Annotated in this window: 60 protein-coding genes (2 of these 60 running past the window's edge); 30 read left to right on the plus strand and 30 right to left on the minus strand. The window is 33.6% G+C overall.

The window, feature by feature from the left end; translation table 11 throughout:
• From ES674_RS12240 to ES674_RS12260, 5 genes are all read left to right on the plus strand, one after another.
• Nucleotides 1–1,040, plus strand: partial view of a TonB-dependent receptor gene (locus ES674_RS12240; protein ID WP_148404376.1) — the 3' portion only. The gene continues 418 nt to the left of window position 1, outside the view; the window shows 1,040 of its 1,458 coding nt (coding positions 419–1,458); the start codon falls outside the window, past its left edge; its stop codon occupies nt 1,038–1,040.
• Nucleotides 1,041–1,054: 14 nt separating this feature from the next.
• On the plus strand, nt 1,055–1,618 hold the full coding sequence (locus ES674_RS12245; protein ID WP_148404378.1) for a thioredoxin domain-containing protein: 564 nt from the start codon (nt 1,055–1,057) through the stop codon (nt 1,616–1,618).
• A 65-nt stretch (nt 1,619–1,683) separates the two neighbouring features.
• Nucleotides 1,684–2,385: a hypothetical protein gene (locus ES674_RS12250; RefSeq protein ID WP_148404380.1), complete on the plus strand. Its 702-nt coding sequence runs from the start codon at nt 1,684–1,686 to the stop codon at nt 2,383–2,385.
• Nucleotides 2,386–3,068: 683 nt separating this feature from the next.
• Nucleotides 3,069–3,515 carry a hypothetical protein gene (locus tag ES674_RS12255; RefSeq protein ID WP_148404382.1) on the plus strand — a complete coding sequence of 149 codons (447 nt, stop codon included), beginning with the start codon at nt 3,069–3,071 and terminating at the stop codon, nt 3,513–3,515.
• Between the two features lie 21 nt (nt 3,516–3,536).
• Complete coding sequence (locus ES674_RS12260) at nt 3,537–3,800, plus strand: hypothetical protein (protein WP_148404384.1); 264 nt, start codon at nt 3,537–3,539, stop codon at nt 3,798–3,800.
• Nucleotides 3,801–3,849: 49 nt separating this feature from the next.
• Here the strand turns inward: ES674_RS12260 and bcp are convergent, their stop codons facing one another.
• A complete protein-coding gene (gene bcp, locus ES674_RS12265; protein ID WP_148404386.1) occupies nt 3,850–4,302 on the minus strand; it encodes a thioredoxin-dependent thiol peroxidase in 453 nt (150 codons plus the stop codon).
• A 40-nt stretch (nt 4,303–4,342) separates the two neighbouring features.
• Here bcp and ES674_RS12270 point away from each other — a divergent pair, with 40 nt between their 5' ends.
• Nucleotides 4,343–5,002, plus strand: coding sequence for an endonuclease III domain-containing protein (locus ES674_RS12270; protein ID WP_148404387.1), 660 nt, complete (start codon nt 4,343–4,345; stop codon nt 5,000–5,002).
• Between the two features lie 450 nt (nt 5,003–5,452).
• On the opposite strand, the gene ES674_RS12275 is transcribed toward ES674_RS12270, so the two are convergent.
• Nucleotides 5,453–6,037, minus strand: a complete 585-nt coding sequence (locus ES674_RS12275) for an RNA polymerase sigma factor (RefSeq protein WP_148404388.1) — start codon at nt 6,035–6,037, stop codon at nt 5,453–5,455.
• A gap of 237 nt (nt 6,038–6,274) precedes the next feature.
• Here ES674_RS12275 and uvrA point away from each other — a divergent pair, with 237 nt between their 5' ends.
• Nucleotides 6,275–9,061 carry an excinuclease ABC subunit UvrA gene (gene uvrA, locus ES674_RS12280; protein ID WP_148404390.1) on the plus strand — a complete coding sequence of 929 codons (2,787 nt, stop codon included), beginning with the start codon at nt 6,275–6,277 and terminating at the stop codon, nt 9,059–9,061.
• 83 nt (nt 9,062–9,144) lie between these two features.
• Here uvrA and ES674_RS15620 read toward each other — a convergent pair whose 3' ends face one another.
• The gene (locus tag ES674_RS15620) at nt 9,145–9,819 is read right to left on the minus strand and encodes a hypothetical protein (protein ID WP_246126038.1); all 675 of its coding nucleotides are present in this window, start codon (nt 9,817–9,819) and stop codon (nt 9,145–9,147) included.
• 33 nt (nt 9,820–9,852) lie between these two features.
• Complete coding sequence (locus ES674_RS15625) at nt 9,853–10,152, minus strand: DUF3667 domain-containing protein (protein WP_246126039.1); 300 nt, start codon at nt 10,150–10,152, stop codon at nt 9,853–9,855.
• A gap of 165 nt (nt 10,153–10,317) precedes the next feature.
• Here ES674_RS15625 and ES674_RS12290 point away from each other — a divergent pair, with 165 nt between their 5' ends.
• Both ES674_RS12290 and ES674_RS12295 read left to right on the plus strand, forming a co-directional pair.
• Nucleotides 10,318–11,031 carry a hypothetical protein gene (locus ES674_RS12290; RefSeq protein ID WP_148404392.1) on the plus strand — a complete coding sequence of 238 codons (714 nt, stop codon included), beginning with the start codon at nt 10,318–10,320 and terminating at the stop codon, nt 11,029–11,031.
• A gap of 179 nt (nt 11,032–11,210) precedes the next feature.
• Nucleotides 11,211–12,305, plus strand: coding sequence for a hypothetical protein (locus ES674_RS12295; protein WP_148404394.1), 1,095 nt, complete (start codon nt 11,211–11,213; stop codon nt 12,303–12,305).
• 69 nt (nt 12,306–12,374) lie between these two features.
• On the opposite strand, the gene ES674_RS12300 is transcribed toward ES674_RS12295, so the two are convergent.
• Genes ES674_RS12300 through ES674_RS12315 form a run of 4 tightly spaced genes read right to left on the minus strand, consistent with a single transcriptional unit; the run spans nt 12,375 to nt 17,849 of the window.
• The gene (locus ES674_RS12300) at nt 12,375–13,835 is read right to left on the minus strand and encodes a lipopolysaccharide biosynthesis protein (protein WP_148404396.1); all 1,461 of its coding nucleotides are present in this window, start codon (nt 13,833–13,835) and stop codon (nt 12,375–12,377) included.
• A complete protein-coding gene (locus ES674_RS12305; protein WP_148404398.1) occupies nt 13,836–15,113 on the minus strand; it encodes a glycosyltransferase family 4 protein in 1,278 nt (425 codons plus the stop codon).
• Nucleotide 15,114: 1 nt separating this feature from the next.
• On the minus strand, nt 15,115–17,526 hold the full coding sequence (locus tag ES674_RS12310; RefSeq protein WP_148404400.1) for a YfhO family protein: 2,412 nt from the start codon (nt 17,524–17,526) through the stop codon (nt 15,115–15,117).
• A gap of 29 nt (nt 17,527–17,555) precedes the next feature.
• Complete coding sequence (locus ES674_RS12315; RefSeq protein WP_148404402.1) at nt 17,556–17,849, minus strand: DUF4834 family protein; 294 nt, start codon at nt 17,847–17,849, stop codon at nt 17,556–17,558.
• A gap of 103 nt (nt 17,850–17,952) precedes the next feature.
• On the opposite strand from ES674_RS12315, the gene ES674_RS12320 reads away from it, so the two are divergent.
• Together ES674_RS12320 and ES674_RS12325 are read left to right on the plus strand one after the other, a co-directional pair.
• On the plus strand, nt 17,953–18,933 hold the full coding sequence (locus tag ES674_RS12320) for a transporter (protein WP_148404404.1): 981 nt from the start codon (nt 17,953–17,955) through the stop codon (nt 18,931–18,933).
• A 23-nt stretch (nt 18,934–18,956) separates the two neighbouring features.
• Nucleotides 18,957–20,075 (plus strand): GTP cyclohydrolase, encoded by a 1,119-nt coding sequence (locus ES674_RS12325; protein WP_148404406.1) that lies wholly within the window; start codon nt 18,957–18,959, stop codon nt 20,073–20,075.
• Nucleotides 20,076–20,133: 58 nt separating this feature from the next.
• On the opposite strand, the gene ES674_RS12330 is transcribed toward ES674_RS12325, so the two are convergent.
• The 3 genes from ES674_RS12330 to ES674_RS12340 form a co-directional block, all read right to left on the minus strand.
• Nucleotides 20,134–21,393 (minus strand): aminotransferase class I/II-fold pyridoxal phosphate-dependent enzyme, encoded by a 1,260-nt coding sequence (locus ES674_RS12330; protein ID WP_148404408.1) that lies wholly within the window; start codon nt 21,391–21,393, stop codon nt 20,134–20,136.
• Between the two features lie 145 nt (nt 21,394–21,538).
• Nucleotides 21,539–22,576: a PLP-dependent cysteine synthase family protein gene (locus ES674_RS12335; protein ID WP_148404410.1), complete on the minus strand. Its 1,038-nt coding sequence runs from the start codon at nt 22,574–22,576 to the stop codon at nt 21,539–21,541.
• Nucleotides 22,577–22,652: 76 nt separating this feature from the next.
• Nucleotides 22,653–24,698: a S9 family peptidase gene (locus ES674_RS12340; RefSeq protein WP_148404628.1), complete on the minus strand. Its 2,046-nt coding sequence runs from the start codon at nt 24,696–24,698 to the stop codon at nt 22,653–22,655.
• Nucleotides 24,699–24,785: 87 nt separating this feature from the next.
• Here ES674_RS12340 and ES674_RS12345 point away from each other — a divergent pair, with 87 nt between their 5' ends.
• Nucleotides 24,786–25,106, plus strand: a complete 321-nt coding sequence (locus ES674_RS12345; RefSeq protein WP_148404413.1) for a YbaB/EbfC family nucleoid-associated protein — start codon at nt 24,786–24,788, stop codon at nt 25,104–25,106.
• Between the two features lie 107 nt (nt 25,107–25,213).
• A complete protein-coding gene (locus ES674_RS12350) occupies nt 25,214–25,528 on the plus strand; it encodes a hypothetical protein (RefSeq protein ID WP_148404414.1) in 315 nt (104 codons plus the stop codon).
• Nucleotides 25,529–25,601: 73 nt separating this feature from the next.
• On the opposite strand, the gene ES674_RS12355 is transcribed toward ES674_RS12350, so the two are convergent.
• Nucleotides 25,602–26,627 (minus strand): threonine aldolase family protein, encoded by a 1,026-nt coding sequence (locus ES674_RS12355; protein WP_148404416.1) that lies wholly within the window; start codon nt 26,625–26,627, stop codon nt 25,602–25,604.
• 89 nt (nt 26,628–26,716) lie between these two features.
• On the opposite strand from ES674_RS12355, the gene prfB reads away from it, so the two are divergent.
• The 3 genes from prfB (at nt 26,717) to ES674_RS12370 (ending at nt 30,760) form a co-directional block, all read left to right on the plus strand.
• A protein-coding gene (gene prfB, locus ES674_RS12360; RefSeq protein WP_148404418.1) for a peptide chain release factor 2 occupies nt 26,717–27,827 on the plus strand; the annotation gives its coding sequence in 2 pieces (ribosomal slippage) (nt 26,717–26,779 and nt 26,781–27,827; 1,110 coding nt in all).
• A gap of 19 nt (nt 27,828–27,846) precedes the next feature.
• On the plus strand, nt 27,847–28,188 hold the full coding sequence (gene arsC / locus ES674_RS12365; RefSeq protein WP_148404420.1) for an arsenate reductase (glutaredoxin): 342 nt from the start codon (nt 27,847–27,849) through the stop codon (nt 28,186–28,188).
• 109 nt (nt 28,189–28,297) lie between these two features.
• On the plus strand, nt 28,298–30,760 hold the full coding sequence (locus tag ES674_RS12370; RefSeq protein ID WP_148404422.1) for an outer membrane beta-barrel family protein: 2,463 nt from the start codon (nt 28,298–28,300) through the stop codon (nt 30,758–30,760).
• Nucleotides 30,761–30,941: 181 nt separating this feature from the next.
• Here the strand turns inward: ES674_RS12370 and ES674_RS12375 are convergent, their stop codons facing one another.
• On the minus strand, nt 30,942–31,121 hold the full coding sequence (locus ES674_RS12375; RefSeq protein WP_148404424.1) for a hypothetical protein: 180 nt from the start codon (nt 31,119–31,121) through the stop codon (nt 30,942–30,944).
• A gap of 73 nt (nt 31,122–31,194) precedes the next feature.
• Complete coding sequence (locus ES674_RS12380; RefSeq protein WP_246126040.1) at nt 31,195–32,508, minus strand: APC family permease; 1,314 nt, start codon at nt 32,506–32,508, stop codon at nt 31,195–31,197.
• A 147-nt stretch (nt 32,509–32,655) separates the two neighbouring features.
• Between ES674_RS12380 and fumC the strand changes: the two genes are divergently transcribed.
• The 4 genes from fumC to ES674_RS12400 all read left to right on the plus strand — a co-directional run bounded on the left by fumC (nt 32,656) and on the right by ES674_RS12400 (nt 35,839).
• Nucleotides 32,656–34,056, plus strand: a complete 1,401-nt coding sequence (gene fumC, locus ES674_RS12385; protein WP_148404426.1) for a class II fumarate hydratase — start codon at nt 32,656–32,658, stop codon at nt 34,054–34,056.
• Between the two features lie 93 nt (nt 34,057–34,149).
• Nucleotides 34,150–35,385: an imidazolonepropionase gene (gene hutI / locus ES674_RS12390; RefSeq protein WP_148404428.1), complete on the plus strand. Its 1,236-nt coding sequence runs from the start codon at nt 34,150–34,152 to the stop codon at nt 35,383–35,385.
• A complete protein-coding gene (locus tag ES674_RS12395) occupies nt 35,369–35,623 on the plus strand; it encodes a hypothetical protein (protein WP_148404430.1) in 255 nt (84 codons plus the stop codon). The genes hutI and ES674_RS12395 overlap by 17 nt, the downstream gene beginning before the upstream one ends.
• Before the next feature lie 3 nt (nt 35,624–35,626).
• Entirely contained in the window at nt 35,627–35,839 is a 213-nt protein-coding gene (locus tag ES674_RS12400) for a hypothetical protein (RefSeq protein WP_148404432.1), read from the plus strand.
• 69 nt (nt 35,840–35,908) lie between these two features.
• On the opposite strand, the gene ES674_RS12405 is transcribed toward ES674_RS12400, so the two are convergent.
• Nucleotides 35,909–36,790 carry a chromosome partitioning protein ParA gene (locus ES674_RS12405; protein ID WP_148404434.1) on the minus strand — a complete coding sequence of 294 codons (882 nt, stop codon included), beginning with the start codon at nt 36,788–36,790 and terminating at the stop codon, nt 35,909–35,911.
• A 117-nt stretch (nt 36,791–36,907) separates the two neighbouring features.
• Between ES674_RS12405 and ES674_RS12410 the strand changes: the two genes are divergently transcribed.
• From ES674_RS12410 to ES674_RS12425, 4 genes are all read left to right on the plus strand, one after another.
• Complete coding sequence (locus ES674_RS12410; RefSeq protein WP_148404436.1) at nt 36,908–37,930, plus strand: formimidoylglutamase; 1,023 nt, start codon at nt 36,908–36,910, stop codon at nt 37,928–37,930.
• A complete protein-coding gene (locus tag ES674_RS12415) occupies nt 37,923–38,387 on the plus strand; it encodes a GNAT family N-acetyltransferase (RefSeq protein WP_148404438.1) in 465 nt (154 codons plus the stop codon). The genes ES674_RS12410 and ES674_RS12415 overlap by 8 nt, the downstream gene beginning before the upstream one ends.
• Before the next feature lie 43 nt (nt 38,388–38,430).
• Entirely contained in the window at nt 38,431–39,258 is an 828-nt protein-coding gene (locus ES674_RS12420; RefSeq protein WP_148404440.1) for an MBL fold metallo-hydrolase, read from the plus strand.
• Between the two features lie 123 nt (nt 39,259–39,381).
• Entirely contained in the window at nt 39,382–39,582 is a 201-nt protein-coding gene (locus tag ES674_RS12425) for a hypothetical protein (RefSeq protein WP_246126041.1), read from the plus strand.
• A gap of 261 nt (nt 39,583–39,843) precedes the next feature.
• On the opposite strand, the gene ettA is transcribed toward ES674_RS12425, so the two are convergent.
• The 8 genes from ettA to ES674_RS12460 form a co-directional block, all read right to left on the minus strand.
• The gene (ettA, locus tag ES674_RS12430; RefSeq protein WP_148404444.1) at nt 39,844–41,535 is read right to left on the minus strand and encodes an energy-dependent translational throttle protein EttA; all 1,692 of its coding nucleotides are present in this window, start codon (nt 41,533–41,535) and stop codon (nt 39,844–39,846) included.
• A 98-nt stretch (nt 41,536–41,633) separates the two neighbouring features.
• Entirely contained in the window at nt 41,634–41,816 is a 183-nt protein-coding gene (locus ES674_RS12435) for a CAL67264 family membrane protein (RefSeq protein WP_148404446.1), read from the minus strand.
• A gap of 100 nt (nt 41,817–41,916) precedes the next feature.
• Nucleotides 41,917–42,180 (minus strand): pirin family protein, encoded by a 264-nt coding sequence (locus tag ES674_RS15630; protein ID WP_317132055.1) that lies wholly within the window; start codon nt 42,178–42,180, stop codon nt 41,917–41,919.
• 8 nt (nt 42,181–42,188) lie between these two features.
• Nucleotides 42,189–42,635, minus strand: coding sequence for a pirin family protein (locus ES674_RS15635; RefSeq protein ID WP_246126042.1), 447 nt, complete (start codon nt 42,633–42,635; stop codon nt 42,189–42,191).
• 65 nt (nt 42,636–42,700) lie between these two features.
• A complete protein-coding gene (locus ES674_RS12445; RefSeq protein WP_148404447.1) occupies nt 42,701–43,138 on the minus strand; it encodes a MarR family winged helix-turn-helix transcriptional regulator in 438 nt (145 codons plus the stop codon).
• 17 nt (nt 43,139–43,155) lie between these two features.
• Complete coding sequence (gene uraH, locus ES674_RS12450; protein ID WP_148404448.1) at nt 43,156–43,569, minus strand: hydroxyisourate hydrolase; 414 nt, start codon at nt 43,567–43,569, stop codon at nt 43,156–43,158.
• A 10-nt stretch (nt 43,570–43,579) separates the two neighbouring features.
• Nucleotides 43,580–43,867, minus strand: coding sequence for a GNAT family N-acetyltransferase (locus tag ES674_RS12455; RefSeq protein WP_148404450.1), 288 nt, complete (start codon nt 43,865–43,867; stop codon nt 43,580–43,582).
• On the minus strand, nt 43,857–44,405 hold the full coding sequence (locus ES674_RS12460) for an NADPH-dependent FMN reductase (RefSeq protein ID WP_148404452.1): 549 nt from the start codon (nt 44,403–44,405) through the stop codon (nt 43,857–43,859). The genes ES674_RS12455 and ES674_RS12460 overlap by 11 nt, the downstream gene beginning before the upstream one ends.
• A 133-nt stretch (nt 44,406–44,538) precedes the next feature.
• On the opposite strand from ES674_RS12460, the gene ES674_RS12465 reads away from it, so the two are divergent.
• The 3 genes from ES674_RS12465 to ES674_RS12475 are packed head-to-tail and all read left to right on the plus strand — an operon-like array spanning nt 44,539 to nt 47,912.
• Nucleotides 44,539–46,167 carry an acyl-CoA carboxylase subunit beta gene (locus tag ES674_RS12465; protein ID WP_148404630.1) on the plus strand — a complete coding sequence of 543 codons (1,629 nt, stop codon included), beginning with the start codon at nt 44,539–44,541 and terminating at the stop codon, nt 46,165–46,167.
• Nucleotides 46,168–46,173: 6 nt separating this feature from the next.
• On the plus strand, nt 46,174–47,031 hold the full coding sequence (locus tag ES674_RS12470) for a hypothetical protein (RefSeq protein WP_148404454.1): 858 nt from the start codon (nt 46,174–46,176) through the stop codon (nt 47,029–47,031).
• Nucleotides 47,031–47,912, plus strand: coding sequence for a hypothetical protein (locus ES674_RS12475; protein ID WP_148404456.1), 882 nt, complete (start codon nt 47,031–47,033; stop codon nt 47,910–47,912). Before ES674_RS12470 ends, ES674_RS12475 begins: the two co-directional genes overlap by 1 nt.
• A 102-nt stretch (nt 47,913–48,014) precedes the next feature.
• Here ES674_RS12475 and ES674_RS12480 read toward each other — a convergent pair whose 3' ends face one another.
• The 4 genes from ES674_RS12480 to ES674_RS12495 all read right to left on the minus strand — a co-directional run bounded on the left by ES674_RS12480 (nt 48,015) and on the right by ES674_RS12495 (nt 52,655).
• Nucleotides 48,015–49,487, minus strand: coding sequence for a carboxypeptidase-like regulatory domain-containing protein (locus ES674_RS12480; RefSeq protein ID WP_148404458.1), 1,473 nt, complete (start codon nt 49,485–49,487; stop codon nt 48,015–48,017).
• 73 nt (nt 49,488–49,560) lie between these two features.
• Entirely contained in the window at nt 49,561–50,628 is a 1,068-nt protein-coding gene (locus tag ES674_RS12485; RefSeq protein ID WP_148404460.1) for an AMP-binding protein, read from the minus strand.
• A 5-nt stretch (nt 50,629–50,633) separates the two neighbouring features.
• Nucleotides 50,634–51,593: a CPBP family intramembrane glutamic endopeptidase gene (locus ES674_RS12490; RefSeq protein ID WP_148404462.1), complete on the minus strand. Its 960-nt coding sequence runs from the start codon at nt 51,591–51,593 to the stop codon at nt 50,634–50,636.
• A 27-nt stretch (nt 51,594–51,620) separates the two neighbouring features.
• Nucleotides 51,621–52,655 (minus strand): o-succinylbenzoate synthase, encoded by a 1,035-nt coding sequence (locus tag ES674_RS12495; protein ID WP_148404464.1) that lies wholly within the window; start codon nt 52,653–52,655, stop codon nt 51,621–51,623.
• 58 nt (nt 52,656–52,713) lie between these two features.
• Between ES674_RS12495 and ES674_RS12500 the strand changes: the two genes are divergently transcribed.
• A complete protein-coding gene (locus tag ES674_RS12500; RefSeq protein ID WP_148404466.1) occupies nt 52,714–53,658 on the plus strand; it encodes a sterol desaturase family protein in 945 nt (314 codons plus the stop codon).
• Nucleotides 53,659–53,686: 28 nt separating this feature from the next.
• Nucleotides 53,687–54,478 carry an SDR family oxidoreductase gene (locus tag ES674_RS12505; protein WP_148404468.1) on the plus strand — a complete coding sequence of 264 codons (792 nt, stop codon included), beginning with the start codon at nt 53,687–53,689 and terminating at the stop codon, nt 54,476–54,478.
• 3 nt (nt 54,479–54,481) lie between these two features.
• Here the strand turns inward: ES674_RS12505 and ES674_RS12510 are convergent, their stop codons facing one another.
• The 3 genes from ES674_RS12510 to ES674_RS12520 all read right to left on the minus strand — a co-directional run bounded on the left by ES674_RS12510 (nt 54,482) and on the right by ES674_RS12520 (nt 56,988).
• Nucleotides 54,482–55,159: a metal-dependent hydrolase gene (locus tag ES674_RS12510; RefSeq protein ID WP_148404469.1), complete on the minus strand. Its 678-nt coding sequence runs from the start codon at nt 55,157–55,159 to the stop codon at nt 54,482–54,484.
• Between the two features lie 77 nt (nt 55,160–55,236).
• The gene (gene menA, locus ES674_RS12515) at nt 55,237–56,139 is read right to left on the minus strand and encodes a 1,4-dihydroxy-2-naphthoate octaprenyltransferase (RefSeq protein ID WP_148404471.1); all 903 of its coding nucleotides are present in this window, start codon (nt 56,137–56,139) and stop codon (nt 55,237–55,239) included.
• Between the two features lie 9 nt (nt 56,140–56,148).
• Complete coding sequence (locus ES674_RS12520; protein ID WP_148404473.1) at nt 56,149–56,988, minus strand: 1,4-dihydroxy-2-naphthoyl-CoA synthase; 840 nt, start codon at nt 56,986–56,988, stop codon at nt 56,149–56,151.
• A gap of 51 nt (nt 56,989–57,039) precedes the next feature.
• Between ES674_RS12520 and ES674_RS12525 the strand changes: the two genes are divergently transcribed.
• A protein-coding gene (locus ES674_RS12525; RefSeq protein WP_148404475.1) for a C1 family peptidase crosses the window boundary here: on the plus strand, nt 57,040–57,671 show its 5' portion. It continues 487 nt past the right edge of the window; only the first 632 of its 1,119 coding nucleotides appear in the window; it begins with the start codon at nt 57,040–57,042; the stop codon falls past the right edge of the window.

Genomic DNA, 57,671 nt, shown 5'->3' on the forward strand with positions numbered 1-57,671 from the left:
TTGAAGCCGATCAGCCTTATAATGAGATTTCTTTACACTTACGTTTTAAAGAAAATGATGCCCGTTTGCAGCAGGAAACTTTAGGCGTTTTAGGTACTAACTTAATTTACGGTGCTTTTTATAAATATAATGAGCCTAAAAAATTACTCCGTTACTTATACGACCATTTGGATAAAGATCAATTAGAAATTGATACCATTAACTTCTCAGGCCCCGCTTTTAAGGATGTAGATAACCGGCTAATGAGTTTACAATTAGTGAAAAATGGCATGACAGATGCCGTTATGTTTGCACCAGATGGTAATAACGTGCTTCCAGCTAAAGTGCTTTATAAAAAGAATATTTTAGCCTTAAGAGGTAGTTTTAGACCAGTAACGAAGGTAAATATAGATATGTTTGAAAAATCATATGATATGTTTATTAAGGAAAATAAGGTCGATAAAGATAGAACCCAAGTTGTTTTTGAAATTACCTTATCCAATTTACGAGCTGAGGGTGAAATTGATGAACAAGATTTTATGGATCGGGCGAAATTGCTCTGTTCTTTAGGGCATACTGTTTTAATTTCCAATTTTCAAGAATATTATAGGTTGGTGGAATACTTCTCACAATACACCAAAAATCGCATGGGTCTCGCCATGGGCGTTAATAATTTAGTGGATATTTTTGATGAAAAATATTACCGTCATTTAAGTGGTGGTATTTTAGAGGCTTTTGGAAAATTATTTTTCAAAGATTTAAGGGTGTACCTCTACCCTATGCAGGATGAAAATGGTGAAGTAACTACCAGTGAAAATTTAAAAGTTCACCCACGTATGAAAGAACTTTATAAATTCTTTAAATATAATGGCAAGGTGGTTGATATTACAGATTATGACAACACCATCTTAACGGTGTTTTCAAGAAATGTGCTTAAGAAAATTGCAGATGGCGATGAAACTTGGGAAACTATGTTACCCGAAGGTGTTTCAAAACTCATTAAAGAAAAGAGTCTGTTTGGCTATGAAGCAGAAGAAATGTTTCGATCCAAAAACCACTAGAACATCAAAAACTTATGAATTTTAAATTTATTTTTTCTGCATTATTATGCTTTTCTGCTTTGTTTTCTTGCAAAACAGCAGATGCCCAATCAATTAAAGAAGTTACTGATAACCAAGTTGCTGAATGCACTTCTTGTGATTTAATTGGTGAAATTTCCCGAGCACAATTAGTTGATAACCCCATTTTTAATGAATGGTTTTCAGAAAGTTATGAAAATTATGAATTACATAGTGACGCAATGAAAACATTGAACGATGTTTCAACTGAAAACTTAAGCTTTAAAATTATTTTGGGTACCTGGTGCAGTGATAGTCATCGTGATGTGCCACGCTTTGTGAAAATTTTAGATTTTTTAAATATTGATGACAAGTCTATTGAATATTACGCATTAGATGCCGAGAAAATGTCACCAGAGAAAATTGAAGAAACCTATAGCGTCATTCAAGTTCCAACGTTTATAGTGTATAAAAAGGACGTAGAATTGAATAGAATTGTTGAAATGTCTATCCGTACTTTAGAAGAAGATTTAGCTATTATTCTTACAACCAATGACTACAAAAATGTTTACGCCGATTAATAATTGCGTTTACTTGTTTTAATAATTATCTTAAAGTCCACTTTAAATTTTAATTTTCTGAAGAAATGATACGAACTCTCTATAGGTCTTTTATAGTTTTATCTGCCATGCTATTATTTAATTGCAAGGAAAAGAATGAATCAACTTCCAATCTAGAGATCAATGAAACTGCTAAAAAGGAAAAAGTGATTGACACCGTTTTCAATCATATTTATACTGAAATAGATGATAAGAAATATGACTTTAGTTATAATGTCGATACTTTAGATGTTTTTCTAACAACCAACTACGGTAAAACAAAGATATTTTTTGAATTCACCAAGGAGATTACATTTGTACCAGACTCTAAACATGACCGCTTAAATGGTTTTTACGATAAAAATTATAAATTAGATATTCGAAATATAACGTTTAATGATAGTCTAATTACCTATAAGGAATATAAGGACGACATCTTTCATCAGGACAATGAGATTCTGGTATCAGAAAACATAACCAAGACTGACTTTTACGAATCTTTAGATTCTAATTTTTTATTAGATGGAAAATCTATTCATGACAAGCTAATTGAAAAACCATGCGCTTCTTGTGTGGTTGTTTTAACCATTTTAGCAACCAATGTTGTGGGTGACTCCAGAGGAAGTAATAAAGAATTATGTGAGCAGCAGAATGCATTAGTTGCGGTAAACTGTGCGAATAAAGATGATTTTTGTTTAGAAAGTGAAGGCCCCTGTAAATTGAAATGTGTTCCCTGTTCTACTTTGTAAAATAAACACAGCATAATATATTTAAAAAGCGACCTAAATAGGTCGCTTTTACTTTTAAGTTAAGAACGCATCCAATTTCTTTATCCTCTTCAAAATACTTAAAACTAACAATCCATTTTTAGCTAAAGTGCTCAAAATTTGGCGTTTTACGGGAAAACCGTAACAGTATTTTTACTTTTCGATGAACTACACATATTTAACCCAAAATAGTTGTGTGTTTATTTTTTTTTTTTTTTTTAGTTTCGAGGTGTTAAAACATATTTTGTTTATTTACAGTCTTCAAAATCATGTATTTAACACAAAGATTAATCTTATGGAAGCGCTTGCTTTTTTATTGAATTCTAAATAGATAAGGACTGTATTTGTTTATTTAGAGAGATTTCAAAAGACTGTTAATAAGACTGTTACTATTGTTTAACCATTTTTAGCAATAAAAATTTGCTAAAAAGTAAAATCTCATTATTATGAAAATTAACAAATACTGCAAGTTTATAATTTTATTAAGTATTTCCGTGTTATAACTTAATTGTTCCGATGATTCAAGTGAAGACATTGAAAATAAACAACAAAATCAAAATGTAAATTTAACTCACTCAAAATTAGAAAAAAACACATTAGTTAATGACACATTATTTATTAACTATATTGATAACGTTGTATCACAAGCAGACAAGCAAGTAGACTTGAATTCACTAAATCTAATTTTACAGAAAGATCAAAATACATTAACAAAACAAGATTTAAAAGATTTAGCAGAATTATTGGGCTATATTGACTTTAATGATATGGAAACATATTACGAAGTGCAGAATGAACGGATCTATAAATTAGATAAAAAATACGATTTGTCCAACCCCAATAATATCCCTATATTAGAACAAGCTACCACAGATGTTTATAACAAACATCACTCATATGTTCCTGTACCCGGTGGAGGTTCAATCGGCTCAACTTGTTTAGAGCGATATAACAATTGTATAGCAGGAGCTTTGGCAATGGCCATTCTTGAACATTTTGGTTGCGCAGCTTTAGACACAACTGTAGTATTAGGTATTTTATGCCATTCCGCAGTTACAGCTTTACAGATATCAGCAAATAATCAATGTAGATATGATTTAGAAGATTGTTAATAATTAGTAAAAATTTAAAATATGAAAGACAAAATATTTTCAATAAAATTTTTAAGATTTATTCCAATTATATTAGTGATTTTGGGTTATATCTTAACTAAACAACTGGATATCTTTACGTCAGAACAAGATATATATGTATTGATTTTATTCAATGCAATAGCATTTATTTCTTTATTTTTTTTATATAAAAATAAGGTAAATAAGATTTCAGTTCAAAGAATAGCAGTATTAGGAATTGCTATTTTGTTAAGTGTTATATTGTATTTTATGTATTTGCCATAGAACTATTTGGTTGGAGTAAAAAGCGACCTAATCAGGTCGCTTTTGTTTTTTAACCCAAAATCTGATCTGTATGTGCTTTGGTTTTAACTTTGGATATAACATCTTCAATTAAGCCATTTTCATCAATTACAAAGGTTGTTCTATGAATCCCGTCATATTCCTTACCCATGAATTTTTTCGGTCCCCAAATACCATAAGCTTCAATAACCACTTTATCTTCATCTGCTAAAAGCGGATACGGGAAATTGTATTTATTTTTAAAATTACTTTGTCTTTTTTCGCTATCAGCACTTACACCTAAAATATCATAACCTGCTTTTTGGAATCGGCTATAATTATCACTTAAATTACAAGCTTCAGCAGTACAACCCGGCGTACTCGCTTTCGGATAAAAAAATAAAACTAATTTTTTTCCATTGTAATCCTTTAAAGAAATAGTATTTCCATCTTGATCTTTTGCGGTAAAATCTGGCGCTTTATCTCCTGCTTTTAAATTTGTCATAGTATCTTTGTTAATTTCAACTTCTGTAAAAATACAACTTATGACCAAGCAAGAAAAGGTAGATTTCGTTATAAAAACGTTAAAGGATATTTATCCCACCATTCCAGTGCCTCTAGATCATAAAGACCCTTATACTTTACTTATTGCCGTTTTAATGTCTGCTCAATGTACGGATGTTCGGGTAAATCAAATTACGCCGAAACTGTTTGCTAAAGCCGATAACCCATATGATATGATAAAACTTACGGTTGAAGAAATTCGTGATATAATTAGACCTGTAGGTTTATCACCTATGAAAAGTAAAGGTATTCACGGCTTATCACATATTTTAATTGATAAACACGGCGGTCAGGTTCCAAAAACTTATGAACACTTGGAAGAATTACCTGCAGTTGGTCATAAAACGGCAGCAGTTGTTATGTCTCAAGCCTTTGGAATTCCCGCTTTTCCAGTAGATACGCATATTCACAGACTCATGTATCGATGGGGATTTACAAATGGTAAAAATGTAGTTCAAACGGAACGAGATGCCAAACGCTTGTTTCCAGAAGCCGTTTGGAACGATTTACATTTACAAATAATTTGGTATGCACGTCAATATTCACCAGCGCGTGGTTGGGATTTGGAAAAAGATGTGATTACTAAAACTATTGGTAGAAAAACGGTTTTAAACGATTATTATGCTAAAAAGAAGAAGTAGGCGAAAATGAATGTAGACCCTTCCGATGTTATCAGAACTGCTAGAATATAGAGGTTAGACTTAAGTGGTTAATCTTTCAGATTTTGACTATAAATTTAAGAAATAGGTACACATCCTCACATTGAAAGTATTGCAAAATCTAATAGTAGTTGAAATTTTCCTTGATTTATGAAAAGTGAAATAGATTCCTGCCTTTGCAGGAATAAAAAAAAAGTCCTGAGACTAATCAGGACTTTTTCAAAGTTTAGTTGAGAAGCGCTTCAAACTTCATCTTATTACAATTTATAACACTTAAAGCCTTGGAATAATCAAGAAGAAACTTTACAGTTTCCGCTTTGGGGTTTAAATCAAGTACATTGATTTGTTTTTTTTGAGAGTAAAGTTTCGCCATTTATATTAGCTGTTTTTGGTTTATACTTTACTAAACGTTTCATCTTAAGATATATTGTATCAATTAGTTAAAACAATATTATGTTTATCTATTATCTTTCTCATATTAATTAATGCATAGCGCATTCTGCCTAAAGCGGTGTTTATACTAACGCCTGTTTTTTCTGATATTTCCTTAAAACTCATATCATTATACATGCGCATCATTAAAACTTCTTTTTGGTCTTCTGGCAATTCTTCAATTACACGACGCACATCATGTTCCACCTGATCTTTAATAAGACTACGCTCCACATCCAACGTGCTATCACTTAAAACTGAAAATATATTGAAGTCCCCTGTGTTGCTAAATTTAGGCATGCGGTTGTTTTTTCGGAAATGATCTATGACCAAATTATGCGAAATACGCATCACCCAAGGTAAAAACTTACCTTCTTCATTGTATTTTCCCGCTTTTAAGGTGCGGATAACTTTGATAAAAGTATCTTGAAAAATATCATCGGCAATATCCCGATCATATACTTTTGAATAGATAAAACTGAATATACGCTGCTTATGCCTATTGATTAAAACTTCAATAGCTTGCTCGTTTCCGTGAATATATTTGGTAACCAAGGTAGCATCCGTGATAAGATTTTCCTGCATAATCATTACTTCTTTACCAGAACAAGTCTGGGTTGGGGTTAAAAAGATATTATAAAGTAATGTTAAACGTATAGGCTACTCTTGTGATTTTTAGGTTTATAGAATCCAAATATAACAACAATACTATTACAATAGCAAACTTATTTTCATTTTTTCTAAAAATAATTTGTAATCCAATCTATTTTTTAATAAAATTTTCTTGTGGTATCTTTGCAAGAATAATTCCGCTAAGAGCTTATGATTCCTAATATTTCCGAAATCAACCCCAAAGAAAACATCATTATTAAAGGTGCGCGTTTGCACAATTTGAAAAATATTGATGTGGTAATTCCTAGGAATAAACTCGTTGTTATAACTGGTTTATCAGGTTCGGGAAAATCTAGTTTAGCATTTGATACGCTGTACGCAGAAGGTCAAAGACGCTATGTGGAAAGCTTATCTAGTTATGCCAGACAATTTTTAGGCCGTTTAAACAAACCCAAAGTAGATTATATAAAAGGTATTGCGCCAGCCATTGCTATAGAGCAGAAAGTGAATTCTACCAACCCACGTTCAACAGTTGGAACGTCTACCGAGATTTACGACTATCTGAAATTGTTGTTTGCTAGAATAGGAAAAACTTACTCGCCAAAGTCAGGCAGAGAAGTAAAAAAGGATACGGTTGCAGATGTTTTAAAATTTGTAAAAGCATTTCCGGAAGGTGAAAAGCTTCTCCTCCTCGCTCCTATTTATTTAGAGGAAGGCAGAACTTTAGAAGATAAATTGAAGGTTTTATATCAGCAAGGTTACGCCAGAATTAAAGTGAAAGATTCTGTTGTTAGAATAGAGGAAAATTTAGAAACCAAAGAGAAACCAGAAAATATCTATTTGGTTGTGGATCGGGTTATTTCAAAAGATGAAGAAGATTTCTATAATCGATTAGCAGATGCTATTGAAACTGCTTTTTTTGAAGGTAAAGGCAATTGTTATATCGAATCGCTTTCAAATAATAAACAAGAACATTTCAGTAATAAATTTGAACTGGATGACATTGATTTTCTGGAGCCAAATGTGCATTTATTTAGTTTTAATAATCCTTATGGCGCCTGTCCAACTTGTGAAGGTTACGGCGATGTTATTGGTATTGATGAAGATTTGGTGATACCTAACACCGGATTATCCATTTATGAAAACGCTGTTTTTGCCTGGCGCGGCGATAGTATGGGTTGGTATCGTGATCAATTGGTTAACAATTCCCATAAATTCGATTTTCCTATACATAAACCATATTATGAATTAACAGCCGCCCAAAAGCTATTAGTTTGGAATGGTAACTCGTATTTTGAAGGTTTAAATAGTTTTTTTGCAGAGTTAGAATCTAAAGCATACAAAATTCAGAATCGTGTGATGCTTTCCCGATATCGTGGAAAAACAAAGTGTAAAACCTGTAAAGGCAAACGTTTACGCGTGGAAGCGGAATATGTAAAAATTGCTGACGCTACCATAACTGATTTGGTAGATATGCCTTTAGATGTTTTGGCAGAATTTTTCAAAAATCTTAAATTAAACGATCACGATACACAAATTGCCAAGCGTTTATTGAAAGAAATAAATAATCGCCTAGCTTTTTTAGATAATGTAGGATTGAGTTATTTAACGCTTAACCGAAAATCCAATACTTTATCTGGTGGTGAAAGTCAGCGCATTAATTTAGCAACCTCTTTAGGCAGTAGCTTAGTGGGTTCTATGTATATTTTAGACGAACCTAGTATTGGGTTGCATCCTAAAGATACCGAAAGATTGATAGGTGTCTTAAAAGCACTTCGCGATTTAGGAAATACGGTAATTGTGGTGGAACACGATGAAGATATCATGATGGCTGCTGATGAAATTATAGACATTGGTCCTGAAGCAGGAACTTTTGGTGGTAACGTTGTAGCAACTGGAACGTTTCAGGATATTTTAAAATCGACCTCGTTAACCGCCCAATATTTAAATGGGGATTTGGAAATTAAAGTCCCTAAAAAGAGACGCACTTCTAAATATGCAGTGGAGATTATTGGTGCTAAAGAAAATAACTTAAAAAATATTGACGTGACCTTGCCGCTTGGCATGTTAACCGTTGTAACCGGTGTTTCAGGAAGTGGAAAAAGCACCTTGATAAAAAAGATTGTGTATCCTGCTTTACAGAAGAAGATTACTGATTATGGTGATAAACCTGGACAATTTTCTGAACTAAAAGGAAATTTCACAAATGTTAAGCATATTGAATTTGTAGATCAAAATCCTATTGGTAGATCGTCACGCTCCAATCCTGTAACCTATATTAAAGCTTATGATGATATTCGGGCACTTTTTGCCAGTCAGAAATTAAGTAAAATTCGAAATTACCAGCCCAAACATTTTAGTTTTAATGTGGACGGCGGTCGTTGTGAAACGTGTAAAGGTGACGGTGAAGTGACTATAGAAATGCAATTCATGGCAGATGTGCATTTAACCTGTGAAACCTGTAATGGCAAGCGTTTTAAAAAGGAAGTTTTAGAAGTTACGTTTGAAGGTAAATCCATTGATGATGTTTTGAGCATGACCATTGATGATGCTATTGCGTTCTTCACTGAATTTGAACAAACTAAAATTCAGACAAAACTACAGCCATTGCAAGATGTAGGGTTAGGATATGTTACTCTGGGTCAAAGTTCTTCTACACTTTCTGGTGGTGAAGCCCAGCGAATAAAACTGGCTACGTTTTTAGGTAAAGGCAGTAAAAGCGATCAGGCCTTATTTATTTTTGATGAACCAACAACCGGTTTGCATTTTCATGATATTCAAAAATTATTAAAATCCTTTAATGCCTTAATTGAAAAAGGCCATTCCATTATCGTTATTGAACATAATTTAGAACTTATTAAATGCGCGGATTACATCATCGATTTAGGGCCTGAAGGTGGGGAACGCGGTGGCTATTTAATTGCTGAAGGCACACCAGAGGAATTGGTTAAGAATAAAAAATCCATTACGGGTAAATACTTAAAAGCGAAACTTTAAGCAAACATAAAAGCAAAACCCAATACAACTACGCCTGTTAGTATAACAACGGGAATAAAAAGTGCAGTTATTAAACTAGCCTTTTAAAAACTTTTAATGGCGCTTTGTTTATAAAAGCGTTTCATGGCTAGAACGAGATATACAAAAGTGGATAAAATAAGTATCAAGTCTAACCAATTTGGAATATCTATAATATAGTTAAAACCTAGTAGCAAGCTAAATACAGTAAATAGAAAGGCGAAATAGTAAAAGCTAAAAACCAAATGATGCGTATAGCTTCCACTCATTCTGTAAAATAGCCTTATTAGTAAAGCGAAAATTGGTAACACAAAAAACATAGCAATGGGAATGGTATCAAAAAATGTTTTAAATAAACCACCCGCTCTTTTTAGTTTATAGAATTTTAATGCTTGTTTATACATTCTGGTTTTAACGGTTCCAGCATCATCTGAACGCCCCATTTCTCTATAAATAATTTCTTCTGGCGCATCTATTGCTATTAAAGAATCTAATTTTTTTTCAATGGGACCTAAAGAAAATTCAACGGCTCTAAAATCTTTGGCTGAAACAATGGAATCTATTTGCTTATCTGTCATTCCGGTGTAAAGCTGATTATCTTTTAATACTTTACGCACATCCATTCTATCCGTAGAATCTATTTTTAATTTTTTAAGGTTCTTTTCAGTATTGATGGCATCGTGAAAAGAATCTCCAGTGGACGTTTCTGTTATAACCTTTCTATCAAAACCTTTGGCCAAATTAGCGTCTAATTTTTCGGTCCAAATTGAAACTTAAAAGGAATTTAAAGAGAAAAATATAATGGCTATAAACAAATACATTTGAGCTGGATGCAAAAACAATAAGCGTTTTCCTACAATAAATTGTTCGGCCAAATATCCAGGTTTTAATAAAAGTGGTAAAAAACTCTTAAAAAAACGCGCATCAAAGGAAAAGTAATTACTTATAGTATTGTAAAATAAAACTTTCAGCGTAAGCGCGTCATTTCGTTTTTGGCCACAATGCGGGCAAAATGCGAAAGCTTCGTTGTAGGTTGTTTCACAATTTTTACATAAATGCTTACTATTTGCCATGAGATCTGATTGATTTTATAAATCTATAAAAAAGAATTCGTTTTTATAAAATTTGAAGATTCTGACAATCAAATACTTACCAATTTGGCACGACAATTGTTTATCTACTAAAACATAGCGATAGCCGAAAAGCTAATGAGTAGGCATAATCTAAATCCTAATAAGATGAAAAAACAAGTACTTTTATTTACAGCTTTGTTAATAGGATTAACAACTGTAAAAGCAAACGAAATCGCGTCTGTATCTACAGCTGGTGATTTAAAGATTTTTAATGCAGGCTATGCACAACCTATTATTTTTATGGAATGTGGCATTGAGTTTATGGTCTTCCCAGACGGTAGTTTTGATTTTAATACTAATACCAGACAGCAGACCAGTAATTTTGATGATAATTATTATCACAGAAATTCAAACCAAACCCGTCGTGGATCTGTTAATAGCACTTTTGGAGCGCCAAGAACTAGAAGCAACGTTCGTTATTCAGCACCAAGAGATCAAGGTGTTTTGTTAACACATGATGCAAATGGTCAAGTTAGGCGCATTGGAAATGTGTTTATTAATTATGACCGTAATGGTAAAATTAAACGCGCAGGTTCGGTATACATGAGCTATAATAGTCGAAATGGCTTATTAACGCAAGTTGGAGGTTTACATATTAATTACAACCATTGGGGTGAAATTATTAGTCAATTTGGTATGGTAAATCCTTTTAATAATGTGTGTCAATTTCATAATATTCCTAACTGTACATTAAATCATGGTTCTGGAAATCATCAAAATAATTATAATAACAACAGCGGTAATTCAGATGATAATTATTATTATAAATCTGAAAAATCAAATCTTGAAGATATACAAAAATCCAAAAAAGATAATTAATACAGTTTAAGTTTTTAGTTGGTTAATTAGTGTTAAACCCCAGATAATAAAATCCTATTATCTGGGGTTTATTTTTCAAACATATTCAATAGCTTGATTATAAAGTAATTGTAATGATTAATAGTTTTTGGCACGTTGTTTGTTTTACTATAAATGAGTTTAATTAATACCTAGTAATCATGAAAAAATTCGCATATATTTTATCCGTTCTATTTATATCTAGTACAGCCATTATGGCCAGCACTGATGAAATAGCTTCTACTCCAACCTACTCTAATAGTTATAGTGGTTATGGAAATAACTTTATTTTTGTTGAAGGTGGTATTGAGTTTTCCATTTTCCCTGATGGTCAATTTGATTTTCATATGGGGAATTATACCAACAATATGAATGTTTCGGTAAATTCACCTAATGTGAGTATCAGTTTTAATACGGGCTATGATTATAATGCCTTTGTTCAATATGATGAATATGGTGCCATTGTTCAAGTAGAGCATGTGCCGGTTTTTTATGATTATTATGGTCGAGTCGTTCGTGTTGGTGATGTGAATATTCGTTATAATAATTATGGTTACTTATCAAATGTAGGTGGATTGTATGTTCATTATAACAGATACAATCATTTTAGCCATTGTACAGGTTTTATAAACCCATTTAACCGAGTATATGTTTACAGACCTTGGCATACTTATTATGTGGTTCCTGCTTACAACTACCGCGTAGTTTACACAACGCCGTACAGACAACATTATACGCCGGTTAGATATACATATAGTACACCATATACTCATAATTATAGACGCACAACTGCTGTGGCAACTAGACGTGGAAATCAAATTACGAGACGTCAAGAATTAGCGACACCTAATAGACGTAATAATTCTGTAGCGCAGCAAACACCGCGTTCAAGAACTAATGCAGCAGAACAAGCGCCTAGAGTTAGAAGTAAATCGGAAGTAAAAACTAGAAGTTCGGAGCCAAGACGTTCAAATGCATCCCAAGCGCCGCGTTCTCATTCTGGCAGTGAGGTGAAATCTCAACCTAGAACACGAAATAATAATACCGTGCAAACTAGGGGTTCAAGTAGACAAATATCAGCCAGAAATTCGGCAGAGAGAAATACGAGATCACATGCTATTAAACAGCCAACAACACGAGTTAATCCAAGAAATGAGGTTCAAAGAAAACCGAATGTCTCTAATTCTCGTACATATGCTAAAGAAAGAAATACTTCTAATACATCTCGTCAAACGGATTCTAGAAGAATTCAATAAAAACACATTGGTTGGTTAGTTAGAAAGTCCTGCGATATGTATGCCTCAAAGCTACATCGTGGGATTTTCTCATTTAAAGCGTTTCAGTATTTTATTGATTAGTTGGGTAATGTCTTCAGAAAAATCCAAGATATAAACAGTATAACCATAGAATATAGTAATGAGAATAGATTTCAGAGCGATGTTTATTAGTGGATGCCATGAGAAATCCCAAAAATAAAAAATGCCTAAACTAACAATAACTAATAAGAGTACTTTTACTGTATTTACACTAAAAGGTTGCATTTTCAGTTTCGACTGAACAAACCACAGTTTGGCAATATTGTAAAACAATATGGCTAGAAAGGTGGCAAAAGCAGCGCCATTAATACCATACAAGGGTATGAAAACAATGTTTAAACCAACGGTTAAAATAGCTAAAAACACCCCAAGTACTAAAACCATGCGGTAATAATCACTATTAAATAAAATGGCGTTGTTATTGCCTAGTAAACTGTCTGTGAGCTTAGATAGACTAATAACGATGACAACAACGAGCGCGTCAGCATAATTTTCATTGATAAAATTATAAAGTTCATTGATGTTTAAAATAATTAATAGAAATATAAATCCGCTTATTATAAATAGGCTCAAGGAACTTTTTTTGTACAGGCTTTTCAGCTCTACTTTATTCTTTTCGTTAAGCAGCTTAGCCGTTAATGGACTAATTATTTGATGCATAGAGCGGCTGGGAACCGCAATCACCGAAGCAATATATATGGCAACACCATAATATGCAACATACTCGATATCCACGTATCTATTCAGCATTACGGTGTCCATTTCAAGGATAACATTGGCAACAGATCCTGCAATAATAATTAATGACGTATATTTTAAAACAGATTTCAGATTATTAATTTTCACTATTTTAAAGACAGGAAAACGTAAGCTAAATGCATATAATTTCATAATTATAGCACGAATTATGTAAACCCCAGTTAAACTATAAATAAGTTGTTGTACATTAATAAATTCTAAATAGAGGCAAAATAATAAAATCATTGTTCCAGCTCTATGAAAAACTTCTTTCATCAAGTTTCCAAAAACACTTTTCATTTGCACGCGAGACCATGCATAGAAAATTTCGAAATATGAGAATGATACGGCTGAAATAAAAATAAGCCAGACATAATCTTTTACAATGGCATTATTACCAGCCAGCCACGTACTAATAACATCAAAAGCCATATAGCCTGCAATAGAGGCTGGAATTATAATAGCTAAAGGTAGAAACAACATTAATAATAAAAAACCGTTTTGCGATTGGCGAGTTTTATAGGTAGAGTAAAACTTTATAAGTGTATTATGCGCACCAAAAGCCAGAATGGGCATCATAACATTGGCAGTCGAAAAAATATAAGTTATTAAGCCAAAGTATTCATCCGTTACAAATTCCGTAAATAAAAACAAGACATTTATAGCACCCAATCCAAAACCTAAATAGGTTATAATGGTATTTTTAATGGACTGATTGGTGACGATTCCCATTTATAATAAATTTGCTAAATCTTTAGTAAGTGCTTTTCTGCTGTATTTTTGTAAGCCTATGCCATGAGATTGCAAAGTACCCAATTTATAAGCGTCATAATACGATTCAATTTGTGCTTTTAAAGACTCATAATCAGCATAATTAAAATAATTTCCTGTGTTGGTTTCTTTTATAATGGTTGCCACATCAGATCCTTCTGGACCTAAAGCAATAATAGGTCTTTCTGAAACCATATACTCAAATAACTTTCCAGGAATAATACATCGTGTATCTGGCGAATCTATTTCAATTAAAACCAATACTTGTGATTTTTTTTGAAACTTAATAGCTTCTTCATGTGAAACATAACCAATGTTATTTAAATAATCACTTAAATTATATGTATCTAGTGATTTAAGAATATCGTCACTTACAAAACCCACTAAATTTAGTTCAAAGTCTTTTGCGAAGGTTGCGTTTTCTGCAATTAAATCTCGAAGAACTTGCCACAATATTTCGGGATTTCGCTTCGATAATAAAGAGCCAATATGCGCTATAGAGAACCTGACATCTAAATCTTGTTTTGAAACAGGATTCACATCAAACCCATTGGTAATAACAGCAATAGGCTTATGTGTTTTAGTTTTAAATTCCTCTTGTGTAACTTGGCTCGTAACTATAATCTGGTCTGCCGTATTTAAAACGGACTGCTCCAATAGTTTGTGCTTGTTTTCAGCAGATTTAGTCAACTTTAACTGTTTGTGGTAGCCAATGGTTGTCCAAGGATCTCGGAAGTCTGCTAACCAGGTAATATCTAATTTCTTTTTAAGTTCTAAACCTATCAAATGCAAACTATGCGGCGGCCCTGTAGTAATAATTGTATCAATTGCTTCCCTTTTTAGATAGTCCTTTAAAAACGCCACAGACGGTTTAACCCAGCTTTTTCTAGCATCTGGGATAAAAAAGTTGCCGCGAATAAAAAGTAGTGATTTTTCTAAAGTGGTTTGCTTATCATCGTTGGTAATAATGCCTTTACTAATGGTATCTGTTTTCTTTTTTGAAAACAAACCGGCCAATTTATAAGGTTCTGATATGGGTTGTTTGATAATGGTTAGCGATTCGGGAATTTCAGAAAGTAAACTTTCATCTGTAATAGGATAATTTGGATTTTCAGGAATATAAACAATAGGTTCTACATTCAATTCGGGTAAATATTTTACGAATTTCAACCAACGTTGAACCCCTGGTCCGCCTGCTGGTGGCCAGTAATACGTAACAATAAGAACCTTTTTGCGCACACTAATCAGTTTTGCGTTTAAATCCGTAATACAAACCTCCCAAACAAAGTAATCCAAAAATTACTGAACTGGCTAAAGCAATTAATCCGCCTGTTTTTATAACCTCTGGTTCAAACTTAAATTCAATAGTATGCTTTCCTGCTGGAACATTCATGGCACGTAAAACGTAATTTACGCGCGTATATGGCGATAATTCTCCGTCTATATAAACGTTCCATCCGTGACTATAATATATTTCAGAAAATACGACAAAACCTGCTAAATTAGATTCTGATTGGTACTTAATATAATTGGGTTTATAGTCTTCAACCTGAATAGTGGCGGACGAATCTATCGGGAAGGTTTGACTTTCCAAGCCTTTCATAGTTGTTAAGGCAACTTGTTTCGTGTTTAAACTATCCAATTTTAAAATTTCAATATTGGCATCGTTAACTTGCTCTAGTTTTTGAACAAACCACGCATTACCATTGGCATCTGTATTAGTGTATGGGAATACAGTATCATCGTCATCTTGAGCGATAATATATTTAGTATTCAACATATTCAGAACATTGATGTTGTTTTGTGAAATATGAAAGTCGTATAATTCATTAAAACGCTTCAATTTTGCAGCATGATATCCTGAAACCGAATTATGGAAATAGGAAGCTCTTGCGCCACCTGATGTCAAATCTAAAACTCGGAAATTTCCAGGGTCTTTTTGTATTTCTAAATCGGCAGCATTAGCTTGATAAGGTTTGTTAACTTGAATAGAGGAAACAAAATTGTCGTTATTCACATAACGTCTATCTACGCCTACTAAATCGAAGACAATTAGACCAGCGAAAATTATAATTACCAATGTTTCAGAGAGTTTTTCTTTAAGAAACATAAATATGGTTCCCGCAGAAAGCAATACTAAAATTAATGTTCTCAAGCTATCTTGTGTGAAAAATGCCTTTCTATCTTTAATTACTGCATCAATAAATTGCGGACCATAATTCTGACGGTAAATCCCGTCATTGGCACCCACGAAATTAAATAATGATGTTTTAAACAATACGAAAACCACAGCCAAACCGGCGGTAATAATGGCCGTGTATTTTAAAGCTTTTAGTTTTTCTTCACGCTTTTCTAATGGATTAAACAAGCGCACCAATCCAAAAATACCCAGAATTGGAATACACAGTTCTAAAATAACTTGAATAGAACTTACGGCTCTAAATTTGTTATACATAGGAACAAAATCGATGAAGAAATCAGTTAAAAAGCCGAGATTCTTCCCATAAGATAATAATAGCGACAAAACAGTTCCGCCAACGAGCCACCATTTTAAGCGGCCTCTGACTAAAAATAAAGCCAAAACAAATAGGAATAATACAACAGCTCCAATATAAGCTGGCGCTTCCACAATGGTTTGATCTCCCCAATATGTAGGCATTTGTTTCACCTGCTCTAAAGCTTGAAGCGGCGTGGCACCAAGACCAATAAAATAATCATATGAAGCAGAATCTTTCCCAACGTCTTCATAGCTTCCACCACCTAAAAAGCGCGGAATATATAAATTAAATGTTTCTAAAATACCATAACTATATTCGGTAATGTAAGCTTTATCTAACCCTGAAGTGGCTTCTTTTATAGATCCATCTGAGTTAATGCTTAAATCGCTTTGGCTACGGGTACTTTCTGCAGCATATTCTTGAGTTGCTAGAATATTTGTGGCGTTTAAACCAATGGCTAAAATAACGGCAGCTACCATAATTCCAACCGATTTAAAATAGTGTTGCAAAAGTTTTTTCTTGTAAGCGTCTACAAAATAAGCCACTCCCAAAACAAGGACCAAAAACATTAAGTAATAGGTCATTTGAAAATGGTTGGCTACTAACTCCAATGCCATAGCCACAACCGTCAATAAAAACCCTGAAATATAGTGTTTCCTAAACGTAAGAATTATGCCGCTTAATACCAAAGGCATATAAGCAATGGCGTGTGCTTTACTGTTATGGCCAACGCCCAAAATTATTATTAAATAGGTTGATAAACCAAAAGCAAGAGCACCTAAAGCAGCTAACTTAAAGTCAACTTTTAATGTAAGTAATAATATGTAAAATCCTATAAAATAGAGGAATAGATAATCTGCAGGCCTTGGCAGGAAGCGTAAAGTTAAATCAAGTTGCTTGATATAGTTGTGCGGATAATTTGCACCTAATTGGTAGGTTGGCATACCGCCAAATGCACTGTTTGTCCAATAGGTTTCTTCGCCTGTATCCTCTTTATAATCTTTTTGCTGCTTGGACATACCAATATAATGCTTGATGTCACTTTGGTAAATTTCTTTACCTTTTAAAACAGGACTGAAATACGCTAGGGAAATACAAATAAACCCTACTAATACAAGAATGTGAGGTAGGATTTTTTTTACTGAAAATTGCATGAAATTGGATTAATCAATGAAGGCGAAAATTAATCAATTTCTTCGTAATCTACATATTCACCAACGTTTTTATTTGAAGTATTTGATTGCGGTACTTTATCTATCACCGTTTCTCCTTCATTTTTTGTAGATTGTTGCTGTTGCGGCTGTCTTTGGTTGAATTGTTGCCCAAATTGGGCACCAAATTTAGCCTCGGCTTTTTTCGCAACATAACGCATTAAAGCAGGTGCAAATAATCGGGAAAGTATCTTTATACCATACCAAACCAATAATATGATTAAAATTGTCCTAAAGACGCCATAAAAAGATGCGTGTTGAAGCATATCACTAAATTTTTACAAAAATACAATTCTTATCTATTTAAATTACCCCTTAATTACTTAAAAAAAGTATAAAATATCTATATTTGAAATCAAAGACAAACTTATGAAATCTATCCAAACTTATTTATTTCTACTTGTTTCGTTTACAACACTTTATTCACACGCCCAATATACGGAAGTTATAAATTCTAACCGACCAGGCGATTCAAGAAGTGCTTTTTCAGTAGGAACCAATGTCGTACAATTTGAAGTTGGACCTTATATTTTGAATGAAAAACACAATCTTTTAAATAGAGAGGATAAAAGTTATGGTGCTGATTTTGCATTGCGATACGGTTTATTGTTTCCGCAATTGGAATTAAATGTGGAAGGGACTTTCCAATCCACAGATCGCTCCTACACGGGGATTGTTGCCAATGATGCAACGTTTAGTAATTTTAAAACCTTAACAGTTGGTGCTAAATATTTAGTATATGATCCCTACAAAAATGCTGAAGAAGATAAACCTAATATAAGAAGTTGGAAAGCCAACCGAACTTTTAAATGGAAACAATTAATTCCTGCTGTTGCTGTTTATGCCGGCGCTAATTTTGATACAAAAGACAATCCATTTACTGCCGCAAGTATTGAAGGTTTTAGTCCGAAAGCCATGATAGGAACTCAAAATAACTTTGCTAGCGGCTGGGTATTTGTTACCAACTTTATTATGGATAGAATAGGAACAGACCAATCCGATTTCTCGTTTATTTTAACACTTACCAAAGCAGTTACCGATCAATGGGTTGTATTTGGTGAAAGTGAAAATATTAGCAGTGATTTTTACGCCGATAACTTAATTCGATTTGGTGGTGCCTATTTATGGAGTAAAAATTTCCAATTGGATACAGCACTTACTTTTAATACAAAAGATACACCATCAGTTTTCGGTGTAACTATTGGGGCTTCTTACCGTTTAGATTTTCATAAGGATAAACAAGGTAATGATGGTACATCGGCGGATGAAGAATTAAAACGTCGTGAAAATAAATCACGTGGAAAAGATGAAAACAAACGCGAAAAGCAAGATACAGATTTTAATGGTTAGAATAATTAGACGCTGAAAAATAAATGATACAATTACACGAAGTAAAAAACAAGAAGGAGCTTAAAAGTTTCGTGACATTTCCATTTTCGTTATACCAAGATTCAAAATATTGGGTACCGCCTATTATTTCGGATGAAGTGGCCACTTTAAGTGCCGATAAAAACCCAGCATTTCTTCATGCAGATGCACGATTTTTTCTGGCATACAAAAACAATGAAATCGTAGGCCGCGTGGCAGCCATTGTTAACTGGACCGAAATTAATGAGCAGAAAGTAAAAAAAATGCGTTTCGGTTGGTTTGATACTATTGATGATATTGAAGTTTCAAAAGCACTTTTAAATCAAGTGGCTGAAATAGGAAAAGAACACAATCTTGAATATGTTGAAGGTCCTGTAGGTTTTTCCAATTTAGATAAAAATGGTGCTTTAACCGAAGGTTTTGACCACATTGGAACCATGGCAACTTGGTATAATCATTCCTATTATATTGATCATTTTAACCAACTTGGTTTTGAAACCGAAAAAGAATATATAGAAAGTAAATTTTCCTTTATAAATTTACCTATAGAACGTTTTGTACGCGCTAACGATATCATTTTAAAGCGTTTTAAATTAACAGCAGGCAGTTTTACTAAAACAAAAGAAGTTGAGCCCCATTTGGACAGTATGTTTGACTTGTTCAACAGATCTTATTCCAAATTATCATCGTTTGTACCAATTTCCGATGCGCAGCGTGATTATTTCAAAAAGAAATTTATCAATTTTATCAATCCTGAGTACATAAAATTCGTTTTTGATGAACATGAGAAAATGGTGGCTTTTGCAATTGTTTTACCCTCTTTTTCAGAAGCGCTTCAAGAAACAAAAGGAAAACTATTTCCATTTGGATTTCTAAAACTATTAAAAGCTAAAAAAACGAGTAAAACGGCCTTATTCTATTTAATTGGTATAGAACCGCATTATCAAAATAAAGGTTTAACAGCCGTTATTTTTAACGAATTTCATAAATCGTTTACAAAATACGGTGTCGAAACTTGCATTCGTTTGCCGGAATTAGCAGATAATTTAGCGTCCCATCAAATATGGAAAGATTTTGATACGCATATTATAAAACGCCGAAAGACCTTCAAAAAAGTATTGTAAAAGAAAAAGCCGATTTTAATTTAAAATCGGCTTTTTTATTAACTTATAATTCTAAATATTATTTTTCCATAGCGGCAGTAACAGCAGCAGATAAACGCTTGTAAGTTCCATTTTCTAAACGGGTTCTAATAGCATCAAAAGCATCTAAAGTTACGCTAACATCTTCCAAAGTATGTGTTGCTGTAGGAATCATTCGCAGTAAAATTAATCCTTTAGGAATAACTGGGTACACAACTATAGAACAGAAAATTCCGTAGTTTTCACGCAAATCTTTTACTAAAGCCATTGCTTCTGGAATACTTCCTTTTAAATAAACAGGCGTTACACAACTTTGAGTGGTTCCAATATCAAAACCTCTATCTTTTAAACCAGTTTGTAAAGCATCCACAATTTTCCAAAGGTTTTGCTTTAATTCTGGCATCGTACGCAACATGTCTAAACGTTTAAGCGCACCAACAACTAATTGCATTTGCAAAGATTTTGCAAACATTTGCGAGCGCAAGTTGTATTTTAAATAATCAATAATTTCTTTGTCTGCAGCAATAAAAGCACCCGTACTAGCCATTGATTTCGCAAAGGTTGCAAAATAGACATCAATACCATCTTGAACGCCTTGCTCCTCACCTGCTCCAGCTCCAGTAGCACCAAGTGTACCGAATCCGTGTGCATCATCAACAAAGAATCTGAAATTATATTTTTTCTTTAATTCAACAATTTCTTTTAAACGACCTTGTTCACCGCGCATTCCGAAAACACCTTCCGAAATTACTAAAATTCCACCGCCCGTTTGTTCGGCCATTTTAGTTGCACGTTCCAAGTTTTTCTCTAAACTTTCAACGTCATTATGTTTGTAGGTAAAACGTTTACCCATATGCAAGCGCACACCATCAATAATACAAGCGTGAGCATCCACATCATAAACAATAATATCATCTTTAGACACTAAAGCGTCAATAGTTGATACCATACCTTGGTAACCAAAGTTTAATAAATAAGCCGCTTCTTTTTTAACAAAAGCTGCTAATTCATTTTGTAATGTTTCGTGAAGATCCGTATGTCCAGACATCATTCTAGCTCCCATTGGATAAGCAGAGCCGTAAGCTGCACCAGCTTCAGCATCAACTTTACGAACTTCAGGATGGTTGGCTAATCCTAAATAATCGTTGATACTCCATGTAACTACTTCTTTTCCTTGAAATTTCATACGATTAGAAATTTCACCTTCTAATTTTGGGAATACGAAATAACCTTCAGCGTGGGCCGCCCATTTTCCTAGAGGCCCCTTGTCTCTATAAATTTTATCAAATAAATCTCTCATAAAGCTATTAATCTAGTTAGATGTTGCAAAATTAGATATTTAAAATTTCACAACATAATAATTTTCCGTTCTATTATTAACAGAACATGATAGTTAACTACAAAAATTAAAGTTAACTATCATGCGCTGCAATATGTTGACATTCTTATATAAATTCGATGTCTTCTTTTTCTTCTATTTTGTCTGTGTCTAAAAAACCTTGCTCATCCATCCATTTATCACTATATATTTTACTCATATATCGAGATCCGTGATCCGGAAATATAACAACTATAACATCATCTTCTCCAAATGTGTTTTCGTCATTAAATTGCTTGATAGCTTGCATTGCTGCTCCAGATGTGTAACCAACAAATAAACCTTCAGTTTTTGCTATTTCACGCGCCATTAAAGCACTTTCTTCATCGGTAACTTTAATGAATTCATCAATAATATCAAATTCGGTTGCAGTAGGAATCAAGTTTTTACCTAAACCTTCAATACGGTAGGGATAAATTTCCTTTTCATCAAACTCGCGCGTTTCATGGTATTTTTTTAATACTGAACCAAAGGCATCAACTCCTAATATTTTGATGTCTGGATTTTGTTCTTTTAAATATTTAGCCGTTCCCGAGATAGTACCTCCTGTTCCACTACATGCTACTAAATGTGTTATTTTACCTTCAGTTTGTTTCCATATTTCTGGACCCGTAGAATAGTAATGTGCATCTACATTTAATTGGTTAAAGTATTGGTTAATATAAACCGATCCTTCTGTTTCTTCATGCAAACGTTTTGCTACTTCGTAATAAGATCTTGGATCGTCTGCGGCAACGTTTGCTGGACAAACATATACTTTAGCACCCATGGTTTTTAGCATGTCAATTTTATCAGGCGATGATTTTGAGCTCACTGCCAAAATACATTTATAGCCTTTTACAATGCTAACCATAGCCAAACTAAAACCGGTATTACCAGAAGTTGTTTCTATGATTGTATCGCCAGGTTTTAAAATACCCTGCTTTTCAGCTTGCTCAATAATATATAATGCAATTCTATCTTTTGAGGAATGTCCCGGATTAAAGGCTTCTACTTTTGCAAAGTAATTACCAATAAAAGGTGCTGTAATAGTATTCAGTTTAATTAAGGGCGTGTTTCCTACAAGGTCTAACACACTGTTGTAAACTTGATTTTTTTGTCCCATATTTACTTTTTGAGTAACTCCATTTTTTAGGTGAAATGGTGCTTAAAACCTCGCAAAAATACAATTTTTTTTTGGACTATTGGGTGATTCCCTCTAAATCCAGTAAAAACGCATATTCTAAAGCCACTTCTTTAATACTTTCAAATCGGCCAGATGCACCGCCATGACCTGTATCCATGTCTACTTTCAATAATAATTTATTAGTATCCGTTTTTAAATCACGCAGTTTAGCAACCCATTTTGCGGGTTCCCAATATTGTACTTGCGAATCATGAATTCCTGTAGTCACTAACATATTTGGATATGCTTGGGCTTTTACATTATCATATGGTGAATAAGATTTGATGTATTGATAATAGGTTTCATCATTCGGATTTCCCCATTCATCATACTCTCCAGTTGTTAAAGGAATAGAATCATCCAGCATCGTGGTTACAACATCTACAAAAGGCACAGCTGCAACAACGCCATTATAGAGTTCTGGATTTAAATTAATGATAGCGCCCATTAACAAACCGCCGGCAGATCCGCCATTAGCATATAAATGCTTGCTGGATGTGTATTTCTCGTCTATTAAATGTTTCGAACAATCTATATAATCAAAAAAGGTATTGTTTTTTTTAAGCAACTTCCCATTTTCATACCAATCCCGTCCTAAATATTCGCCACCACGAATGTGGGCAATGGCAAACACAAATCCACGATCCAATAAACTTAAACGGATAGTTGAAAAATAAGGATCAATTGTCATTCCATAAGAACCATAAGCATGTAGTAAAAGAGGATTATTTCCATCTTTTTTAAGTCCTTTTTTATATACCAGAGACATCGGAATTTTTTCTCCATCTCTAGCTTTGGCCCAAATACGCTCGGCTTCGTAATCGTCTTTATTAAAATCGCCTAAAACCTCTTGTTCTTTTAAAACAACACTCGTTTTAGTTTTAAAATGGTAAGCAATTACTGAGCTAGGCGTTTTCATCCCATTATAACCATAGCGTAAAACATCGGAATTAAATTCCGGGTTGTTTCCCAAATACGCCGTGTAAGTTTCGCTTTCAAAAGGCAAATAATAATCCTCTTCGCCGTTCCAACTAATAATTCGTAATTTATTTAGGCCTTGTTCGCGTTCGTTTAACACATAATAATCATGGAATATTTCAATATCTTCTAATAAAATATGCGCTCTGTGAGGAATAACGTCTTTCCAATGAGATTTTTCGGTTGCCGTTTCTGATGTTTTTTGAAGTTTGAAATTTATAGCGCCATCATTATTAGTTATGATATAAAAGTTGTCATTATAATGTGCAATGGCATATTCCAAGCCGCGTTCCCGCTCATGAAATATTTTAAATTCCCCATCTGTATGATCTGCCGATAAAATTCGATATTCGGAAGTTAAAGTACTTGATGAACCAATAACTATATATTTTCTGGATTTCGTTTTATAAACAAAGGCGTTAAAGGTTTCATCGGTTTCGTGATACACTTCAATGTCTTTGGATGAATTCTCGTTTATATTATGCTTTAAAATTTTGTAAGCACGCAAGGTAACGGGTTCTTTAATAGAATAAAATACCGTTTCATTATCATTGGCCCACGTGCAACCTCCAGTCGTGTTTTTAATTTTATTAGAATGAAGTTTACCTGTTTTAAGATTTTTAATCTGAATGGTATATTGACGTCTACTTACCGTGTCCACAGAAAAAGCCGCCATTGTATTATCTGGACTAATTGAAATCCCCCCTAATTTGAAGTATTTATGCTTTTCTGCCATAACATTACAGTCAAACATAACATCTTCTTCAGCATCAAGAGATCCCTTTTTACGCGTGTATATTGGATAATCTTTGCCGGTTTCATAACGAGTAATGTACCAATAGTCATTATAAAAATACGGCACAGACTCATCATCTTCTTTAATACGCGCTTTCATTTCTTCAAATAGGGATTCCTGAAATGCTTCCGTAGGTTTCATTACCGCTTCTGTAAACGCGTTTTCAGCATTTAAATAATCTATTACTTCAGGGTTTTCACGGTCGTTAAGCCAGAAATAATCATCAATACGCTCATCACCATGAGTAATAAGGGATTTTGGTATTTTTTTTGCTACGGGAGGTGTCATTATATTTTTCAAAAAAAAGTGCATTTATTCAGAGTGCAAAAATAGAAAATTTAAATAGCTTTGTAATTAATATAAATTGATAATATTATGTTTGGTGATTTAATGGGAATGATGGGTAAAATTAAAGAAACCCAAAAAAAAGTTGAAGAAACTAAAGTGCGCTTAAATTCCGTGCTTATTGATGAAACAAGTGCTGATAATAAGTTAAAAATTACTATAACAGCAAATAGAACCATCAAAGATATTAATATTGACGAATCGCTTTTAGATGATAAAGAAGCGCTTGAAGATTATTTAGTACTTACCTTGAATAAAGCCATTGAACGCGCATCACAAATTCATGAAACGGAAATTAGCGCAGTTGCTAAAGATGGCATGCCAAATATTCCAGGGATGGATATGTTTTAATAGAGGTTAGGTGTTAGGTGTTAGGTGTTAGGTGTTAGGTGTTAGGTGAAAAATAATAGAATCTAAAATTTATAGTTCATAATGTATAACCCATTAATAACTATAAAATGTCAAGAAGATATTTCAAGCCCAAAAATTCTAAAAAGAATTTAATAAAACAATTTATTTCATTTTTTTTAATCCTAGTTTTAATAAGTTACTTCATAATAAATTATTTTGGAAACAACTATTTGCTAGAATTCGTGGGAGAAAACTTATACGTTCAAACTGTTTTAATATCTTTAATTTTAAAGGATTTATTTAGCAGCTTCCAAAATCAATCAAAAATAGAGCATATAAAAATCAAAATATTAGAAGAGTTAAAAGTAAATATGCAAAATGAAAAAGAGAATAAAAGAATAGAAAGAGAGTCGGGTTTTTAGATTAATCTCAATTTTTTATTGTTTCAAAAATTCATCTTAAATCTATCTGACTTTATACTAATTATTAAAATTCTTACAATTTCACGCCTTTCAAAACCGTTAAAAAATGATCATGCATGGAATCTGTATAATCCAAATGCGTGACAATACGCAGTTTTCCGCTGCCCATTCCGCTTAAAATAATGTCTTTTTCTGCAAAATAATTTAAAAAGGCTATTTCATTTTTCCGTTCGGCCAATTCAAAAATTATGATATTGGTTTCAACAGGCTCTACTTTCTTTATAAAAGGCAATCCTAGTAAAACAGATCCAATTTCCTTCGCTTTTTGATGATCTTCTGCTAGTCGTTCCACATGGTTATCTAAGGCATATAATCCCGCAGCAGCTAAATAACCGGCTTGTCTCATGCCGCCGCCTAATATTTTACGGATGCGGATGGCATTTTTCATAAGGGCTTCATCACCAATTAAAACGGATCCAATTGGGCAGCCTAAACCTTTGCTTAAACATACTGAAATCGTATTAAAAACGGTACCATAATCTTTAGCTGTTTCTTTTTTCGCTACCAGGGCATTCCATAAACGCGCGCCATCTAGATGGAAACCTAACTGATTGGTATCGCAAACGGTTCTAATTTTCTGAAGTTCCTCAAAATCCCAACAGGAACCTCCTCCTCTATTGGCCGTATTTTCAACTTCCACCAATTTGGTTAACGGGCTGTGATAAAAATCGGGTGGATTAATTGCTTCTACAACTTGGTTTGCTGTAAACATGCCGCGTTCTCCAGCTAATAATTTACAAGAAACGCCAGAATTAAAAGAAACGCCGCCACCTTCATAATGATAAATATGCGCATCTTTATCGCAAATAACTTGATCTCCTGGATTGGTATGTAATTTTATAGCTGTCTGATTCGTCATGGTTCCCGAAGGAAAAAACAAAGCTTGAGGTTTACCAAAAAGCTTGGCAAGTCGCATTTCCAAAGCATTTACAGTTTCATCTTCTTTATAAACATCATCTCCAACTTGGGCAGACATCATTGCATCAAGCATGCCTTTTGTAGGTTTTGTAACGGTATCGCTTCGTAAGTCAATTTTCATAAAAACAGGTATTAAGATGCTTTAAAATTAATCCATTTTAAGTTTTCTGTTGATAGTTTTAATTATATTTTTGTTAAAATTTATAACCTATGATTACTTCAGATCAAATTAAAGATCTAAAATCCCGCCTCGATAAACTTAGGCACTATCTTTGACATAGATGCCAAATTAATTGAAATTCAAAACGAAGAGGAACAAACCTTCTCTCCAGATTTTTGGAATGATTCCAAAGCGGCCGAAATAGTTATGCAATCCCTTCGTACCAAAAAAAAATGGGTTTCTGATTATGAAGTTGGCATGACACTTCATGAAGATTTAGAGGTTATTTACGAGTTTTATAAAGAAGATGAAGCTACTTATGAAGATGTTGAAGAACGGTTTGAAAAGGCAGAAACACTCGTTGAGGATTTAGAATTTAAAAATATGCTTTCAGAAGAAGGCGATAGTTTAAGCGCTATTTTGCAAATCACCGCTGGTGCTGGTGGAACAGAAAGTTGCGATTGGGCTAGCATGCTTATGCGCATGTATTTAATGTATGCCGAAAAAAGCGGCTTTAAAGTTAAAGAACTCAATTACCAAGAAGGAGATGTAGCCGGCATAAAAACGGTGACTTTGGAAATTGAAGGTGATTTTGCTTTCGGTTGGCTAAAAGGTGAAAATGGTGTGCATAGACTAGTAAGAATCTCGCCTTTTGATTCTAATGCCAAGCGCCATACCAGTTTTGCTTCAGTTTATGTATATCCTTTGGTAGATGATACGATTGAAATTGAGATAAATCCTGCTGATATTGAAATAACAACAGCCAGATCTAGTGGTGCTGGTGGACAAAACGTGAATAAAGTTGAAACCAAAGTGCAGCTTGTTCATAAGCCCACAGGAATTCATATTTCTTGTAGCGAAACGCGTTCTCAACATGATAACCGCTCGCGCGCCATGCAAATGTTGAAATCGCAATTATATGAAATTGAATTGCAAAAACAGCTTGCACAACGTCAAGATATTGAGGCTGATAAGATGAAAATAGAATGGGGAAGTCAAATTCGTAATTATGTTTTACATCCTTATAAATTGATAAAAGACGTCCGAACAGCTCATGAAACTGGTAACGTAGATTCTGTTTTGGATGGCAATATTGAACCGTTTTTAAAAGCCTATTTAATGATGATGGGACAAAAAACGGAAGATACTAATCAGCTTTAAACTTTTAAAATTTCGAATTATGATAACAATTTATCACAATAACCGCTGCAGTAAATCACGCTGTGGATTAGAACTATTAGAAAAATCTGGCAAAGCCTTTGAGATTAAAAAGTATTTGGATGATGTGCCTTCAGAAAAAGAACTGAAAAATATCATTTCTTTATTAGGTATTAAACCTATTGAATTAGTTCGAAAAAACGAAGCCATTTGGAAGGAACAGTATAAGGATAAAGAAATGTCCGATTCAGAAATTATTTCAGCCATGGTTAAAAACCCGAAACTCATTGAACGACCAATTGTTATAAATGGTAAGAAAGCAATTATTGGCAGACCACCTGAAAAAATACTCGAAATTTTATAAAAACTGAAGCTTCAATCGTAAAAATTGAAGCTTTTTTATTTAACAAATTTTTAACCAAAACCCTTTAAACCAAAGGTTATTTTTGCAGTCATAAAGAAAAAATATATTCATGAATAAACTAATTTTAACCTTTTCTCTAGTCGTTTTAGCAGTTCTAAAGGTATCTGCACAAAGCGATAAAGAAGTTACCGTAACTGGTAAAGTATTTGAAAAAACAACAAACGTACCATTAGAATATGCAACGGTAGCTTTTGTTAATAAAGCCGAAAACCGTATAGTTACTGGAGGAATAACTACAGAAACAGGTGATTTTAGTATTCCAGTTCCAAGTGGAACTTATGATATAACTGTCGAATTTATGGGATTTGATAAATTAACCATCCCGAATCAAGAATTGACTTCCGATAAAAATATAGGAACGATTGGATTGGCAGAAAATGCTCAAGCGCTTGAAGAAGTTTCAATAATTGCTGAAGTAACAACCGTAGATATTCGTCTAGATAAAAAAATATACAATGTTGGTCAAGATTTAACCGTTAGCGGTGGAACTGTAAGTGACGTTTTGGATAATGTTCCTTCGGTATCGGTAGATGTGGAAGGTAATGTAGCATTACGTGGAAATGGTAATGTTACCATTTTAATTAATGGTAAACCGTCTGGTTTGGTAGGTTTAAATTCTACTGAAGCCTTACGTCAGTTACCAGCAGAATCTATAGAACGTGTAGAAGTCATCACGTCTCCATCTGCACGATATGAAGCACAAGGAACCGCAGGTATTTTAAATATTATTCTTAGAAGAAGTAAGTTACAAGGATTTAATGGTGCGGTTACCACAAATTTTGGATATCCAAAATCTGCTGGTATTTCTGGAAATGTAAATTACCGAACAGGTGATGTTAATATTTTTAATACCACAAGTTATGATTATCGTGAAGTTCCAGGGAATTCCAATTCCTACACGCAATACTTTAATAGAGTTTATGATGAGTTTGGTAATATTATAATGGATAATCCTGATACCTTTGCCGATGAACAGAACAATTATGAGCGCGTTAGAAAGGGAATAAGTACTAATTTTGGAGTGGAATGGTATATAACTGATTCAGCCTCATTAACAGGTGCAGTTTCATATAGAAATGGTGACAACGAAAGTAACACAGAGAATACCTTAATCATACTTGATGAAAACAAGAACTTTCTTTCCCAAACTAATCGTTTTGACCCAGAATTTGAAGACGACAAAGTTATGCAATATTCCTTAAATTTCATGAAAGATTTTAACGATAATGGTCATAAGCTAACTATGGATTTTCAATATGAAAATAATTCTGAAGATGAATTTTCTAGAGTTTTAGTAGAAGGAGAAAATACTGAAAGAGTATCAACTTTAGAGGATCAAGAAGAAATACTGCTTCAAGTTGATTATGTATTACCAATTGGTGAAAATAGCCAATTTGAATTAGGATATCGAGGTAACTTTGAAAACCAAGACACTGATTATAAATTATCTTTATTAAATACAGATACTAACGAATTTGAAGTGAATACAAACCTTTCAAACTTTTTAAATTACCGTGAATATGTGAATGCAGCATATACACAATTTGGGAGTAAATTTGGTAAGTTTTCATTTTTAGCTGGACTTCGTTTAGAAAACACACGTATTACTGTTGATCAACCAACAAGTGGTGATTTCTCTAAAAATGACTATACAGGTTTATTCCCAACCGTAAACTTAAATTATGAAATAAGCGAAGATGAAAACGTAACTTTAGGATATAGTAGACGTATTCAACGACCACGTTCTTATTTTATCAATCCATTTCCTTCACGTTCAAGCGTAACGTCTGTTTTTAGAGGAAATCCGCAATTGGCGCCAAGTTATTCAGGTCAATATGATTTAGGTTATTATAGAAAATTTGGTAAAGTTTCTTTAAACGGTTCAGCCTATTATCAACATGCTACAGACGTATTTAGTTTTGTTAGTTTCGACACAGGGGTTCCAGTAACTGTTAATGGACAAGAGTTCACTGTTATAGAGCGTACACCGATAAATTTAGCTGAAGAAGACCGTTTAGGGTTTGAATTTACTGTTACTTATAATCCAATGAAAAAATGGAATATTAATGCTAACTTTAATTACTTTCAGCAAAGTGTTACTGGTGAGACACCAAATGGTTTATCTTTAGATAACACAAGTAACAGCTGGTTTGCACGTTTAAATAATAAATATACATTACCTGGAAAAATTGAATGGCAGACAAGTTTAAATTACAGTGGTCCTTCAGAAGATGCCCAAAACAGACGTGATGGCGTGTTTTCAACAAATATGGCATTTAGTAAAGACTTTCTTAAGGACAAGGCTTCAATTGCTTTAAACGTTAGTGATTTATTAAATAGTCGTAAACGTCAATCTGAAACTTTCACGAATACCTTTATGAGTGATTCTGAATTTCAATGGCGCGAGCGCAGTTTTACATTATCATTAACCTACCGATTTAATCAACAGAAAAAACGTCAAGAACGTGGCGGAAGCACTAATGGTGGTGGTGATTTTGATTACGAAGGATAAAATATTAAGATAGAATACTAATTAAAAACTGCCTGAATGGGCAGTTTTTTTTGTTTTACAGCATACCTGTTTTTTAAAATTTCGAAGTAATTTATAAGAAGAAATATCTGAATATTAGACATAAAAAAAACGTCTGAAAATTTCTTTCAGACGTTTTACTTTATGATATACTAATTGCTAATTAGTTTAATGCTTGTCTTTTTGCTTTCTTCTCATCACGCATTTCTTTCAAACGCTCCATCAACGCGCCGCCAATCCAATAAGGAACAACAAACGTTATCAAAAAAATCATTAACCAGAATCCAATGGTTAAAATAGTTGCAAATGCTAAAAATCCTAAATACTGTTCAAAAGTAAACATGATGGTTCTTTTTTCAATTAATTAAGGCAAAGATATAATAAAGACTTATGTTTTACAATAGGAGACTCAAAATTTATTTGCGTTGTGTTTTCTTAAAAATATATTCTAAAGCAAAACATACTAAAATAACTGAGGTAATGACCATTACACCAACAATATTTGAGTTGTATTGTTGAATTATTAAAGTAACAAATGCTATAGAACAGCCTAAACAACCTAAAAAGGGTACTGTTTTTTTAGCATTAATAGTTTTAGACTGTCGAAAAGCGATAAAATTTACTATAGCGAAAATGAGCAAAAATCCAGCACTACCCGCTGTTGAAATACTTTCTAATTCTAAACTATTCGCTAATAATAAGGTTAAACCGGCTGTAATTAATAAACCAATGGGTTTGTTCCATAGCATGCTCGTTAAATGATGTGGAAGTTCATCATCTTCCGCCAACTCAAAACTCACGCGACTACCGCCATAAAGAGACGCATTAATAGCAGAAAACGTAGATATAAGAGCGGCTATAGTTATAATTGCAAAACCTAATTTCCCCAACATAGGTTTGGCGGCTTCAGCTAAAACATAATCTTCAGATTTAGCAATTTCATTAAATGGCAAGGATCCCACAGTAACAATGGCAATTATTATATATAAAAAAACAACAAACCATACAGAATAATTATAGGCTTTTGGTATGTTCTTTTTCGGATTAGTAATGTCTGGCGCTGCATTCGCAATAAGTTCAAAACCTTCATAAGCTACAAAAATAACCATCCCGCCGGTTAATAAAAGCAAGGGGCTCTTCCAATTAGAAACTGCCAACTGTTCCACATTTGGATTATCTAGCAAGCCGTATAATCCCAAGCCTACAAATGCCAGTAAAATAATAAGCTTAATAATTACAGCATAGGCTTCTATTTTACTCACTACAGCAATACTGTAATAATTAATAGCTGTAGCCACCACTATAATGGCAGTTAAATACAGATGGAAATCGTAAGTCGTGTTTCCCGTAATTTCAAATAAATTAGGTGCGTATGATCCGAAGGCAGAAGCATATAAAGAAAGCATGATGACATAACTTATCCATAATAAATTATTAATACCACCACTAAATACGGTTTTACCAAACGCTTGATTAATGAATTTAACCGTTCCACCTCTATCAGGATAGGCTAAAGACAGTTTAGAATAACTATAGGCCGTTAAACTGGCTATTACGCCTGCGAATAGAAAAGCAATAGGCGTTCCGCCTTGCGCTAAAGAAACCGCCAATCCAAGTACAGCAAAAATACCACCACCCACCATTCCGCCGATTCCAATAGATATAGCCTCTCGTAGACTAATTTTTTCTTTGGATAGTTTGGAATTCGTCATATTAGTTATATTGATCATGCCATGAAATTTAAAAGTAAGTTTTTATTATTATAACTAAAACATTAGGGATTGTTTTCTAACAAATATTGTTTGAACTGTCAACAGTATTAATCATAAAATCGTAAATTCGCGAAAGAACTAATTTTATTTCAATTTATAATAATCATGAATTTTAGAATAGAAAAAGATACCATGGGCGAAGTCCAAGTGCCTGCAGACAAATTATGGGGAGCACAAACAGAACGTTCAAGAAATAATTTTAAAATTGGTCCACCGGCTTCCATGCCTTTGGAAATAATTTATGGTTTTGCCTATTTAAAGAAGGCTGCTGCTTTTACTAACTGTGAATTAGGTGTACTTTCAGAAGAAAAGCGGGATCTTATTGCAAGAGTTTGTGAAGAGATTTTAGCTGGCCAGCACGACGATCAATTTCCATTGGTTATTTGGCAAACCGGTTCAGGAACGCAAAGTAATATGAACGTTAATGAGGTTATTGCCAATAGGGCACATCAAATTGCAGGAAAAACAATTGGTGAAGGCGAAAAAACAATTCAGCCAAATGATGATGTTAACAAATCTCAATCTTCAAATGATACATTTCCGACAGGCATGCACATTGCTGCTTATAAAAAAATAGTTGAAACTACTATTCATGGCGTTATTCAACTGCGAAATACGCTTCATAAAAAATCGCAAGCCTTTCAAGATGTGGTTAAAATTGGTAGAACTCATTTAATGGATGCTACGCCAATTACTTTAGGTCAAGAATTTTCTGGTTATGTATCCCAATTAGATCATGGATTAAAAGCCCTTGAAAACACAATGCCGCATTTATCTGAATTAGCTTTAGGCGGAACAGCTGTTGGAACTGGATTGAATACACCGGATGGTTATTCTGAATTAGTAGCTAAATATATAGCTGATTTCACCAACCTACCATTTATAACCGCACCCAATAAATTTGAAGCTTTAGCAGCACATGACGCTTTGGTAGGAACACATGGCGCTTTAAAGCAATTGGCTGTATCTTTGAATAAAATCGCCAATGATATTAGAATGATGGCTTCTGGCCCACGTTCTGGAATTGGTGAAATTAATATTCCAGCTAATGAGCCTGGAAGTTCTATTATGCCAGGAAAAGTAAATCCTACACAATGTGAAGCTTTAACTATGGTTTGCGCCCAAGTTATGGGAAATGATGTTGCAGTAACCGTTGGTGGCACGCAAGGTCATTATGAACTTAATGTTTTTAAACCTATGATGGCTGCAAATGTTTTACAATCTGCTCAATTATTGGGTGATGCTTGTATGAGTTTTGATGAACATTGTGCTCAAGGTATCGAGCCAAACCACGATGTTATTAAACAATTATTAAATAATTCTTTAATGCTTGTAACCGCCTTAAATACCAAAATAGGCTATTATAAAGCTGCAGAAATTGCGAATACGGCTCATAAAAACGGAACAACTTTAAAAGAGGAAGCCGTTAATTTAGGTTACGTTACTGCTGAAGATTATGACGCTTGGGTAAAACCAGAAGAAATGGTTGGCAAAAGAAACAAATAAGTTTATTCTTATAATTTTTTATAAACGCTAACAATTTTTTGTTAGCGTTTTTTTATTTCCCAAAAATTGAAGAACTTTGAAAAAACCAACATCGTGACGACACTCATAATCAACATAAAAGAATTACTTCAAGTAAGAGAAAATCATATCCCAAAAATCTCTGGAAGGGATATGAAGCAGCTTCCAATTATTAAAGATGCTTATCTTTTAATTGATGACGATACGATAGTTGGTTTTGGAACTATGGCCGATTGTAAAAAAATAGAAGCTGACACCATTATTGACGCTACTGGAAAAGTAGTTTTACCAACATGGTGTGACTCTCACACGCACATTGTTTATGCGGGAAATCGCGAGCAAGAATTTGTAGATAGAATTAATGGTTTTAGCTATGAAGACATTGCTAATCGTGGCGGAGGTATTCTAAATTCTGCTGAAAAATTGCAGCAAACGAGTGAAGATGATTTATATGAGCAGTCTGCTAACCGCTTACAGCAAGTTATGCAATTAGGTACAGGTGCTATAGAAATAAAATCGGGTTATGGACTGACTATTGAGGCTGAATTAAAAATGCTTCGGGTAATAAAACGTTTAAAACAGAATTTTCCACTAAAAATTGAAGCCACACTTTTGGCGGCACATGCTGTACCAAAAGAATTTAAAGATAATAAAGAAGGTTTTGTAGATTTGATTGTTAATGACATGATTCCTACTGTTGCAAACGAGCAATTAGCAAAATATATTGATGTTTTTTGTGAAAAAGGGTATTTCGACTTAATAGACACCGAGCGCATTTTAAAAGCTGGAACAGCGCATGGATTAATCCCAAAAATTCATGTCAACCAATTCAACGCGTTTGGAGGCATTGAAATTGGCGTAAACAATCAAGCCCTTTCAGTGGATCATTTAGAAGTTTTAAATGACAGCGATATTGAAGTCCTTAAAAATAGTGAAACTATGCCCGTGGCACTTCCCTCCTGTTCCTATTTCTTAAGTATTCCTTACACACCCGCTAGAAAATTGATTGACGCAGGATTGCCTTTAGCTTTGGCTTCAGATTATAATCCGGGTTCTACACCTAGCGGCAACATGAATTTTGTTATAAGTACAGCTTGTATTAAAATGAGAATAACCCCTGAAGAAGCTATAAATGCCGCCACCATCAACGGTGCTTATGCTATGGGCGTAGGAAATATGTACGGTAGTATTACGCGCGGTAAAAAAGCTAATATTATTATCACTAAAGACATTCCAAGTTATGCTTTTTTACCCTACGCTTTTGGAAGTAACCATATTTATAAGGTTATGATTAATGGACAATTCATATAATTTCAATTTAAATTCTCAAGATGGCGCCACGCTAGAACTAGCCGTAATTGGTATTACCAATTTTATAAATGCCGGGATTCACGTTCAAAATTTACCGTACCGTCGGAATTTGGACAGAAGTGATTATTCTTTAGTTATTTTTCAGCAAAAAGGTATGTGTTTTATCAAACATGCATATTTAGCTGCTCTAGCACACGCAAATGTACATTTTGAAGTAAAATTATATTTGGGTATGTAAAAAATGTGCGAAGCCAACACAAGTCAGACATCATTTTATAAGGCGTTACTTTATGAAGAAGAAATTCAACCGCATCAAATTGGGTATTATATAGTAAATATACATCTCCATTTTATGGAAAACTGGATAATTTCAGAAGGTATTATCTACAATTTTGAAACAGTTTGGCACATTCGTGAAGCTTGCATTACTAGTTTATCTCTCTTAAAAACATAAAAAAACCCGAAAACCTAAACTTTCGGGTTCTTTCATTAAGAGTGTTATGGAACACTCAAAATATATTATTTAATCTATAGTAAATTCTGTGGTAGAAACTAAATCTTTCTGATTGTAAACATTTACCACGTAACGACCTTTTTCAAAATTATTACCTTTTGGGCTAATAAATTCACAAATATTCAAACTCGCATTTTCGTAATTAAATTTACTGACAATACTGTAGTTTAAAACTTTATCTCCAAATTCAATTTGCTCATTTGCACCCAACGTATTATTCTTTGGATCAATTACTTGAATGTATAATTCATGATCACCAGCTTTTACTAAAGTGTTTCTTGGAACCGTAAAACAAACACTAATTTTATCCGCACGTCTTGCACTTTCTGTTGGAATTAACTTACCGGAAGTACGTTCAATAACACCATTACCTTTTAAGCCAACAGCTCCTAATACAGATGCATTACTAACGACTTCAGCTAAAGCTGTGTTTTGCACCAATAAAGAATCCGTAAACATAGTTCGTTCTTGCAAACGTGTTCTTGTGCTGTCTAAAGACGTTGATAAATATTGGTTTTCATTTTTCAAACGTTCATTATCTCTTAATAAAACGTCCATTTCTTTCTGTAAAGCCGTGTATTTAGATTTGTAACGGTATAAACTCTGAATGTTGGTTTCTGAAACTTTTAATGAATCTATTAAGCCCTGAATACGCGCTTTTGCTTCTACTAATTTTTCATTTGAAATTTCATTTTCGCCAATAACAACATCATATTGTTTCGCCATATTGGTCAAATCGGTCATGACCATCTCCTTTTCTTGTAATAATTGTGCTTCTGTGCTCTTTTTCTCTTTGTAAAGTTTTGAGGTATAAATACCTGTTGCTACAAATAAAACCAAGGCAATACCCAATGCGACTTTTAAACCTGTACTGTTTTTGTTGTTTTCCATAAATTGATTTCGTTAAAAAAATAAAGTTACTATTATTTTTGTGCTTTTTTACGCAATTGTTTTTAAAGTTTCAAATATAAAGTACTTTTATACTTTACATCTAAATTAACATTTAAAATGGATAGACTGGTATTATTTAAAGAATCTAATCTTAAATCCTTATTAAATAAGCGCCCAGGCGAATCCAAGTTTGGTGAACATATTTCTGTGCTCACCGAAACCTCCCATATATACGAACAACTTAATACTTTAGACGTTCAGTATGTTATTTTTGGAATACCTGAAGATGTTGGCGTATTTGCTAACCTAGGAAAAACAGGTACATCTGGAGCTTGGCATGCCTGCCTTAAAGTATTATTAAATATTCAAAGTAATGCGTTTACCCATGCCAGTAGGGTTCTAATTCTGGGACATTTAGATTTTTCTAAAGAAATGGAGAAAATGAAAGATCTGAATCAGACTACTCTAGATGACCTCCAAATTGCAAGAAAAATGGTTTCAAAAATTGATAAACACGTTACAGATTTAATGACCCATATTATAAAAGCGGGCAAAACACCCATTGTTATTGGTGGCGGTCATAATAATGCCTACGGAAATATTAAAGGCACCTCATTGGCGCTTAAAAAACCTATAAACGTTATCAATTTTGATGCACATAGCGATTTTAGAAATGAAGAAGGTCGTCATAGTGGTAATGGCTTTAGTTATGCTTATTCTGAAGGCTTTTTAAAAAATTATTTTATTTTTGGATTGCATGAGAATTATACTTCCGATGTTATTTTTAAACAGCTCCAAGTTAATCCACATTTGGACTTCAATACCTTTGAGTCTATGGAAATTAGAAAGGAATTAGCATTTAAATCGGAGGTAAATCGGGCGTTAGAATTCGTGCAATCTAAACCCTATGGTATTGAATTGGATTGTGATGCTATAGAAAATGTGCCCAGCAGTGCCATGACACCTAGCGGATTTAGCGTAACCAAAACGCGTTACTTGTTAAGCAGTGCGGCGGCAAGCAAACAGGTTAAATATCTTCATTTATGTGAGGCTGCACCAACTCCTGAAACAGAAACGCAAGTTGGAAAACTATTAACATATTTATTAACTGACTTTATTAGAGCTCATGCCAATGCTTAAAATAATCCCTTTTGAAAAACAATTTGTCCAATCCTTTTATGATTTAAACATAGAATGGTTGAAAACGTATTTTTATGTAGAGCCTTTTGATGAAGAGGTTTTAAGCAAGCCTGAAATATACATAATTGATAAAGGTGGCTTTATATTTTTCGTTCAATCAGATTTGGAAATCGTTGGAACGGTTGCTTTGATGCCCACAGCAGATAAAACCGTTTTGGAACTTACAAAAATGGCTGTAAATCCTGATTTACGTGGACAAAAAATTGGTCAACAATTATTACAATATTGCATCAATTTTGCGCGAGATAAAAATTTTAAAAGTCTACTACTCTATTCAAATACGAAATTAGCTAATGCCATTTATTTATATAGAAAATATGGCTTTATAGAAATTCCTGTGGAAGAAAATTCCCCTTATAAACGCGGAAATATTAAAATGGTATTGGAACTGCGATAAATTTTTTTATTAAAACCGTATCTTAACAGTCTAACAACTTTATATGAAAACTAAATATATTCTAATTTTAGTCATTGCCTTATTCTTTTTCAACTGTAAATCCGATAAAAATACATCAGATCAAGAAGTAATTAATAATGTTTCAGATTCTACAAATACGGAAACTTCACAAATTAACAACACCGATGATTTTACCTTCGCTGATATAAAAATTACGCCTGTAAATCATGCTAGTTTAGTAATTACCTATCAAAATATAAGTATTTATATTGATCCTGTAGGAAATGATTCACTTTATAAGAGTTTTCAAAAACCAGATTTTATTTTGATCACAGATATTCACGGAGATCATTTAGACAATTCTACTCTTGAAGCTGTTATGGCGCCAAATACCATAATTATAGGGCCTGAAGCGGTAAAAGAGAAACTATCAAAAGCTTTAATTTCTAATTACAAAGTACTTTCAAATGGATTCAATGAAAATTTTTCAATTTCTAATGACACATTGAATATTGAAGCTATACCTATGTATAATTTGCGGGAAGATGCTTTAGCCTATCACACAAAAGGACGTGGAAACGGTTATGTATTAACTTTAAATAACCAACGAATTTATATTTCTGGTGATACGGAAGATATACTAGAAATGCGAAATTTAAAAAATATTGATGTGGCATTAGTTTGTATGAATTTACCTTATACAATGACTATAGAAAGTGCTGCAGATGCCGTTTTAGAGTTTATGCCTAAAAAAATATTGCCCTATCATTACCGTGGAACAGATGGCTTTAGTGATGTTGAATCTTTTAAGAATGTAGTAAATTCCAAAAATAAAACAATTGAAGTAATACAGTTAGACTGGTACAATTAATCATAATATTTTCATTTATAATTCTTTACTGCGAAAAATATTTTATATTTGAAGAGCTATTAAGTCAATTATCATTTTATTATGTTATTTATCTGGAACTTCCGGCTCTATCAAACTATTATTTTGATTGAGCAGTTAAGCATTGTAACCATGCTTGCCATTACTGTGCTTATCTTTTTGGTGCTGCTAATTTTAGGGGTTCGGAAATCCTATATCCTCAAAAAAGAAAATGATCGCTTGAGTCAAACATCTCCTATGGAAAATGAGAGTTCAAATAAACCTTATAGAGATTTTACGGAAGGCCATATGTACAACAATAAATAATTTATGGAAACCGTAATCTTTTTAGCAGTATTAATTTTATAGTTCTAGTAATTGCATTTAAAACCAAATTGTTTTTAAACACTATTACTCCGGAAAAGCAGTGGAAAAAAGAAATGGATGCATTAGAAAAGAACATAACAGACCTAAACAGTATTGAAGTGGATAACTATAAATTAAGTTCCGGATATCTATACCAACCTAAATAGAAGAAATAAATTCAATAAAAAAGCCTCGACTATATCGAAGCTTTTTCATTTTTAATTAGCGAACTAATTTTTTATATTTAATTCGTTTCGGCATTAAATCGCCACCCAAACGTTTTTTCTTATTTTCTTCATATTCACTAAAGCCACCTTCAAAGAAGTAGACTTCACTATTGCCTTCAAAAGCTAAAATATGCGTACAAACTCTATCTAAAAACCAACGGTCGTGACTAATAACTACAGCACAGCCTGCAAAGTTTTCTAATCCTTCCTCTAAAGCTCTTAACGTGTTAACATCCAAGTCGTTTGTTGGCTCGTCTAATAGCAACACGTTGCCTTCTTCTTTTAAGGTCATGGCTAAATGCAATCGGTTTCGTTCACCACCAGACAATAATTTCACTTTTTTATTCTGTTCACTTCCACTAAAGTTAAAGCGACTTAAATAAGCTCGAGAATTTACTTGTTTTCCACCCATCATAACAAGTTCTTGCTCGTCACTAAAGTTTTGCCAAATAGATTTTTCTTGGTCAATATTGGAATGACTTTGATCTACGTATGAAATTTTAGCAGTATCACCTACTATAAATTCACCCTTATCTGGCGTTTCTTCACCCATAATCATTCTAAAAATAGTGGTTTTACCGGCACCGTTTGGACCAATAACACCAACAATTCCAGCTTGTGGCAAGTTGAAGTTTAAATCTTCATATAATAATTTATCATCATAACCTTTGCTCACGCCTTTAGCTTCAATAACATTGGTTCCCAAACGCGGACCATTTGGAATGTAGATTTCTAATTTCTCATCCAATTGTTTTTGATCTTGACTCATTAACTTGTCATAGTTATTCAAACGTGCTTTTTGCTTGGTCTGACGACCTTTTGCTCCTTGACGTACCCATTCCAACTCACGCTCCAATGTTTTCTGACGTTTAGAAGCTGTTTTGCTTTCTTGAGCCATACGTTTTGATTTTTGATCCAACCAAGACGAATAGTTTCCTTTCCAAGGAATACCTTCACCTCTATCTAATTCTAAAATCCAGCCGGCTACATTATCCAAGAAATATCTATCGTGCGTTACGGCAATCACCGTTCCTTTATACTGTGCTAAATGATGCTCCAACCAATGTACGGATTCCGCATCCAAGTGGTTAGTGGGCTCATCTAACAACAAAACATCCGGTTCTTGTAATAATAAGCGACATAAAGCCACTCGACGACGCTCTCCACCGGAAAGTACGCCTATTTTTTTATCGCCATCTGGAGTTCTTAAAGCATCCATGGCAATTTCCAATTTGGTATCTAATTCCCAAGCATCTGATGCATCAATTTCATCTTGAAGCAATGCTTGACGATTCATCAATTTCTCCATTTTGTCTGGATCAGAATACACTTCTTCCAAACCGAACATGTCGTTTATTTTATTGTATTCATCAAGAATAGCAACGGTTTCAGCTGCTCCTTCACGAACTATTTCCATAACCGTTTTGTCATTATCCATTTGCGGATCTTGTTCTAAAAACCCAACCGAATAATCTTGTAAAAATGTTACATCACCTTGATAGTTTTTATCTTGACCTGCAATAATTTTTAGCAAAGTTGATTTTCCAGAACCATTAAGACCTAAAATCCCAATTTTAGCACCGTAGAAAAAACTTAAATAAATATTCTTTAAAACCGGCGCATTGGCACCTGGAAATGTCTTGGTTAAACCAGACATGGAAAAAATTACTTTTTTATCGTCGCTCATAATATTGTAAAATTGAAATGTTGTGAAGTTGTGTTATGTAAACTTGGAACTATTAAATTCCTAAAAGACTATATATAATATAAGAAAGCTGAATGATTTTAAACGCGCCCTTTCAATGCATTAAATACCCATGCTATTGAAAAAAAACCGACACCTACAGCAGCAAATCCCCATCCAGCAACGTCATCATATCGAAACGCACCCAAAGCAATTAAGGCTAGACCTACAAAAATCATAATCCATGTAGCCCAAGCTAAAACGGTATTTTTATTCATTGACATAATTTAATTTTAGTTTAATAGTTAGCAAAAGCAAATATCGGGATTTTTAACAGAAAAAGCACCCAAAAGGATGCTTTTTAATAGGTGTTTTAAATGTGCTCTAATTCATAGGAACTTCAATGAATAATAAACTTGAATCGTGATTTGCCTTTATTGAGAAATGTTCAGTTTCTGATACGCCTATAGCATCTCTGGTACCTAATATTTGGTTTTCAAAAGAAATATTTCCTAAAATGACCATAACATATACACCATGATTTGAGTTTTTCAATTTATAATCCCAAATTTTATCAGCATCTAAAACAATTCTAGAAATAATGGTATCCTGATGAATTTTTAAGCTGCCCTCATGCTTTTCATCTATAGAACTTACTAAAACTTGTAACCTATTAAGGCTGTCTTTTTTTGAAAAATTTTCTGTTCATACCGAGGCTTGACGTTCTGAATATTTGGAGTTGTCCAAATTTGAAACAAGCTTAAGTAATCATTTTCAGAACCATTAATTTCTGAATGCTCAATACCTGTGCCAGCATTCATTACTTGAACTTCATTTGGTAAAACTGCTTGCCAATCCTGATTCATGTTATCGCGATGCTTTAAAACACCTGCTAATGGAATGGTAATAATTTCCATGTTTTGATGAGGGTGCGTACCAAATCCCATTTTTGGTGCAATTATATCATCGTTTAAAACGTGTAACGCACCAAAATTCATTTTGTGTTTATCATAATTATTGGCGAAACTAAAAGAGTGATTAGCTTGCAGCCAGCCATGATTTTCAAAGCCTCTATCTTCTGCTTTATGTACAAGTGTTTTCATAATAATTTTAAGACGCTTTTTAAAGCATTAAAATTAATTGGATTTAACATCGGCTTTATGAAAATTTATCTCATTTTATCTAATAATTCACTTAAAAGTGAGGCGTCATCTTCGGTTAGGTTTTTAGTTATTTCGTGATTAAAATCGGTTGAAATAGATTCTAAAAGCTCTTTACCTTCATGAGTGATTTGGACAAATACCACACGCCTATCATTTTCACAAGGAAAGCGTTCAATTAATTGTTTTGCAATTAACTTATCCATTAATCTGGTAGCATTTGGCGATCTTTCAATCATACGCTCTTTAATAGTTTGCACTTTTAAAGCATCTTTGGAACCTTTTAATATTCTTAATATATTGTACTGTTGCGGAGAGATTCCAAAAGGATTGAAAAACTCATTTTGAAAGCTGGTAATCCAGTTAGCCGTGTATAAAATATTAATTAAAGCTTTGTCCTTAATATTTACGAATTTTGAGTTAATATCTTTAGAAAGATTTCCCATGTTTGAATGTATTTTCCTTAATTACCTCTATATGTTGAATAACCAAAAGGAGATAGCGTTATTGGAACATGATAATGATTGTCATTCTTAATTTCAAAAACAACTTCTATAAAAGGATAAAATGAGCTTTGATTCATTTTTTTGAAATAGGGCTCGACAAAATAAGTTAATTTATAAATCCCATTCTTTTTTGAACCATTTTCCTGTTTTAAAAAGTCGGAAATTCTACCATTTTCATCAGTGAATTTTTCATCTATAGTTTTCCAATTTCCGCTATTATCTTGTTCGGAAAGACTTATTTTTACATTCGGTGCTGGTTGGCCTTGAGTAATATCCAAAATATGACTAGATAATAGGTATGTAACGTCTTGTGCAAAACTTAAACTTGCAACCGCAAGCATGAATACGAATAAAATATTTTTTGCTTTCATCTTAATTTATTTAATTAGCAATGACATCTTTATAATCATCCTGTTTTTTCGAAAAAACATGTTCTACATAAGGACAACTAGCAACAGCTTTTAAATTGTTTTCACGCATAAAAGCTACAGCTGCATCTACCAACTTATAGCCAACACCTTGTCCTTTTAAGGATTCATTCACTTCCGTATGATTAATATCTATGATAGCATCATCAACAAATTCATAGGTCATTTCTGCCTCTTGCTTTCCATCTATTTCAATATAAAATGTTCCGCTTTTATTTTCTTTTTTGTGTTTAACTTCCATATATAATTTCGTTTTTAAATAGTTCAACTTTAGTTAATAATTCTGTTTTAAGGGTTTCGTCACTAATTTCGCCGTCTTTAAAATGCGTTTCAAACAAGGGTAAAGAGAAATCAGCTAAAATGTTCGTTTCATGTCTTGGAAATCGCTCTTTCGCCATAGCTAAAACCGATGCGCCTCCTCTACCGCCTGTAGAGGCTGACATAAGTAACAAAGGCTTATGTCCGAATGTTTTATGACTTATTCTGGACATCCAATCGAATGCATTTTTAAAAACAGCCGTGTAGGCACCATTGTGTTCTGCTAAAGATAAAATTATACCATCGGCATTTTGAATGTGATTGAATAAATTTGTAGCTGAATCGGGATGGCCATCACGACTTTCTAAATCTATTCCGTAAAGTGGCATTTCAAAATCGTTTAGATCTAATATCTGTACTTCTATTTCAGATGTGGACACCAATTTAGCCGTATATTCAACTAACTTTTTATTAATGGAATTTTGACTATTACTTCCCGCGAAGGCAATTATATGTTTCATGTAATTAAATGCGTGTTATCTGTACAAATATAAATATATTCCATGGAAACTATTCCCATGTAATATTATTTAACAAAATATTCACTTTCAAACCAACATCTTCTTTCGTAAATTCGTGGCAAAGAAAAAATCTATGGACATCAACTTCAATAAAAACGAAGATCATAATAAACTGCTCGTTTCAGAATTAAAAAAACGTTTGGCACACGTAAAACTTGGCGGCGGTAAAAAAAGCATTGAAAATCAACATGAAAAAGGCAAATTAACGGCTCGTGAACGTGTTGATTATTTATTAGATTCTAAAAAACCATCCATTGAAATTGGCGCTTTTGCAGGCGAAGATATGTATGAGGAACAAGGTGGTTGTCCTTCAGGCGGTGTGGTAGTGAAAATGGGTTATGTAAAAGGTAAGCAATGTTTAGTTGTTGCCAATGATGCCACCGTAAAAGCAGGCGCTTGGTTTCCAATAACTGCCAAAAAGAATTTACGTGCTCAAGAAATCTCAATAGAAAATAGATTACCTATTATATATTTAGTGGATTCTGCAGGCGTTTATTTACCAATGCAGGATGAAATTTTTCCAGATAAAGAACATTTCGGTCGTATTTTTAGAAATAACGCCATAATGAGTAGCATGGGAATTACCCAAATTGCTGCTGTTATGGGTAGTTGTGTTGCTGGTGGTGCCTATTTACCTATTATGAGCGATGAAGCCTTAATTGTTGATAAAACGGGAAGTATCTTTTTAGCGGGAAGCTATTTGGTAAAAGCTGCTATTGGCGAAACCATAGATAATGAAACTTTAGGTGGTGCAACAACGCATTGCGAAATTTCTGGAGTTACCGATTATAAAGCTAAAGATGATAAAGATGCTTTAGATAAAATTAAAAATATTATTGATAAAATTGGTGATTATGATAAAGCGGGATTCAACCGTGCTGATTCACAAAAACCGAAAGAAAATCCTGAAGATATTTACGGTATTATACCTAAATCGCGTGCAGATCAATATGATATGTATGAAGTCATTAAGCGTTTGGTAGATAACAGCGAATTTGAAGAATACAAAGCCGATTACGGGAAAACCATTATCACCTGTTATGCACGAATCGACGGTTGGGCTGTTGGCATTGTTGCTAACCAACGAAAATTAGTAAAAACCGCAAAAGGTGAAATGCAATTTGGTGGTGTTATTTATAACGATTCAGCTGATAAGTCCACCCGATTTATTGCGAATTGTAACCAGAAGAAAATACCTTTAGTCTTTCTACAAGACGTTACCGGATTTATGGTAGGAAGTAAAAGTGAACACGGCGGTATTATAAAAGACGGTGCTAAAATGGTAAATGCTGTAAGTAATAGTGTGGTACCAAAATTCACTATTATTCTAGGTAATAGTTACGGTGCTGGAAATTATGCCATGTGCGGAAAAGCTTACGATCCAAGATTAATTGTTGCTTGGCCAAGTGCTGAATTAGCAGTTATGAGCGGTAACAGCGCGGCTAAAGTTTTGTTGCAAATTGAAAAAGCATCGTTGAAAAAGAAAGGTGAAGAAATTTCACAAGAAAAAGAAGATGCACTTTTTAAAGAAATTAAAGACCGTTATGATAATCAAGTTTCTCCTTATTATGCGGCAGCGCGAATTTGGACAGACGGAATTATTGATCCATTAGACACCAGAAAATGGATTAGTTTGGGAATTGAAGCGGCTAACCACGCTCCTATTGAGAAGCAATTTAATATGGGTGTTTTACAGGTTTAAAATTATATGAGAAAATTAATAGTTTTGTTTTGCTTTTTTATCGTGGTATTTTCATCCTTTGCTCAAAATAAGTATGATAGCATTGGAGAACCAAGAATTCAGGTTATTAAAAATGATAAAACGGCCGATATTAGCGGCCGTTTTCTTGTTTTAGAAAATGACATTTTATATCCATACAGCAATAATTCTGCCGATTTAAATTTTCTACTTCCCGATAATTACGATTATAATAGGATGTTAGGATACTATCAACGTGTTGTTTATTGCTACTTAACAGATAACCCGCCTATTGTTTACCAACTTATGCAATGGTCGGTTCCAATTGTAATTTATATGGATAAAGATATTCCTAAAGATGTTCAAGATGACTTTAAAAACTTTATTTCTAAATTACAAATGGATAACATAAAGCATCTAGATATTAGCTTTACAAAGAGATTTAAAAATTCAAATTATCATATTAAATCCACTGAAACAGCCGTAAATGGTTATGATAAAAACTATGAGTTTGATTCAGAAGAAGACCGCTTGAATGACCTTTTAACGGGTTCAACTTATAAATTAGTTACGGATGGTAACAATAAATTTTATGGTGGCGTTTTACAAATTCATCTGAAAAGTTTCCAGACCAATGATGATGTTACCAAAAGACTCAAGCAATTATTTTATAAAAGTTTAGGAAATTTTGTGGCCGATAATTACATAGAAACCAACAGTCTTTTACATAATGACTATGATAATTCAGCAGAAATTTTAGATTTTGATTTGAATATTTTGAAAATTCATTATTCTCTAATATACGATCAAAGAATTTATTTGGCTGATTTCAGAAACCTGCTAACATGGGCTCAAAGACAAAAATAATGAAAAACCTTTTTACCCTATTTATTCTTTTTGGCTTCATTTCCATAAGTCAAGCGCAAGAACACACCACAGAAAGTTCTAGAAAGATTTATACCTCATTAAAAGCCTATAAATTAACATATAAAACACCTCTTACCAAGCAAGATACTTTGAATTTTGTGGTGCGAGAACATGATACTTTAGTTCTAATAACGCCAAAAATGTCCAGGAATGGCAAGAGCGTACCTTATGAATATAAAGACAAAAGCTTCTTAAAATATTATAAAAAGTCTGCATTTAGAAGTTCGGGTGTTGATTCCACAGATCAGAGGCAAGTAATGCGTTATTGGAAAGATCCTATAAAGATTTTCTTTTCTGAAAGTATTTCTCGGAAAACAAGAAAGGATATTATGACTTTGGCAAAAGAGATTAGCAGTCAAGTAGATTCTTTGCAAATTTCGGAAGTTAAAAAAGTTGAAGAATCTAATTATGTCGTTTACCTGTTTGATGACTATGAATATGATTCCTTGATGAAAAATTATACCAATTCAGATTATTATTTGCATTGGAATACTAGAAACCAAATATACCGATGCGGTGTAAAAATTGATACAAAAATCTTCTATAATCAAGCTTTAATTTCAAACAAACTGAAGGAATTATTTGTGAGTACATTGGGCCATTTTTATGCAATAAATGATTTGGGCTGTGAAAGTTACTTTGCAAATTGTTATTCTGAAAATAAGCAGTTAACTAGTTTAGATTTGGAAATTTTAAAATATCATTATTCATATGGTATTTGCAAAGGCACCACTTTACAAGATTTTGAAGTCCAGCACGAAAAAGCCAAAAGCGTTTTAAAAGAACATAATGTTTTGATTAATTTTTTCCATTTAGATTAAATAGTTTGAAATTCATTAAAGTTGAAAAGTAACTTGAAAATCAATAGCGATTTTCAAGTTACTTTTTTGTTTTTGCAAAATTCACACGCATCCTTCAGGCTATTAACTAGTTACTCCTGAATATTTTTCAATTAAGCGAACAATTAAATCATTGAGTTTTTCGACTTTAAAATCATCGGTTGTTGGTTTCATATGTGAATTTCCAATACCGCTATCATCTGTTAAAAACACATAAGTTCCATTCGTAGAGACACTAAAGAATCGCATTAAAAATTCGACATTTTTGTTGGCATCACTTGCTACGATAGGAATAATTTTAATGCCTTTTTCTTGTGCGATTTTAATTTGTTCTTTGATTGTTTTTACAATAGCTTCTGTAAAATGAGGTGGTGCATCTAAAAGTAAAAACATAATTTTAGCCTTTGAATCCGTTTCCCACGCTTGTGCTAAAGAAACTTTTAACGCTTCTTCTACGGCTTCTTCATAATCGCCGCCACCATTAGCGTTTTGGTTGGCCAGAAATGTTTGAACGGCATTAATATCAGTAGTAAAATCAAAATTACGTACTACATATTCATCGCCACGATCTCTGTAAAACGTTAAGGCTACGCGTTTTTGTTGGATGCTTTTATCTAATCGTGAAATAATATTTTTTAATTCTGATTTCAAATAATCAATTTCATCGCCCATAGATCCTGTGGCGTCTATAGTAAACATGATATCCACATTGTTGGTTGTTGACGATTCATTATTTAGAATAAATGAAACAGCATTCATTTTACTGGTAATTTTCTTACCAATAACGTTATCATTTTGAATAGTTTGAACAATATAATAAGCACTTTGGCAATTAACTTCTAAATCTTTAAAAAGAACTATTTTACCATAAATATCTGTGCGTCCTTTCATAATTAAAGAATTGTTTTCATCATATAATGACACAGAAACGTTATTTAGAGGCTGTTTTTTTGAGTTGCTCACAGAGACATCAACCTTATTCTCCAAACTAAATTTCCAGTTTTCTTGAATTTTCTTAAAGTCATTACTCTTTAGTGCTTTCAACCAAGCATCCCACTTTTCAATATCATTTATTTCACCAGCTGTAAGTTGTCCTGATTGTGGCTCATAATTTGGCGCTTCTTTTTCAGATGAACCTCCATCTAAACTTGGATTAGAATAGTGAGTTAGCTCCTCCGCATTATATACTTTAGAAGAAGCGCTTCTATCTGCTACGTCTCTCCTTTTGATTCCTAATGCCGAAACAATCACTTCTTCTAAAGCTTCAGAATCAACTTGCATAGAAAAACTGAAACTAGTAGATTTCTTTTCAACTTTACGATTTTCTGTCTTATATCCAATAAATGCAAATACTATAACAGCGCCTTCTTTTGCTTGAATACTATAAAAACCGTCAAAATTAGTTTGGATGCCACCTAAAGTGTCTTTTATCATAACATTTACGCCAGGTAAAGGCAAGCCGTTTTCATCAGAAATAGTTCCAGAAATGGTTTGTAATTGGGCGTTTACTTGTAAACTTATAAAAGCTACAAATACGAATAGTAGGAGATTTTTCATGGTTTTGTGTTTTAAATTCTATGTAAACCTAAAACACAAATCCTATATATAAAATCGGAAATTAGAGAAAGCTCTATTTGATTGAGGCAACCGTCTTTTTTCGTTGAATTTTGCCAGAATGTGTTTCTTGAAAATATTTTACAAAGAAAATTTCTTTAGGAATTTCATACTTTGTTAAACCTGAAAACACGTCGGTTTTTAGAGGTTTCTCTTCACCTTCAACAATAAGAACAACACGTTCGCCCAATTCGTTATCGGGTAAAGCGGTGATGAAAAATCGGGAATCAATGTGTGATGCTAAGGTATTTTCAACCATTTCAGGATGAATTTTTATACCGCCAGAATTAATAACGTTGTCCAAGCGCCCTAACCATTCAAAAGATAATTTGTCATGAATTTTAACCACATCATTCGTTATAATTATCGCTTCGGAAATATTCTTGGCATCAATTATCAAACAATCACGATCATCTTGAGAAATTACAATTCCCGGAAGCACTTGAAAATACCGGTTTGTAGCATTTTCGGAAAAGTTATTGAGTTGCTTTACCGCAATATGGCTCACCGTTTCTGTCATTCCGTAGGTTTCAAAAATCGTAGGTTTGATACCTTGAATTATCTTAATTAAATCTTTGGAAACTGGCGCACCACCAACAATTATAGTTTGTATTTTATCAACTTTAGCAAGGTTTCTTTGCAACTGCATAGGAATCATAGCGGCAAACTTGTAATCTTTTCGCGTATTAATATCCAAGATCTTTTTGGGTGCAATAATATCCAAATGCCAACCTAACATCATAGCACGAATCAACATCATTTTACCCGCAATAGTTTCAGCGGGTAAACATAAAAGGGCACGGTCTTTAGGTTCTAATTGAAAAAAATTACCAGTCGTTAAAGCGGAATGAACCATGGCCTGCTTACTAACACTAATTTTTTTAGGTAATCCTGTAGAACCAGATGTTTGGGCTGAAATTGTTTCATTAGAATCTAACCAGTCAGCCAAAAACTCGCCAATACCGATTTCAAAATCTTCACCTTCTTTGATGTAACTATATGCGACTTCCTTTAAAGCTTCGCGATCATAATGAAAGCCATTTAGTTGAAAATGGTTATGTACTTTATCAAATGTTGGTGTCATTTCAATTATTCTTTTATACTATTAGTGAGGTCGTTTGATGGTTCAATAACGGTTCCTAGGAGTCTATGTTGCCAATTGTTCCATTTATATTTTTTCGAAAAAATGAAAAGTAAAATTGGAAATACAATAAAAACCGGCATAAATACATCCATAAATCCAGCTGCTTCCGGTAATGACGTATCTTTTAAAACGGAATGAGTTTGAAAAGCAGTCCAGTCTGCCGTTACTAATAAAGCCGTAAATAAATTATTAGCCGCATGAAAACCTAACGCTAGCTCAAGCCCGTCATCCATTAAAGTTATAATTCCTAAAAACAAGCCTGTTCCAATATAGTAAACCATAACCACATAGCCCAATTGCTTGACTTCAGGGTTCGCAATGTGCAATAATCCAAAAACTAAAGACGTTGTAAGTAATGGAATCCATTTTGTTTTAGTAATCACGCCTAATCCCTGCATTAGATAGCCCCGAAATAAGTATTCCTCAAAACTAGTTTGAATAGGAATCAAAACAATTGCAATGAAGCATAAAATTACAAATGGAACGGGTTTAAAGTTTAAAACGTAATTTTCTGGTGAAGAATAGTAATCTAGAAAGATAAAACTTGTAGATACTAAACCCCATAAAATAAAAGCAAACCAAAACCGTTTCCAGTCTATTCTGGCTCTAGCAGTGGTTAAAGACGTAATGGATTGTTCGTGTAAATACTTTACTACTAAAAAGACTCCTAATAATCCGGCGGCAAAAGATAAAAGCATCAAGAATAGATTTAAATTGGATTCTAATAAACTCAATAAATCCGTTTCATTCATCCCTATAATACTATCCCCATTTGATACTGCTTTTATAAAAACGGCTGCTGTAAATGGAATTTGACCAACTACAACGGCAATAACAATAGCAAGTGTTCCAATTATATAACGCCACCACTCGTGAAGACCTTTAAAAGCTTGTGAAATGTACATATTAAGTAAAGTATTGCATAAAGTTAGTTATAAATTAAATTCCCATGATTTATCCTGATTGTAAAATAAGCAACCTTGTTTTACGGTTAATGGACTGTCAAAATTATTAGTATATAAACTGCCAGTTCCTAAACCTTGTGGCAAATTGTTATTAAGATTGTAAGTCCATTGTGCAATAGCGTTTAAGCCCACATTACTTTCTAAAGCACTAGTAACCCACCATCCTATTCGCTGATTTTCGGCATATTGAATCCATTCCGAACTACCTTGCCAACCACCAACAAAACTAGGTTTTAAAATTATATACTGTGGATTTATTTTTTGTAATAATACTTTTTTTTCTGAACTTTCAAAAACACCTATCAACTCTTCATCTAATGCAATGGCTATTGGCGTTTCTGCGCATAAATTAGACATTTCTTCTATTTGGCCAGCTTTTATAGGCTGTTCTATAGAATGTAAATTTAATTCCGATAAGCGTTTTAATTTTTCTAAAGCTTCATTGGGAGAAAAAGCACCGTTGGCATCCACACGCAACTCTATGTCTGCTGCAGAAAATTCTTTTCGAATAGCTTTCAGTAAAGCCAATTCAGTTTCAAAATCTATGGCTCCAATTTTCATTTTAATACAACTGAAGCCCGATTCAATTTTTTCTTGAATTTGCTGCTTCATAAAAGCTTCAGTTCCCATCCAAATTAAACCATTTATTGGAATTGATTTGGTGTTTTGAGTAAATTCTGAAGGAAATAAAAGAAAAGGATTTTCTGAATACAAAGATTTAAAAGCCATTTCTAAACCAAATTGAATGCTTGGAAATTCTTGCAATTTTTCATATAAAACAGGTAAACCTAAATGCATATTAGCACAGGTCCATTTTAGTTGATCTACGTAAGTGGGTACATCATCCGCACTTAAACCGCGCAAAATACCGCATTCTCCAATTCCTTGTTTACCGTTTTCAGTAATACGAATAAACCACGTTTCTTTCGTTTTTAAAACACCACGAGACGTCCCGCTAGGCTGCTTAAAATTGAGAATATATGGATAATAGGTTGCTTTCATATAAGGATTCAAAAGTACTCAAAATATTTTGTATTTTAGACATCATAAATCAATCCAAATGCCTGAATTTCCAAACCTCATTTTATTTGCTATCCCCGTTTTTATACTGGCTATGTTGTTAGAAATGTATGTCATTACAAAACAGCAGATTAAAAGCTATGAATTAATAGATTCCTTATCGTCCATTGCCATGGGTATAGGGAATGTTTTTATTGAATTTTTGAGTAAGGCCGTTGTGTTATTTTCTTTTTTTTGGATTTATGAAAATCTACGAATTTTTACTATTCCAATATCTTGGTGGAGTTTTATTCTGATATTCTTTGCGGACGATTTATCTTATTATTTTTTTCATCGCATATCACATGAAAGTCGCCTGTTTTGGGCATCTCATGTCGTGCATCACTCTTCAAAACATTATAATTTAAGTACGGCATTACGCCAAACGTGGTCTGGCGGATTTTACACTTTTGTATTTTGGTTATGGATGCCTTTAGTGGGTTTTCATCCCGCCATGATTTTATTACAAATGTCTATTAGTCTGCTTTATCAGTTCTGGATTCATACCGAAACCATCAATAAAATGCCTAAATGGTTTGAAGCGGTAATGAATACGCCATCGCATCACCGCGTTCATCATGGTAGTAATCCGCTGTATTTAGATAGAAATCATGCGGGTATTCTCATTATTTGGGATAAATTATTTGGCACGTTTCAGCCGGAACTTAAAGAAGAAAAAGTTATTTATGGATTGGTGGTAAATATTGAGACGTACAATCCGTTTAAAATTGCTTTTTTAGAATGGCGCGATTTATTTATAGATGCTTTCTCCGGTAAAAAATCGTTTAAACAGCGTTTGCAATATCTAATTAAGCCACCTGGCTGGAGACATGATGGAACTGGAAAATTGAGTGGTGATTTGCGAGACGAATGGTTGCAGAGTAGCGCGCAGTCGCAGTCGCAGTCGCAGTCGCAGTCGCAGTTTAATGAAAACATAAATTTGTAATAGAGAAATCTTACTTTTTAGAACACATATGAATTTTAACAATCAGACTATTTGGATTACGGGTGCTTCAAGTGGAATTGGCAAAGCTTTAGTGATGGCTTTAGATAATCAAAACTGTCAACTGATTATTTCTTCACGCCGATTAGAAGATTTAGAAGCCGTTAAAAATTCATGCTTAAATCCTCAAAATATTGCTTGTTTACCTTTTGATTTAGCGGATTATCAAGAAATGGCTTTTGTTGTTGAAACGGCACAATCCTTTTTTGGCAACATTGATATTTTAATAAACAATGGCGGCATTAGTCAACGTTCACTAATTATAGAAACGGATATTGCTGTCGATAAAAAATTGATGGAAATTGATTATCTCGGAACCGTAGCACTTTCTAAAGCACTTCTACCCTATTTTATTAAGCAACAATCAGGTCAGTTTGTAACCGTAACGAGTTTAATGGGGAAATTTTCTTCGCCATACCGTTCAGGGTATTGCGGCGCAAAACATGCGCTTCATGGTTTTTTTGATACACTACGATTAGAGCATGAAAAAGATGGCATTTCCGTTACTTTAATCTGCCCCGGATTCGTAAATACGGCTGTTGCTAAAAATGCGCAAACCGGTGATGGCAGCCAACAAAATATTCAAGATTCCGCTACAGAAAACGGCCTTGACGTTAATGATTTTGCAGAACGCATGCTAAAAGCCGTGCATAAAAAGAAATTTGAAGCTTATTTCGGGAAAAAAGAAGTTTTAGGAATTTACTTGAAACGCTATTTTCCGAAGTTTTTGCATTGGTATACTTTGAGGAGCATAGTGCGGTAAAATTTACAACTCCAAACTCTCCCCAATTCCCAATAACATCAAATCTTTATCTTTCTCAAAAAACTTGCGTTTGGCCACTTCATGATCAATTTCTATATAGCCAAACGTGTCATAATGATAGCCGAGTATTTTATCACATTGCACAAAATCGCTTGCTAAAATAGCATCGTCGATTCCCATGGTGAAATTATCGCCTATTGGCAAAATGGCCAAGTCCAATTTGGTGCGCAATGGAATCAGCTTCATATCCATTGTTAAAGCCGTATCACCCGCTATATAAATATTTTTATGTTCGCCTTCAATAACAAATCCGCCAGGTTGCCCACCGTAACTGCCATCTGGAAAAGATGACGTGTGAATGGCATTTACGTATTTCACTTCACCAAATTCAAAATCCCAAGAACCACCATGATTCATAGGGTGCCCTTCCAATCCTTTATTTTGAAAATACGTTACAATTTCAAAGTTAGAAACTATAACAGCATCCGTGCGCTTGGCAATTGCTTCTACGTCCAAAATATGATCTTGATGTGCATGCGTAAGCAGAATATAATCTGCTTTTAAGGTATTAATATCTATATGTGATGCTTTTTCGTTACCCGTGATAAAAGGATCTACTAAAATATGAACACCCTCTGCTTCTATTCCTAAACTGGCATGTCCGTAAAATGTAATTTTCATTAAAAAGGATTTTAAATTTATGTATTGAAAAATACAAAATCTTCAACAATTTCAACACTACAAAAGCATAAAAAATATTAGATAAGATAACCAACGCCCATTAAAATAGCGAGTAAGAATGTCGAAATAGCTACTTTTTTTAATTCCGTATCCAACATGGAAGGCACTGTAACTTTCTTAACGTAAATAATATGTTTTATCAAGGGGATAAACATAATCATAAACATAAAATTGAAAGGAGATACATAATATAAAATAGCGAAAACAATAGAAATAATGATAGCACCAACTATTAAAAAATAGTGATAGCGTTTGGCTTTGTTTAATCCTAATTTTACGGCCAAGGTAATTTTATTCGAATTTCTATCCGAATTGATATCGCGCATATTATTCAAATTTAAAACGGCGACACTCAAAAGACCAATAGCACAAGCCGGCAGAATAATAACATGATCAATTTTTAAGGCATATAAAAAATAGGTTCCCAATCCGCTAACTAATCCGAAGAAAACAAAAACAAAAATATCGCCCAATCCTTTATAACCGTAGGCAGACTCGCCCACTGTATAAGTAATTGCCGAATAAACGGATAAACCTCCCATACTTAAAAACAACATGGTATATAAAAAATGGCGCATGCCAAAAGCGCTAAAAAGTAAAGATACAACCAAAACTATAATAATCAGAATATTGATTTTAATAGCAGTAAACATTTGCTCTGGAGACACCTCTCCACTTTGTAAAGCGCGAAGTGGACCAACACGTTCGTGATTATCAGTACCTTTTACACCATCGCCATAATCATTAGCAAAATTAGAAAGCACTTGTAAAGCCAAGGTTGTTAAAATGGCTAAAATGAAAATATACCAATTCATATACCCATTATAGGCTGCAAAACAAGTGGCAATTATAATTCCAGAAATAGATAATGGCAACGTACGAAGGCGCGCTGCTGAAACCCAATGTTTAAATGATGGCATAGTTTTTATTTAAGGAATCCACTTTTTAGGGAAATTAGGTTTTCGCTTTTCTAAGAAGGCATCGCGACCTTCTTTAGCTTCATCCGTCATATAAGCTAATCGGGTTGCTTCACCTGCAAAAACTTGTTGTCCTACCATGCCATCATCAGTTAAATTCATAGCGAATTTCAACATTCTAATGGAAGTTGGCGATTTTCCTAAAATTTCTTGTGCCCATTCAAAAGCAGTTGTTTCTAGCTCATCATGGGGAATTACGGCGTTAACCATGCCCATTTCATAAGCTTCTTGAGCCGAGTAATTTCGACCTAAAAAGAAAATTTCACGTGCTCTTTTCTGTCCCACCATTTTGGCCAAGTATGCCGATCCGTAACCACCATCAAAGCTAGTCACATCGGCATCCGTTTGCTTAAAAATAGCGTGTTCTTTACTGGCAAGTGTTAAATCGCAAACCACATGTAAACTATGTCCGCCACCAACAGCCCAACCTGGAACTACGGCAATAACCGCTTTTGGCATAAAACGAATTAAGCGTTGCACTTCCAAAATATTTAAACGGTGGTAGCCATCTTCACCTACATAACCTTGATGACCACGAGCTTTTTGGTCGCCGCCAGAGCAAAAACTATAAACACCATCCTTACTTGAAGGTCCTTCAGCAGATAATAATACAACACCAATATTCACATCTTCCCCGGCATCATAAAAAGCTTCATATAATTCCTTGGTCGTTTTTGGACGAAAAGCATTTCTGACATCTGGTCTATTAAAAGCAATACGCGCTACCCCATCACACTTTTGATAGGTGATATCTTCATATTCTTTAACCGTTTTCCAGTTTATTACACTCATTTTCTTTATTTTTATCAAAATTAATTATTATTTATCTAACAATTTAGTTCCATGAGAAATATTCTATTTTTATTAATCCTGCTATTTACCTTTTCAACTAGCTTTTCACAAAGTTATACATTTAAAACTGTTATTGATTTAGAAACTACCGATGTTATCAGTCAAGGAAATACTGGAACATGCTGGAGTTTTTCAACGTCATCGTTTTTGGAAAGTGAAATTATGCGTATGACTGGTAAAAATATTGATATTTCAGAAATGTTTCAAGTGCGTCACACCTATCCTAAAAAAGCATGGAATTATGTTATGCGTCAAGGTAAAGCACAATTTAGTGAAGGCGGTTTAGCCCATGATGTGATGAACAGCATCAAAGATTATGGTTTGGTACCACAATCCGTTTATAGCGGTTTGGATATGGATGCTAACGGACATAACCATGCTGAAATGGTTGCCGTTTTAAAAGGTATGTTAGATGTTTATATTGATAATCCAGGAAGAAGCTTATCGCCTAAATGGCAAGCTGTTGTTAATGGAACTTTAGATACGTATTTAGGTAAAGCTATTTCAAAATTTTCTTATGAAGGTGTAGAATATACGCCCAAGTCGTTTCAGGCTATGACTAAAATCAATCCAGATAATTACGTCAGCATTACCTCTTTTACGCATCAACCGTTTTACTCGAA

The organism is Bizionia myxarmorum (assembly GCF_008086205.1).
GTDB classification, from domain to species: domain Bacteria; phylum Bacteroidota; class Bacteroidia; order Flavobacteriales; family Flavobacteriaceae; genus Algorimicrobium; species Algorimicrobium myxarmorum.

Excerpts from the sequence above, each read along its gene's own strand:
- ES674_RS12470 (WP_148404454.1), top strand. The coding sequence starts at position 46,174 with ATGAGAAAATTAATAGTTTTGTTTTGCTTTTTTATCGTGGTATTTTCA.
- ES674_RS12415 (WP_148404438.1), top strand. The coding sequence starts at position 37,923 with ATGCTTAAAATAATCCCTTTTGAAAAACAATTTGTCCAATCCTTTTAT.
- ES674_RS12480 (WP_148404458.1), bottom strand. The coding sequence starts at position 49,487 with ATGAAAAATCTCCTACTATTCGTATTTGTAGCTTTTATAAGTTTACAA.
- ES674_RS12355 (WP_148404416.1), bottom strand. The coding sequence starts at position 26,627 with ATGAAAATTGACTTACGAAGCGATACCGTTACAAAACCTACAAAAGGC.
- ES674_RS12485 (WP_148404460.1), bottom strand. The coding sequence starts at position 50,628 with ATGACACCAACATTTGATAAAGTACATAACCATTTTCAACTAAATGGC.
- arsC (WP_148404420.1), top strand. The coding sequence starts at position 27,847 with ATGATAACAATTTATCACAATAACCGCTGCAGTAAATCACGCTGTGGA.
- ES674_RS12460 (WP_148404452.1), bottom strand. The coding sequence starts at position 44,405 with ATGAAACATATAATTGCCTTCGCGGGAAGTAATAGTCAAAATTCCATT.
- ES674_RS12340 (WP_148404628.1), bottom strand. The coding sequence starts at position 24,698 with ATGACACCTCCCGTAGCAAAAAAAATACCAAAATCCCTTATTACTCAT.
- ES674_RS12395 (WP_148404430.1), top strand. The coding sequence starts at position 35,369 with ATGGACAATTCATATAATTTCAATTTAAATTCTCAAGATGGCGCCACG.
- ES674_RS12375 (WP_148404424.1), bottom strand. The coding sequence starts at position 31,121 with ATGTTTACTTTTGAACAGTATTTAGGATTTTTAGCATTTGCAACTATT.
- ES674_RS12345 (WP_148404413.1), top strand. The coding sequence starts at position 24,786 with ATGTTTGGTGATTTAATGGGAATGATGGGTAAAATTAAAGAAACCCAA.
- ES674_RS12315 (WP_148404402.1), bottom strand. The coding sequence starts at position 17,849 with ATGCTTCAACACGCATCTTTTTATGGCGTCTTTAGGACAATTTTAATC.
- ES674_RS12270 (WP_148404387.1), top strand. The coding sequence starts at position 4,343 with ATGACCAAGCAAGAAAAGGTAGATTTCGTTATAAAAACGTTAAAGGAT.
- ES674_RS12300 (WP_148404396.1), bottom strand. The coding sequence starts at position 13,835 with ATGGGAATCGTCACCAATCAGTCCATTAAAAATACCATTATAACCTAT.
- ES674_RS12250 (WP_148404380.1), top strand. The coding sequence starts at position 1,684 with ATGATACGAACTCTCTATAGGTCTTTTATAGTTTTATCTGCCATGCTA.
- ES674_RS12405 (WP_148404434.1), bottom strand. The coding sequence starts at position 36,790 with ATGGAAAACAACAAAAACAGTACAGGTTTAAAAGTCGCATTGGGTATT.
- ettA (WP_148404444.1), bottom strand. The coding sequence starts at position 41,535 with ATGAGCGACGATAAAAAAGTAATTTTTTCCATGTCTGGTTTAACCAAG.
- ES674_RS12295 (WP_148404394.1), top strand. The coding sequence starts at position 11,211 with ATGAAAAAATTCGCATATATTTTATCCGTTCTATTTATATCTAGTACA.
- ES674_RS12500 (WP_148404466.1), top strand. The coding sequence starts at position 52,714 with ATGCCTGAATTTCCAAACCTCATTTTATTTGCTATCCCCGTTTTTATA.
- ES674_RS12320 (WP_148404404.1), top strand. The coding sequence starts at position 17,953 with ATGAAATCTATCCAAACTTATTTATTTCTACTTGTTTCGTTTACAACA.
- ES674_RS12510 (WP_148404469.1), bottom strand. The coding sequence starts at position 55,159 with ATGAAAATTACATTTTACGGACATGCCAGTTTAGGAATAGAAGCAGAG.
- ES674_RS12350 (WP_148404414.1), top strand. The coding sequence starts at position 25,214 with ATGTCAAGAAGATATTTCAAGCCCAAAAATTCTAAAAAGAATTTAATA.
- ES674_RS12380 (WP_246126040.1), bottom strand. The coding sequence starts at position 32,508 with ATGATCAATATAACTAATATGACGAATTCCAAACTATCCAAAGAAAAA.
- ES674_RS12260 (WP_148404384.1), top strand. The coding sequence starts at position 3,537 with ATGAAAGACAAAATATTTTCAATAAAATTTTTAAGATTTATTCCAATT.
- ES674_RS12310 (WP_148404400.1), bottom strand. The coding sequence starts at position 17,526 with ATGCAATTTTCAGTAAAAAAAATCCTACCTCACATTCTTGTATTAGTA.
- ES674_RS12370 (WP_148404422.1), top strand. The coding sequence starts at position 28,298 with ATGAATAAACTAATTTTAACCTTTTCTCTAGTCGTTTTAGCAGTTCTA.
- bcp (WP_148404386.1), bottom strand. The coding sequence starts at position 4,302 with ATGACAAATTTAAAAGCAGGAGATAAAGCGCCAGATTTTACCGCAAAA.
- ES674_RS12505 (WP_148404468.1), top strand. The coding sequence starts at position 53,687 with ATGAATTTTAACAATCAGACTATTTGGATTACGGGTGCTTCAAGTGGA.
- uraH (WP_148404448.1), bottom strand. The coding sequence starts at position 43,569 with ATGAAAGCAAAAAATATTTTATTCGTATTCATGCTTGCGGTTGCAAGT.
- ES674_RS12475 (WP_148404456.1), top strand. The coding sequence starts at position 47,031 with ATGAAAAACCTTTTTACCCTATTTATTCTTTTTGGCTTCATTTCCATA.
- menA (WP_148404471.1), bottom strand. The coding sequence starts at position 56,139 with ATGCCATCATTTAAACATTGGGTTTCAGCAGCGCGCCTTCGTACGTTG.
- ES674_RS12330 (WP_148404408.1), bottom strand. The coding sequence starts at position 21,393 with ATGAGAGATTTATTTGATAAAATTTATAGAGACAAGGGGCCTCTAGGA.
- ES674_RS12420 (WP_148404440.1), top strand. The coding sequence starts at position 38,431 with ATGAAAACTAAATATATTCTAATTTTAGTCATTGCCTTATTCTTTTTC.
- ES674_RS15625 (WP_246126039.1), bottom strand. The coding sequence starts at position 10,152 with ATGGCAAATAGTAAGCATTTATGTAAAAATTGTGAAACAACCTACAAC.
- ES674_RS12335 (WP_148404410.1), bottom strand. The coding sequence starts at position 22,576 with ATGGGACAAAAAAATCAAGTTTACAACAGTGTGTTAGACCTTGTAGGA.
- fumC (WP_148404426.1), top strand. The coding sequence starts at position 32,656 with ATGAATTTTAGAATAGAAAAAGATACCATGGGCGAAGTCCAAGTGCCT.
- ES674_RS15635 (WP_246126042.1), bottom strand. The coding sequence starts at position 42,635 with ATGAAAACACTTGTACATAAAGCAGAAGATAGAGGCTTTGAAAATCAT.
- ES674_RS12245 (WP_148404378.1), top strand. The coding sequence starts at position 1,055 with ATGAATTTTAAATTTATTTTTTCTGCATTATTATGCTTTTCTGCTTTG.
- ES674_RS12410 (WP_148404436.1), top strand. The coding sequence starts at position 36,908 with ATGGATAGACTGGTATTATTTAAAGAATCTAATCTTAAATCCTTATTA.
- ES674_RS12520 (WP_148404473.1), bottom strand. The coding sequence starts at position 56,988 with ATGAGTGTAATAAACTGGAAAACGGTTAAAGAATATGAAGATATCACC.
- ES674_RS12495 (WP_148404464.1), bottom strand. The coding sequence starts at position 52,655 with ATGAAAGCAACCTATTATCCATATATTCTCAATTTTAAGCAGCCTAGC.
- ES674_RS12290 (WP_148404392.1), top strand. The coding sequence starts at position 10,318 with ATGAAAAAACAAGTACTTTTATTTACAGCTTTGTTAATAGGATTAACA.
- ES674_RS12400 (WP_148404432.1), top strand. The coding sequence starts at position 35,627 with ATGTGCGAAGCCAACACAAGTCAGACATCATTTTATAAGGCGTTACTT.
- ES674_RS12455 (WP_148404450.1), bottom strand. The coding sequence starts at position 43,867 with ATGGAAGTTAAACACAAAAAAGAAAATAAAAGCGGAACATTTTATATT.
- uvrA (WP_148404390.1), top strand. The coding sequence starts at position 6,275 with ATGATTCCTAATATTTCCGAAATCAACCCCAAAGAAAACATCATTATT.
- ES674_RS12275 (WP_148404388.1), bottom strand. The coding sequence starts at position 6,037 with ATGCAGGAAAATCTTATCACGGATGCTACCTTGGTTACCAAATATATT.
- ES674_RS12435 (WP_148404446.1), bottom strand. The coding sequence starts at position 41,816 with ATGTCAATGAATAAAAATACCGTTTTAGCTTGGGCTACATGGATTATG.
- ES674_RS12490 (WP_148404462.1), bottom strand. The coding sequence starts at position 51,593 with ATGTACATTTCACAAGCTTTTAAAGGTCTTCACGAGTGGTGGCGTTAT.
- ES674_RS12325 (WP_148404406.1), top strand. The coding sequence starts at position 18,957 with ATGATACAATTACACGAAGTAAAAAACAAGAAGGAGCTTAAAAGTTTC.
- ES674_RS12445 (WP_148404447.1), bottom strand. The coding sequence starts at position 43,138 with ATGGGAAATCTTTCTAAAGATATTAACTCAAAATTCGTAAATATTAAG.
- ES674_RS12465 (WP_148404630.1), top strand. The coding sequence starts at position 44,539 with ATGGACATCAACTTCAATAAAAACGAAGATCATAATAAACTGCTCGTT.